This is a genomic window from Micromonospora andamanensis, assembly GCF_016863495.1.
In the GTDB taxonomy this organism is placed as follows: domain Bacteria; phylum Actinomycetota; class Actinomycetes; order Mycobacteriales; family Micromonosporaceae; genus Micromonospora; species Micromonospora andamanensis.
This window is the reverse complement of sequence record NZ_BOOZ01000012.1, coordinates 1-57671: the sequence shown is the minus strand read 5'-3', so window position 1 is coordinate 57671 and position 57671 is coordinate 1. Positions and strand designations below refer to the sequence as shown.

Here is a 57671-nt window from a genome sequence, read left to right as displayed (position 1 = left end):
GAGATGTTCGTCCGCGCGCTGGTGCGCGACCACGCCGACACCGCCGAGCTTGTCGCGTTCGCCGACGTCAACCAGGCTCGGATGGACGCCCACAACCGGTGGCTCGGCGAGCTGGGCCATCGGCCGGTGCCGACGTACCACGCGGACGACTTCCTCGCGATGCTGGCCAAGGAACACGTCGACGTGGTGCTGGTGACCTCCGTGGACGTCACCCACGACGAGTACGTGGTGGCCGCGCTGGAGGCCGGCTGCGACGTGGTCACCGAGAAGCCGATGACCACCGACGCACCGCGCTGCCAGCGGATCCTCGACGCGGTCCGGCGAACCGGACGGCGGGTGACGGTGGCCTTCAACTACCGCTACAACCCGTTGCACGAGCAGGTCCGCCGGCTGCTGGCCGACGGTGCGGTCGGCGAGATCGGCTCGGTGCACTTCGAGTGGCTGCTCGACGTGCGCCACGGCGCCGACTACTTCCGCCGCTGGCACCGTGACAAGGCCAGCTCCGGCGGCCTGATGGTGCACAAGGCCAGCCATCACTTCGACCTGGTCAACTGGTGGCTGGACGCCACCCCCGTGCAGGTGTACGCAGCCGGCCGGCTGTTCTTCTACGGCGACGCCGGCCGCCGCCACGGCTACGCCCGCGACTACGACCGGGCGCACGCCTCGCCGGACGCCGACGACGACCCGTTCGCGTTGCGCCTGGCCGAGCACCCCCGGCTGCGCGAGCTGTACCTGGACGCCGAGGCCGAGGACGGCTACCACCGCGACCGCAACGTCTTCGCCCCCGGGGTCAGCATCGAGGACGACATGGCGGTGCTGGCCACCTACTCCACCGGGGCCACCATGACCTACCACCTCACCGCGTACGCGCCCTGGGAGGGTTACCGGGTGATGGTCAACGGCAGCCGGGGCCGCCTCGAACTGGAGGTCACCGAGAGCGAGTTCGTCAGTCCGGCCGCCGCCGGCGCGCTCAAGGGCGCCGCGCTGCACGGCGACCAGGCAGCCGACGAGGGGGGCGCGGCCACGCTGACCCTGCGTCCCTTCTGGTCACCGCCGCGACGCATCGAGGTCGACGGGTACACCCGGCACGGGCACGGCGGGGCGGACACCCGGATGACCCAGGTGCTGTTCGGTGGCGTACCCGATCCGCTGCACCGCGCGGCCAGCGCCCGCGACGGGGCGCTGGCCCTGCTCACCGGCCTGGCCGCCAACCGGTCCTTCGACACCGGCGCCCCGGTGCGGGTGGCCGACCTGCTCACCCTCGACTGACACCGACCACAGGAGCCGCTTGCCGTGCCCACCTCGACCAGACCCGATCTGCTCCTCCCCGCCGAGCCGGGCCAACGCGCGCTGGCCCGGGAGCTGTACGCGCTCGTGGCGCAGTTGCCCATCATCTCCCCGCACGGGCACGTGGACCCCGCGCTGCTGGCCGAGGACCAGCCGTTCCCCGACCCGTCGCAGCTGCTCATCGTGCCCGACCACTACGTGACCCGGATGCTGCTCAGCCAGGGCGTGCGCCCCGGCGAGCTGGGCGTCCCCAGCCACGACGGCAGCCCGGTGGAGACCGACGGGCGACGGATCTGGCGTCGGTTCGCCGACCACTGGCACCTGTTCCGCGGCACCCCGTCACGGCTGTGGCTGGAGCAGACCTTCACCGAGGTGTTCGGCGTCCACACCCGGCTCACCCCGGGCACCGCCGACGAGGTGTACGACGCCCTCGCGGCCCGGCTCGCCGAGCCCGGCTTCCGACCCCGGGCGCTGTTCGAACGGTTCAACATCGAGGTGCTCGCCACCACCGAGTCACCCCTGGACGACCTGGGCCGGCACGCCAAGCTCGCCGCCGACGGCTGGGGCGGGCCGGGCGGCCGGGTGGTCACCACCTTCCGCCCGGACAACGTGGTCGACCTGGACTTCGAGGGCTGGTCGACGAACGTCGACCAGCTCGGTGAGATCACCGGCGAGGACACCGGGACGTACGCCGGCTATCTGGCCGCCCTGCGCGCCCGCCGGGCCGCCTTCATCGCCGCCGGTGCCACCTCCTCCGACCACGGCCACCCCACCGCCCGCACTCTCGACCTCGGTGCCGACGCGGCGACGCTGTTCGACCGGGCGCGACGGGGTGCGGCGGAGCCCGACGACGCGGAGGCGTTCCGGGCACACATGCTGCTGGAGTTCGCCCGGATGTCACTCGACGACGGTCTGGTCATGCAGCTGCACCCCGGCGCGGTACGCAACCACAACCGGTGGCTGCACGCCCGGCACGGCCGCGACGTCGGCGGCGACATCCCGCAGGTCACCGAGTACGTGCACGCCCTCGCCCCGCTGCTGGACGCGTACGGCAACGATCCCCGGCTGCGGGTGGTGCTGTACACCCTCGACGAGGACACCTTCACCCGGGAGCTGGCGCCGCTGGCCGGTGGGTACGCCGCCCTGCTGCTCGGTGCGCCCTGGTGGTTCCTGGACTCCCCCGAGGTGCTGCGCCGCTTCCGCGAGTCGGTCACCGAGACCGCCGGCTTCTACAACACCGCCGGGTTCGTCGACGACACCCGGGCGTTCTGCTCCATCCCGGTCCGCCACGATGTGGCACGCCGCATCGACGCCGGCTTCCTGGCCCGGCTGGTCGCCGAGCACCGGCTGCCCATGGACGAGGCCGCCGAGACCATGGTCGACCTCGCGTACCGGCTGCCGAAGCGGGTCTTCAAGTTCGGAGAAGAGTCATGACCAGCATCACCGAGGTCACCGTGCACGACGTACGGTTTCCCACAGCCGCCAGTGGCGACGGCTCCGACGCGATAAACAGGGGCGACTACTCGGCCACCTACGTGGAGCTGAGCACCGACGACGGACCGACAGGCGCGGGCTTCACCTTCACCAACGGCCGAGGCAACGAGATCACCTGCGCCGCCGTCCACGCGCTGTCCCACCACGTACGGGGACGCAGCGTGGCGGAGATCGCCGCCGAGCCGGTGGCGTTCTGGCGCTCGCTCGTCGCCGACGTGCAGCTGCGCTGGCTCGGCCCGGAGAAGGGCGTCATCCACATGGCCACCGGCGCGCTGGTCAACGCGGTGTGGGACCTACGGGCCAAGCTGGCCGGTAAGCCCATGTGGCGTTACCTGGCCGAACTGCCCACCGACGAGCTGGTGGCGAACGTCGACTTCAAGCACATCACCGACGCGCTCACCGCGGACGAGGCAGCCGCGATCCTGGACAAGGGACGCGACGGGCTCACCGACCGGCTCGGCCGGCTGGAACGGGACGGTTTCCCGTCGTACACCACCTCGGTGGGCTGGCTCGGCTACCCGGACGACAAGGTCCGGGCGCTCACCCGGGCCGCGTACGAGCAGGGATGGCGGGCGATGAAGATGAAGGTCGGCGGCCCGCCCGACGACGACCTGCGGCGGGCCCGGATCATCCGGGCGGAGATCGGCCCGGACGCCCTGCTGATGATGGACGCGAACCAGGTCTGGGACGTCGACGAGGCGATCACCAACATGACGGCGCTCGCCGAGGTGGACCCGTACTGGATCGAGGAGCCGACGCACGCCGACGACGTCCTCGGTCACGCCCGGATCGCCCGCGCGATGGGTGAGCTGACCGACGGGCGGTGCCGGGTCGCCACCGGCGAGGTGGCCGCCAACAAGGTCATCTTCAAGCAGTTGCTACAGGCCGAGGCGATAGGCGTGATGCAGATCGACGCGTGCCGGGTGGGCGGGGTCAACGAGGTGCTCGCCGAGATCCTGATGGCGGCGAAGTTCGGGGTGCCGATCTGCCCGCACGCCGGTGGGGTCGGTCTCTGCGAGTACGTGCAGCACCTGGCGATCTTCGACTACCTACGGGTGGGCACGAGCCTGGAGGGGCGGATGGTGGAGTACGTGGATCACCTGCACGAGCACTTCGTCGACCCGGTACGCACCCGCGACGGGCGCTACCTGTTGCCTACCGCACCGGGCTACAGCGCCACCATGCATCCCGAGTCGATCGCCACCTTCCGCTTCCCGGACGGTCCGGCGTGGCGGTGACAGTGGGCGCGTCCCGCCTCGGGTTGGGGGTGGTGCGCCGGTTGCCCGCCGAGGCGCGTCCGCTGGTCCGGCCGGGCACCGTGCCGGCCGGCGTGGTGCACCTCGGTCTCGGCGCCTTCCACCGGGCCCACCAGGCGGTCTACACCGAACAGGCGATCGGCCTGGCCGGCGGCGACTGGGGCATCGTCGGCGTGGCACCCCGCAACGCGGCGCTCGTGGCGACCCTCGCCGCCCAGGACAATCTCTTCAGCGTCAGCACGCTGTCCGCCGCCGACCGGCGCACCCGGGTGGTCGGCGCGCTGGCCGGGGTGCGGCTGGCCGCCGCCGACCCGCAGGCGGTGGTGGCCCTGCTGGCCGACCCGTCGATCCGGGTGGTCACCCTGACCGTGACCGAGAAGGCGTACCAGCTCGACCCGGCCGCCGGCACGCTGCGCCCCGACGCCGACCTGGTCGCCGACCTGACCACCGACCGGCCACCGGCCACCGTGCCGGGCCTGCTGGTGCGTGGCCTGCTGGCCCGCGCCGCCGCCGACGCCGGACCGATCGCCCTGGTCAGCTGCGACAACCTGCCCGCCAACGGCCGCCGGCTGCGCGGCCTGGTGACCCAGTCCCTGGCGTACGCGGGCACTCCGCCACCGGCGGTCGACTGGGTCGAGGCGCACGTCGGTTTTCCGGGCACCATGGTGGACCGCATCGTCCCGGCCAGCACCCCGGAGACCCTCGCCGCGGCCCAGCGGGCACTCGGCGTCGAGGATCTCGCGGCGGTGGCGGCCGAGCCGTACACCCAGTGGGTGATCGAGGACGACTTCCCCGGCGGTCGTCCCGCCTGGGACCGCGCCGGGGCGGTGCTCTGCGCGGACGCGGGACCGTGGGAACGGCTGAAGCTGCGCGCCCTCAACGGGGTGCACTCGGCTACCGCGTACCTCGGCGCGCTGGCCGGCTGCGAGACGATCGCGGACGCCCTCGCGCTGCCGCACCTGGACACGGTGCTGCGCCGGCTGATCGCCGAGGACGTGGCCGCCAGCTTCGCCCCACCCGACGGGGTGGACGTGGTCGGTTACGGCGATCAGGTACTCGACCGTTTCGCCAACCCGGCGATCCGGCACCGCACCCTGCAGGTGGCGATGGACGGTTCGCAGAAGCTGCCGCAGCGCATCCTGCACACGGTCGCCGACCTGCGGGCGGCCGGACGACCGGCCCGCTGGGCGGCACTCGTCGTCGCCGCCTGGATCCGGTTCGTGCAGGGCAGCGCCGACGACGGCCGGCCTCTGCCGCTTGACGACCCGCTGGCGGAACGGATCCGCGCGGCGCTGGCCGCCGCGCCGCAGACCCCGGCCGGGGCGGTGGACGCCGTGCTCGGCCTCGACGAGGTCGTCCCGCCCGAGGTGGCCGCCGACGATCAGGTCCGCGCCGACGTGCTGGCCTGGCTCACCGACCTGCACCAGCACGGGGTACGCGCCACTCTGGCCGGTGCGGCGTGACGAGTCCCCGGGTGGCGCTGGTGGGCGCGAACGGGCACGGGAGATGGCACCGTCGGGTGATCGGTCCGCTGCACGACGCCGGCCGGGTCCGGCTGGTCGCGCTTGTCGACACCCGGCCGATCGAGCCGGAACCGGCGGCCCCGGTCCCGGCCGGGGTGCCGGTGTTCACCGATCACCGGGCGATGCTCGCCGACGTCGCGCCGGACGTGGTGGTCATCTGCACCCCACCGCACACCCATCTGCGCATCGCCCGGGACGCGGTGGCCGCCGGTGCGGACGTGCTGGTGGAGAAGCCACCTGTGCTGTCCACCGCCGAGCACGAGGAACTGGCCGGCGCGCTGGCCACCACCGGTCGGGTCGTGCAGGTCGGGTTCCAGGCCCTCGGCTCGGCGGCGCTCACCGCGTTGACGGACGCAGTGGCGGCCGGCCGGGTGGGCGCGGTGAGCGGCATCGCCACGGTGGCCGCCTGGCAACGCCCGGACGCCTACTACGCCCGCTCACCCTGGGCTGGGCGGCGCACCCTCGACGGACGGCCGGTGCTCGACGGCGCGCTGGCCAATCCGCTCGCCCACGCGGTGATGCAATGCCTGGCGGTCGCCGAGGTGGTCGGCGGCGGGCCGGTGGAGCCGGTGAGCATCGAGGTGGAGCGCTACCGGGTACGGCCCATCGAGGTGGATGACACCGCAGCACTGCGGGTACGGCCCCGGCACGGGCCACCGATCGTGGCCGCGGTGACCCTCGCCGGTGAGGACTTCATCGCCGGTGAGGTGATCGTCACCGGCGACGCCGGCCGGGCGGTGCTGGAGTACCCGACCGACCGGCTGCTGCTGCCCGGCGAGGCCACCGCCGGTGCGGTGCCCGGCCGGTGCGGGCTGCTGGAGAACCTGCTGGCCCATCGGGCCGATCCCCGGGTGCCACTGATCGCGCCGCTGGCCCGGACCGCACCGTTCACCGCCGTCCTGACCGCCCTGCAGGCGGCACCGGAGCCGACGCTGCTCGACGGCGAACGTGTGGAGACCGACGGTGCCGGTCCACAGCGGGTGCTGCGGGTGCGGGGTGTCAACAAGGTGCTGCGTCGGGTGGTCGACGAGGGCCGACTGCCGTCGGAACTCGGCGTGCCCTGGGCGACAGCCCCTTGGCGAACCGATCCGCTCGGGCAAGAATAGGAGGCGTCGCCGCAACAAACTGCAAATCTCCGGTCCACACAGGATCGGAGAAAATGCGATGAACAGCGGTTACCCGACCAGAGCAGGTCGGGGTGATGCCACCCGACGCTATTTAATGCAACAAATCTGCACACCAATAATATTGACCCCAATAAAAACATAACCGTAACCTTCGTCATCAATACGAAACAGCGACGAAGGAAACGGAACGAGCCGATGCGCAGACTTGCCGCCGCCGCGGCATCGATCATTGTCGCCCTGACCGCCGCCCCCACCGCCGCCATGGCACGACCGTCGAGCGAGCCGGGTTCGCCCACCGGCAGGCACCTTGAGCGGGACACCAGGGCCCCACTCTCACCACTGGCCCGCCAGCTCGGCCGGCAGGCCCTTCCGGCCGGCGACGGCTGGGCCGCCGCCGGGCCCGGCACCACCGGAGGCGCCACCGCCTCGGCCGATCAGATCCGCGTGGTGCGCAGCCGGGCGGAACTTGTCGCCGCGCTCGGCGGCGACAACGCCACGAACGCGACGAACGCCACCCCGAAGATCGTGTACGTCAGCGGCAGCGTCGACGGTTTCGAAGCCGCCGACGGCCGGCTGCTCGACTGCACCGACCTGGCCGACCCCGAATACTCGCTGGCGGCGTACCTGGCCGCGTACGACCCGGCGGTGTGGGGCCGGGTGGCGCCGAGCGGGCCACTGGAGCAGGCGCGGGCACGGTCGGTGACCAACCAGACCCGGCAGACCCAGATCAACGTGGGCCCGAACACCACGATCATCGGGCTACGGGGGGGCCGACTGACAGGTCTCACTCTGATGATCGACAGGGCGTCGAACGTGATCGTCCGCAACATCACCTTCGACGACGCCCGGGACTGCTTTCCCGCCTGGTCCCCCACCGACGGCGAGGCCGGCAACTGGAACTCGCAGTACGACCAGGTCTCGGTGCGCCGCAGCGAAAACGTGTGGATCGACCACAACACGTTCACCGACGGTGACAACCCGGACAGCGCCCAACCGATCCACTTCGGACGGCCGTACCAGGTGCACGACGGCGCGCTGGACGTCACCCACACCGCCAGCCTGGTCACCGCCTCCTGGAACCGGTTCTCCGGACGCGACAAGCTGATGCTCATCGGCTCGTCCAACACGGTCGGCCCGGACGTCGGCCGGCTGAACGTCACGCTGCACCACAACCTGTTCGACACCGTGCTCCAGCGGCTGCCCCGGGTCCGCTTCGGTCAGGTCGATGTCTACAACAACGCCTACCGGCTCGGTGGCGACGGCTTCGAGTACGCCATCGGCGTCGGCGTCCAGTCCGCGGTCCACGCCGAGAACAACCACTTCACCCTCGGCACCGGCGTCAGCGCCGCCGACCTGCTCTACGACTGGGGCGGTACCGCGATCACCACCCGGGGCAACTGGGTAGACCCCGCCGACGGCCCGTCCCGGCCGGTGGACCTGGTGGCCGCGTACAACGCCGTACACGATCCCGACCTGGACCCCGACGCCGGCTGGACGCCGACGCTGCGGCACGGCCCGGTGCTGCCGGCACCGCTGGTGCCACTGGTGGTCGGCCCACTCGCCGGCGCCGACCGCCTACCGCTGTGACCCACACCTGTTGAGCGAGCCCCTCCCCACCGCACCTCCGGAAGGGGCCCTCCGCACTCCACCACCACCATCACAAAGGAAGGTGAGACGAGGATGAGACGACACGTCGCACTCCGACTCCTCGCGGGACTGGCCGCCACCGCAACGGGCGCCGTGGTCTGCGTGGCCCTGACGACGCCACAGGCGTCGGCCGCGGTCGGCAGCGCCACCGGCTTCGCGACAGGCAACGGTGGCACCACCGGCGGCTCGGGCGGGCAGACCGTACGCGCCACCAGCGGAACCCAGATCCACGCGGCCCTGTGCAACCGGGCCAGCAGCAGCACGCCGATCATCATCCAGGTCGAGGGGACCATCAACCACGGCAACACCACGAAGGTCTCCGGTTCAAGCTGCAACACCGCCGCCGACGTGATCGAACTCAAGCAGATCAGCAACGTCACGATCCTCGGCGTCGGCAACGGGGCCGTCTTCGACCAGATCGGCATCCACATCCGCGAGGCCAGCAACATCGTCATCCAGAACGTGACGGTGCGGAACGTCAAGAAGTCGGGCTCGCCCACCTCCAACGGCGGCGACGCCATCGGCATGGAGGCCAACGTCCGCAACGTGTGGGTCGACCACGTCACCCTGGAGGCGTCCGGCGGCGAGTCGGAAGGCTTCGACGGGCTGTTCGACATGAAGAACAACACCCAGTACGTGACGCTGTCCTACAGCATCCTGCGCAACTCCGGTCGGGGTGGCCTGATCGGGTCCAGCGAGAGCGACCTGTCCAACGGCTACGTCACGTTCCACCACAACCTGTACGAGAACATCGACTCCCGGGCGCCGCTGCTGCGTGGCGGCATCGCCCACATCTACAACAACCACTACGTACGGCTCAACGAGTCCGGCATCAACTCCCGGGCCGGCGCTCGCGCCAAGGTGGACAACAACTACTTCCAGAACGCCAAGGACGTGCTTGGCACCTTCTACACCGACCAGGCCGGCTACTGGCAGGTCAGCGGCAACATCTTCGACAACGTGACCTGGTCCAGCCGCAGCGGCGACACCAACCCGGCCGGCCCCAACCCGACCTCCAACACAAGCGTCAGCATCCCGTACTCGTTCCGCCTCGACGCGGCCAGCTGCGTGCCGAGCATCGTCAGCCAGACCGCCGGCGCGAACAAGGGCATCCGCACCTCCAACGGCAACTGCACGCCGCAGAGCCCGACCGCCGGGCCGACCAGCCCGACCCCGGGCCCGACAACCACCACCACCCCGCCGCCGACAAGCAACCCGACGCCGACGCCGAGCCAGCCCAGCGGCACCAACCTGAGCATCGGCGCCGGCTCCGACGGCTCCAGCAAGGCCAGCGGCACCAGCTACGGCGACGTGCGCGACGGCAACATGAACACCGCCTGGTCACCGAACGGAGCCACCGGCCAGATCTCGATCAAGTGGGATTCCGCCACCGCGGTGTCGCGGATCAACATCCGTGAGGCGTCCGGCTCCGTCGGCAACATCCGCAACTGGCGGGTGCTCAACCACGACACCGGCGCGGTACTGGCCTCCGGCACCGGCGCGGGCGTCGTCAGCTTCACCAGGACGTCGATGCGCAAGGTCACCTTCGACATCACCAGCTCGACAGGCACGCCACGGGTCGCCGAGTTCGAGACCTACGCCAGCTGACCTCACCGCACCGAATGGTGGGAGCCGTCGAATGTCGCCGGCTCCCACCATTGTTTCTCCCACGCCTCCTTTGCTTCTCCCCGCCCCCCTCTGCTCTGCTTCACCTGACGCAACGGATCCGTCCTGGAACCGATGCGTGGGTTGAAGCAGAGCAAAGGGGGCACAGCAGTACCTCCATCCCGGTCCACGGCCAGGGAGCGGGCCGCGCCGACGGGCAACGGGCGACGGCGCGGTACCCGGCGCACGACTGCGGCCACCGACGGGAGGGTGGCCGTGACCGCGTAGGGCAGAATCTGCGGGCGATGCACGCGGCGGCCATCCTCACCGCGCTCGCCGACCTGGCCCCGGCCGGTGCCGAGCGGATCCTCGACGTCTCCGGGCCTGGTCGGCCACTGGTCTGGCTGCCGGAACCGCACCGGGGGCCGCGCGGCGCACGACTGGACCGGCTCGCCGCGCTGGACGCCCTGCACCGCGACGAGCGGATCCTCCGCCTCGGGTTGGCGTTCCTCATCGGCACGGCCGACCTGGACGGCACGCGGCGACGGATCCGACTGCCGCTACTGGCGCAGCCGGTACGACTGCAACGCGGCCGACGCGGTTACCGGGTTGTGCCCGCCGGTGACCTGGAACTGACCCCCCTCGTCGAGGACCGGGAACTCGCCGCCCGGTTGGAGGAGGCACCTGGGCTGGCCGGCCCCGGCTGGTTGACCGCACCAGGCACCACCGCCTGGATCAGCGCGGCGGCCGAGGCCGCCGGCCTGAAGGTGACGACGGTCCAGTCGCGGCCACCGCGCGGCATCGATGACGACGTCACCGGGGTCGCCGCCGCAGCGGTCTTCGTGACCCGCGACGTGTTCGCCGGTCGTCTCCGCGACACCCTGTTGAGCTGGGCGGGCCGACCCGGACTGGCGGACACCGCCCTGAACCGGCTCTACCTCGGCACCGACGGCACGGCACGGGATCCGATCGTCGACGATCTCACCGACGCCGACGACGTGCTGTCACCGCTGCCGCTGAACGCCGCGCAGCGCGACGTGATCCGACGGACCAGGACGGCACCCGTGGTGGTGGTCTCCGGCGCACCGGGCAACGGCAAGAGTCACGCCCTGGTCGCCGCCGCGCTGGACACCGTGGCGCGTGGCGGATCGGTACTGGTGGCGACCCAGTCGACGCACGCCGCAGAGGTGCTGGGGGAACTGCTGCGCCGGCATCCGGGCCCACCGCCTGTGCTCTTCGGCGACGCCGAACGGCGCGGGGCCATCGCCACCGAACTCGCCGGTGGCGTCGCCGTCGGTGTCGACGACCCACAACTGCGCCGCGACACCACAGCCGTCTCCGCCGCCCGGGACCGGGTCGCCGGTGCCCGAGCCGGCATCACCGCGGCACTGGAGCAGGAACGGCTCGCCGCCACACTGCCCGACTGGCAGCCGCTGCTGCCCGCCCTGAGTCACGACGCCCCGGCGGTGTTCGAGCCGGACTCCGACCTCGCCGCGATCCGCGCCGCCCTGCACGAGGCGAGCCGGAACGGCGACGACTGGTGGTCCCGGTGGCGGCGGTCCCGCGCCACCCGCCGGCTCCACCGGCTCACCGGAGCCGCCACCGGTGTACCCGTGCCCCAGGTGCGGGCGGCGGTGGACGCGGCGGACGCCGTACGCGCAGCCGCCCGGCTCTCCTCGCACGGCGGCACGGACCTGGCCGCCGCCTGGCGGGCACTGACCGAGGCGGACGAGGCGCTCGCCGAGACGGTCGGCGCGGCGCTGCGCAATCAGACCGCCAGCGCGCGACGGTGGACCGGCGACGCCCGGCGCGCCGCCAACGGCCTGGGCACCGCCCTGCGGGCCGGCCGCAACCGCCGCCGCGAACTGCTCGCCACCCTGGACGCCGAGGCGCTGGTGCGGGCACTGCCCCTGTGGGTGGGCACCGTGGCCGACGTCGAGGATCTGCTGCCACCGGCAGCCGGCATGTTCGACCTGGTGGTGCTCGACGAGGCGGCGCACATCGACCAGCTGCGGGCCGCCCCGGTGCTGGCCCGGGCCCGCCGGGCGCTCGTCGCCGGCGATCCACGGCAACTGCGGTTCGTCTCCTTCGTCTCCGACGCGGACGTGACCGCGACGCTGCACCGGCACGGCCTGGAACGCTTCACCGACCGGCTCGACGTACGCCGGGCGAGCGCCTTCGACGTGGCGGCCGGCGCCGCACCCGTCACCTGGCTCGGTGAGCACCACCGCTGCGCACCGCACCTGATCGGATTCTCCGCCCGCCGGTTCTACGACGACCGGCTGGAACTCGTCACCCGGCACCCGGGCACCGAACGGGCCGACGCCATCGACGTGGTGCGGGTAGCCGGTGCCGCCGTCGTCGACGGCGTCAACCAGGCCGAGGTGGCGACGGTGCTCGACCTGGTCGCCGCCCTCGCGGCCCAGCCACCGCCGGGCGGCGTCGCCGTGATCAGCCCGTTCCGCGCCCAGGCCGACGCGGTCGAGACGGCGCTGCTGTCGGCGTACGACGTCGACGCGATCGAACGGATCGGCCTGCGCACCGGCACGGTGCACGCGTTCCAGGGCAGCGAGGCGGACGTGGTGATCGCCACCCTGGGGCTGGTCGACGACGACCCACCGGCCCGGCACCGGTTCGTCGCCGAGCCGAACCTGTTCAACGTCCTGGTCACCCGGGCCAGGAAACAGCTCACCGTGGTCACGTCGCTCCAGGCCCCGGAGGGCATCGTCGGTGACTATCTCCGGTACGCCGGACAACCGCTTGACGCCACCGGAACGTCACCCGCTGCGGTAGACCCGTGGGCGAGCGCGCTCGCTGTCGAGTTGACGCGGATCGGGCTGCCCGTGCGGGCCGGCTATCCCGTCGGCCGTTGGCGGGTCGACCTGTGCGTCAGCGACGAGGCCCCGATCGGCCTGGTGTGCGGGGTGCACCCGGACGGCGTGGCCGCGCACATCGAACGGCAACGCACCCTCACCCGGGCCGGCTGGCGACTGTACGACGCGTTCGCCAGCCGCTGGTCCGACGACCCGATCCGCGCCGCCCTCGACCTCGCCACCCGCATCCACGACGACGCCCAGAGAAAGCTCAAGCCGGCCAGCTCGTGAGTACTGCCGCAGCGGCGAACCACGCGGTGGGCATGGCGGTCGTCGTGTCGGACCGCGTGACCCGGTGGTCAGGCAGCTTTGAATACGGTGTCCAGGTGCCACTCGAGGTACTCGGCGTTGGGCCGGTCGGCCCGCCGCTCCGGAAGTGTGATGGACGTGCCGGCCTTCGCGTAGAACTGGTCGCCATTGCCGAATTCACTGCGCAATCGAGGGCTGACCATCAGGCGGAACTTGGGGTCCACACCCAGATATCCCCGGTCGAAGAGGATGTGCACGTCAGACTTGAGCAGCAGCCCGTTGTCGATCCGGTGCTCCCCGCCCTGTGGTAGCGGTCGGATGTGAGCCGCCTGCAACACCGGCTGGACCTTGTTGCCGGTGATGGCGCAACGCCGTCCGTAGGCGCCCAGCACTACGGCTTTGAATGACTGCTGGCCGAGGCGTTGCGGTACGAGTCGCGGGTCGCCGTACACAGGCCCGGGTCGATGCCAGGGCTCACTGAGGTCCACTTCGACGGTCAAGCCCAACAGGCGATGCAGCAGAAGGTCGAAGTACCTGGCCGTAGCGGGGTCGCCCAGGTCGTACGTCTTGCCCTGAACCACGTTGGACGCGAAACCCGGTGGCGGGCTGACCGTCGAATCATCGGAGAAGAAGGCGCTGTCACGTACGAAGATGCACCCGATGACGGGATCCTCGTCGAGTCCAATCGGCTGTTTACGATAGCGGCCGACGCTGCGACGCATCTCATCCAGGCTGGCGACGCCGTTGGCCTCGCCAAACAATTCCCAGGCCTCGGAGATCCTCAGCTGAGTGAAACCGCTGAAGAAGCCTCCGCCGACGATCCGGTTGAGCGGGTAGTGCGCCTTGAAGAAGAAGGGCTCACCAGGTGTGAGGGCCCGGAAGCTGCCGCCGGAGGGCCGCCAGAAGTTGACTTCGGTGAGGCCCGGACGCTCGGCCAGAAACCGGTACCACTTCTCGTCTGTCACGCCGACAAAGCCCTTCACGCCAATCAGCGTGCATCGGACTTGATCTACCCGCTACCCCCGAACGGTCGGTTTCGCGGATGTTGATGTCAGGGCTCCCGCATCCAGGTCTTCGGATCGGTCACGAAGACACCCTTCCCCTGCTGCCGCCGAATCACCCGCAACGCTTCGAGCCTTGCGTAGGCCATCTGCACGGTCCCGTGACTCACGTCGTAGGTCGCCCGCAACTCGGCAATCGAGGGCAGCCTGTCCCCCGGCTTCAACTTCTTGGACTCGACATCGGCGATCACATCGTCGGCGATGCGCCAGTAGTCCGGCACTTCTCGCATGGCACTCCTCGCGTGGCAATCCGATTCGATCACACCGCGACGCGCCTAACAAGCAGCGTTGACTCATCTAGCATGTCTAGATATGTTGGTTCCGGGCCGGTCCTCGCGTGGCAACGAGTTCGGCTCATCCCCCTGGTCGGGACGGGTGCGCGTGCCCGTCCCGACCCAGCAAGCTGCTCTGCCGTCGTACCGCCGAACTGGGCTGCGGCGGCCGAGCGGGCGGGCCGTGCGGACGCCGGCCACGCACGGCCCGCCCTTCCATGCACCACCGCACCGACCCTCCGTGTTCCCGACTGCCCGAGGAAAGGACCGTCGTGGCCCAGGTGTACCGAGGTGGTCGGCCCTTCGGGACCGGCTGTCCGACCCGGTTGACTCCGCACGAGGTGCGGACCCGCACTTTCGACAGGCGTCGTCGTGGGGTCGACCCCGATCAGGTACGCGAGTTCCAGGCCACGGTCGCCGACGAGCTGACCGATCTGTACCAGCAGATCCGCAGACTCGCCCAGGAGAACGACAGGCTCAAGCGGACGCTGCGCGACTGGCAGTCGATGCACGCCCGGCACTGCCGCCCGCCGAACCAGGGCCCCTGGTGACCGTCCGCCCCGAGCCCGGCGACCTGCTCCGGATCGACGGCCGGGCTTCGGTGCAGTTCGCCGGCGACCGGGCGCTGACCCTGCGTGTGGTGTCGATCAGCGACCACACCGGGTGTGTCAACGACAGGGGCGGGGCGTCGAGGGCCGGCGGGTCGCGAGGATGGCAAGGGTTTCCCGGCGTACGTCGTCGGGCTCGTGAATCAGGCGGCGGTGGGCGAAGCGGACCACCAGGATGCCGGCGGTCGCCAGCAGCGCGTCCCGGCGCAGGTCGATCTCGCGCTGTCGGGGGTCACCGTGAGTCGTTGCCCCGTCGAGTTCGATGTTGACCCGTTCCTGCTCGGCGAAGAGGTCGAGGTACAGGGTGCGGCGTCCGATCGTGATCCGCCCCTGTCGCTGGAACGCGGGCATGCCCGGGCCGATGAAGACGTGATCGTGCCCCCAGATTTCCAGCGGACTCCGGCAGCCATCGGCCAGCCGGATCAGCAACGTGTGCAGTGCCGCCCGGTCCGGCAGCTTCGACGCGTCGCGCAGGGCCGAGGCCACCCGCGCCGGTGTGGTGAGCCGGTCGTTGACGGCCTTTATGATCGGTGCCCGTTGCTCGGCGGGTGGCAGCAGCGGCCAGGCATCGACGAGGGTCTGCTCGATGCGGGTCACCGGGTGCCCCTGGCGCACCACCACCTGAGGCGGCTGGAGGGTGAGGTGGCGCCGCCTGTGGACCCGCGCACCGGGCTGACCGCGTAGGCCACTGTCGTTCGGTGCGCTCAGGTGCAGCAGGTCGGCGCTCGCCTGCTGGCGTAAGCCCCACAGATCCAAGGCGGTGAGGTGGCTGAACGCCGCCCGTCCTCGCGCCCAGGCGCACACCGCACGGCGGGCCACGGACGGGTCGAGTCGGTTGAGCGCGGGAGCGTCCCGGGGCCGGGCGACCAGCAGCTGCGCCGAGGCGAACACCCCGGGCAGCACGCGCACCAGGCCACCCGCCCGACACGCCTTCTGGAGAACCCACCGGGGCACCACCTGCTCGACGTCCGCCCTGGTCACCAGACCCCCGCTCCGCGCCAGCAACTCCCTCAGCACCGTGTTCACGCCACCGACCGTGCCGCCCCGCCCTCTTCCATCACCACCCCCTCCCCTGCGCCTGTGGATACGGAACCCGACTGTGGAAATCTCCCGTCAGCCAGAATCTGCTACAGCCAGCCGTTCTCCACGGGCACCCCCCGGATCCGGATCTGTGGCAGTGGAGGTGCTTCATGGTCGGCGTGTCGAGCACCGGGGCTGCCACGGATCGCAGGCGCGGGGCTGTGCGGGGTCGCAAGGTTGGACTGATCCCGTGGTTGGCGGGGGTCGCCGGTCCGGCGAAAGGTGGGGGTGATCCGATATAAGGGACGGATGGAGTTGCCGCCGTATCTGGCCACGATGCCGATGCACGCGATCACCGAGATGCACGGCGAGGCCGGGCTGCGGGAGCGGTTCCGGCTGGAGGTCGAGAGGTTCGGGGCCGCGGAGCGGCAACGGCTCGACGAGGCGTTGGAGCTGGCCACGCGGCTGCATCGCGATGATCGGCGGTCCCGGGAGCCGTACGTCAATCATCTGCTCCGGGTGGCGATCCGGATGATGCACCACTACCAGGTACGCGACGTCGATGTCATCGTCGCCGGCCTGCTGCACGACACGGTCGAGGACCATCCCGCCGAGCTGGTCGGCGACGGGAAGCTGAGCAGTGACGCGGGGCCGGGCAGAGGTGCGGGGCCGAGCAGCGGTGGGCAGCCGAGCCGCGGTGGGGAGCTGGCCGAGGACCTGACTGACGCGGCGTTGGGGGTGCTCGCCGCGCGGTTCGGGTCGCGGGTGGCGCGGCTGGTCGCGGCGGTCACCAACCCGCCCTGGGATCCTGGGCGGGACCGGTACGAGCAGTACCGGGAGCATGTCGCGGCAAGTCTGGAACGGGAACCCTGGGCTCGGGTCATCAAGGTCTCCGACTTCACCGACAACGGCGTCGGGGTGATCCATTCCGTCGGCCCGAAGGTCGAGTCGTCGGCCCGCAAGTACCGCCCGTTGGTGCCGGTGTACCGCGACCTCGTCACCCGTGCCGACACTCCCCTGTCGGAGCCGGTCAAGCGACACATCCTGGAGCAGCTCGACCTGGCCGAGCAACGCTTCAGCGCCATCCTCGACCAGCCCGCCCACCCTGCCTGAACCGGTCGATCACCGTTGGGCCGGGGCACCCGTATGTGGTGCGGTTGGCGGGTTGAGCCGGCTCACCAGGAGTTCGGCCTGGGCCACCGACCCGCCGCCGACCCCGAGTCCGCCACGGGCGGCACGGTAGAACCCGTCGCGTGCCTCGTTGGCCCGGTGCAGCAACGTGACCCGGTCGGCGTCGGCCTGACCGTCCCGGGCCAGCCGCTCGACCTCCCAGACACTGTCCCGCCAGGCCCGCGCCGCCGCCACCGTCGGCGCGTCGCCGAGCAGCAGCGTGTTCTCCCAGGCCAGGGTGTGCCGGAAGTCGGCCTCGGCGAGCGCGGCGAGCGCCTCGTCGCGGTCGACGTGACCGCCGATCAGCCGGCTGGCGATGGTGTGCGCCTCCTTCAGCGCACGAGCGAACTCGGCGTACGCGTCGAGCCGGCGCTCGTCCCAGCGCACCGTCTGGTTGCGTCGCCACCGGGACCTGTCCGCCAGTGACGTGGCGACGATCGTGCCGATGGTGCCGACCAGCACACCGAGCAGTGCCGGTAGCTGCGCAGCGAGACTGTCCATGGTCGCACAGCCTGGCAGCCGCCGGCAGCCATCGTCCACCCGCCGACAGTGGATCCGCGATGGGTACGATCGATGATCCAGGCCCTCCTCCGTTAGGAGCCCGGCATGGCCAGCCCGGATCCCGATCTCACCGCGAGCCTTGAGCCCATGGCCCGCAAGCCCTGATCGGCAGTGACGACCGTGAACCCGCTGACCCAGCTGTCCCTGTCCGAACTGCGGTGGCGGACCAGCGTCAAGTGGCGCCAGTACGCCGATGACGTGCTGCCCCTGTGGGTGGCCGAGATGGACGTGCCGTTGGCCGCGCCCGTCGCCGAGGCGCTGCACGACGCGGTCGGACGCGGCGACACCGGGTACGCCTACGGGACGGCGTACGCCGAGGCGCTCGGCGACTTCGCGGCCCGGCGGTGGGGCTGGTCCGAGCTGCCGGTCGACCGCGTCACAGTGGTGCCGGACGTGATGCTCGGCATCGTCGAGGTGCTGCGGCTGCTCACCGGGCCGGGCGACGCTGTCGTGTTCTGCTCACCCGTGTACCCACCGTTCTACGCCTTCGTCAGTCACGCCGACCGGCGGGTGGTCGAGGTGCCGCTCGGCGCGGACCGGCGGATGGACCTGTCGGCGCTGGACGAGGCGTTCCGGCGGGCCCGTGCGGGCGGCCGGCGGGCGGTCTTCCTGCTGTGCAACCCGCACAACCCGACAGGTGTCGTCCACCGCCGGGACGAACTCGACGCGCTCGCCGACCTCGCCGGCCGCCACGGGGTACGGGTGGTGTCCGACGAGATCCACGCGCCGCTGGTACTGCCCGGGGCGCGGTTCACGCCGTACCTCACGGTGCCCGGCGCGGAGGACGCGTTCGCCCTGCTGTCCGCGTCGAAGGCGTGGAACCTGGCCGGGCTGAAGGCGGCGCTCGTGGTGGCGGGCCGGCACGCGGTGACGGACCTGCGGCGGATGCCGGAGGAGGTCGGCCACGGGCCGAGTCATCTGGGCGTCATCGCGCACACTGCGGCTTTCCGCGACGGCGGTGACTGGTTGGACGGTCTGCTGGACGGCCTCGACGAGAACCGCGACCTGCTGGAGTCGCTGCTGGCGCGGCACGCACCGAAAATTCGCCACCACCGGCCCGAGGGCACCTACCTCGCCTGGCTGGACTGCACCGCACTCGGCATCGACAGCGGGCCGGTCGACGACGAGCCCGGCATGGTGACCGATGTCGCCGGGCCGGCGGCGCTGTTCCTCGACCGGGCGCGGGTCGCCCTCAGCTCCGGGCACGTCTTCGGCACCGGCGGTGCCGGCTTCGTACGGCTCAACTTCGCCACCTCACCGGAGATCCTGACCGAGGCGGTGACCCGGATGGGCCGCGCCGTCACCGAGCACCACAGGACGGCCCGCTAGCGCGGCGGACGGGTCAGGCGAAGAAACCGGCGCGCAGGTTGATGCCGTGTTCGATCCACGCCTTCAGGCAGCAGAGCATCTGGGTCCAGCCCTGGCAGTTGCCGTACGAGGCTTCCTGACCCTCGGCGGTGGGCCGCCACCCCTGCTCGGCGATGGTGACCAGGGTCCGATCCTCACCGAGGGCCTCGAACTCCATGGTGACTGTGGTGGAGTAGGACGCGCCGGCGACCGGCTCGTCGGTGGTGGACTGGGCACCGTCGGCCGCCTCCCAGCGCAGCACGATCCGCCGGTCCTGCTCCACCTCGACCACCTCGACCGGGAACGCTCCGGGGAAGTCGGCGAAATCCCAGCTAACGGTGGCACCGGTGACCAGTCGGCCCTTCGCGCCCCCGGTGGTGAAGTACTGGGAGAGCTGGTCGGGGTCGGCCACTGCTTCGAACACCTCGTGCACCGGACGGCTGATCCGCCCGGCGATCTTGAACCGCAGGTCCACGGCAGGCCCCTCTCGCATCGTCGACATGTTATAGCTTTATAACATGTCGAGTCGTCGTGGCGAGCCTTCCCGCCCGGATCCGGTCGATGAGGACCGCGTTTTCAAGGCGCTGGCGTCGTCCACCCGGCGGCAACTCCTCGACGCGCTCAAGGACCAGTCACGCACCACAGGTGATCTCTGCGAACGGTTCCCGCAGCTGGACCGCTGCACGGTGATGCAGCACCTGCGGGTGCTGGAGGCGGCCGGGCTGGTCATCGCCCAGCGCAAGGGCCGCGAGCGGTGGAACCACCTCGACCCGCTACCGATCAAGCACATCCACGACCGGTGGATCGGCGACTACGCCAGCGCCGCAGTGGGGTTGCTGGCCACGCTCAAGAGCGACCTGGAAAGCCGCGCGCCCGGCCACCGGGACGGGTGACCGGGCGCGCCGGGGCGATCACTTTCGGTCGGGCGCCGGCCCGTTGTCGTTGAACCGGAAGCTGCTCGTGGGTGGCGCGTCGCCCAGCTCCTCCAGGATCAGCCCGGAGTCCCGCGAGGTCCGCAGGTAGGCCGAGTTGTTGCTGATCAGGAAGCCCTCGTCCGCGTCGGCGGCGGAGATGGTGAACTGCTGCCGTGGCTCGCCCTCCCGGCAGGCGGCACCCTCCACCACCAGCGGCCGGCCGCCGCCCGGGTTGAGCGCCTGCCAGCAGACCGGCTCGCCGGTGCCGGGGCCACCACCGGCCGAACGGTACGACTTGATCAGAAAGTTCTGCCCGGTCAGCGGGGTCGGCACGAACAACTGCCGGCCGCTGTCGTCGTCCACCTCGGCGAGGCGGTCGTCATCGGTCAACGACAGTCCCGCCTCGAACCCGTCGACCCGGGTGATGGTGATCTGGCGGGTGCCGGACAGCACCGCCGGGGTGGCGGTCGGCGCCGGGCTGGCCGACTCCGAGGCCGTGGGCGTGGGTGCTCCGGTGGGGGTCACCTCGGTGATCGGCGTACCGGTGGCCGTCGGTGACGCGGAGACCTCGTCTGTCGCACTCGTTCCACCGCAGCCTGCGGCCCCGACGGCCAACGCCACCAGCCCCGCTCCGGCGAACCAGTTTCGTATCGACATTCCTCGCTCCTCATCCCGGCCGCGCCGGTCCCTCTGGTCGGCATACCGCGCCCCCACGGCCGTCCTCCTTGATCGACGTACCCGGGAGGCGGCGCAGGTATGCGGCGGCGTCCGGGTTGCTACTCAGGTCGTAAGTCGAATGCCGTCCTGCGCCAGATGTCGCGCCGACGGCGCTCGCGCAGGCTGGCACCAGGCCCCAGGGGACGTCGTACGGAACCTCTCCGGACACCCAAGCGGCCCGGAAGGTGGCAGCGGACCGTGACCCACGAGACCGTGACCCGACCCCGCTCACCCCGACACCTCTCGCGTCGCGTACGAATCGGCGCGGCCCTGGCCACGGCGGTCGCCGTCGCCGCGACGGTGGCGGGGTGCGGCACGTCGCAGACCGACCCGGCACCACCCGCCCCCGCGCCAGCCGCCCCGGCCGCGCTTACCGGCGCGAACGTCGACACCTGGCTCGACGGGCTGCTGCCGGCCGCGCTGGCCCGCACCGGCGTCGCGGGGGCGAGCGTCGCCGTGGTCCGGGACGGCGAGATCCTCACCGCCCGGGGATACGGACACGCCGACACCGGCGACGACGGTACGGACGCGGTACCTGTCGACCCCGACCGGCACCTGTTCCGGGTCGGATCGGTGTCCAAGCTGGTCACCGCCACGGCGGTGCTGCAACTCGTGCAGGACGGCACGCTCGACCTGGACACCGACGTCGCCGAGTATCTCGACTTCACCGTGCCGCGCCGCTATCCGCAGGCTGTCACGCTGCGGCACCTGCTGACCCACACCGCCGGATTCGAGGAGCGGATCGCCGGCCTGATCGGCACCGCCGGCACCGACGTCGACCTGCGGGCCGCCCTGGCCGACGACCCGCCGGAGCAGATCTACGAGCCGGGCACGGTGCCGGCCTACTCCAACTACGGCAACGCGCTGGCCGGGTACATCGTGCAGCGGGCCAGTGGCACCCGCTTCGAGGAGTACGTCTACGGCAACGTCCTGGCCCGCGCCGGCATGACCTCGTCCAGCTTCGAACAGCCGCTGCCGGCTCAGCTGAGCGACCGAATGTCCAACGGGTACGAACGAGTCGGCGCGCCCGCCGCGCCGTTCGAGATCGTGGGAACTCCCCCGGCCGGCGCGCTCAGCGCCCCGGCGACGGACATGGCCCGGTTCATGCTCGCCCAACTGGGTGAACAGGTGGGCGAGGCGCCGCTGCTCGACCCGGCCACGCGGGAGCTGATGCAGCGTCCGGCGCTCGACGCGAACTCGCTGGGCACGCTCGCCGACGGCCCCCGGATGACGCTCGGCTACTTCGAGGAGAACCGCAACGGGCACCGCATCCTCGGGCACGGCGGGGACACCCTGTACTTCCACTCCCACCTCCAGCTCTACCCCGACGACCGGACCGGCATCTACCTCTCGCTGAACAGCACCGGGGAGAGCGCGCTGGGCAGCCACGAACTGCGGCAGGCCGTGCTGAACGGCTTCGCCGACCGCTACTTCCCGGCCGAGCCCACCCAACCGGGCGAGGGCACGCAGCCCGTCGAAAGCACGCAACCGGCCGAAGGCACGCAGGCCGCCGAAGGCACGCAGCCGGCCGAGGGCACGCAGCCGGCCGGGCGTACGCGACCGGCCGCTGGTGTCGACGCGGCCACCTCGGCCGAGCACGCCCAGCTGGCCGCCGGCACGTACGAGAGTTCGCGGACGGTGCACAGCAACTTCCTGACCCTGATGGGTCTGGTCGGGCGTACCACTGTCAGCGTCACCGACGGCGACCGGCTGCTGTTCGAGCCCGCGCCGCTGTCCGACACTCCCGCGGTGTACGAGGAGGTCTCGCCGTGGGTGTGGCGCGAGGTCGGCGGGCAGCGAACCGTGGCGATGCGGGTGGCCGACGGCCAGGTGGCGGCGATCAGCTTCGACTCCGCGTTCGCGCTGCTGCCGGTGCCGGCCGAACGCGACTCGGCACTTGTCTTGACGGTGCTCGCCACGTCCACTGTCGTGCTGCTGCTCGTGGTTCTCTCCTGGCCGGTACGGGCCGTCGTCCGCCGCCGCCTCGGTCGCGCACCCCGGAACCGGGCCGGCCGGACCGCCCGGGTCCTCACCCGGGTCGCCGTGGCCGGTGCGCTGCTCGCCCTCGCCGGCTGGACGGTGAGCGTGGTCAGCATCATGGGCCTGCGGGAGGTTCCCGAGGCGAGCCTGCGCGTGGTGCAGCTGATGCAGCTGATCGGCCTGCTCGGCGTGCTCCCGGCCGCCGTCCGGCTGGTCGACGACCTCCGCCGCCGGGCCGGCTGGCAACGGATCGCCGGCAGCGTCGCGGTGCTGCTCGCGCTGGCTGGCACGGGTTGGTTCGCCGTCGAGTTCAGGTTGCTGGCCCCTAGCATCTCCTACTGACCGACACGAACCGGGATGCCCCGGAGCGAGGATGGCCAACGCATGTCCGACCACAGCGGCACCGTCACGGACGCCGTCGACGTCCCGGGCCCACCCCGGCTGACCAGGTGGTTCGACGAGCGACTGACCCGGGCCGGGGTGACCGGCCGATTCGCTCGGGACTGCCTGCTCGCGGCACTGCTCACCGTACTGACGTTTCTTGGTCTGACGTTGTTGTTCCGGTTCGTGGCGCCTGCGGAGGGGCTCACCTTCAGCCCGGCGCGGGTCTGGCTGGTCATCGCCCTGTGCACCGGGCAGGCGATGCTGCTGTGCCTGCGTCGGGTCCGGCCACTGCTCTGCCTCGCGCTCGTCGTCAGTGTCCAGGTGGCGGTCATCGTCCTCTCGGTGCCGGAGGCGGCGATCCGCGGCATCGCGCCGTTCGTCGCGGCGTACACAGTCGGCGTGGTGCTGCCGGTGCGCATCGCGCTGCTGGCTGCCGGGGCGGCCGTGGTGGTGGAGACGTCAGGTGTGGCGGTGGCGGTGCGGGCTGCCGATGCGGCCGACTTCGTCGTCGGCGGGCCCGGCCCGGGACCGCTCGCCACGACAGTCGGACACCTTGCCACAAGCGCGTTGGTCTACGTCGGTCTGGTCCTCCTCGGCAGCTACGTGGCCACCTACCGGCGCTACCTGCACCTGGTGCGGGTCCGGGCGGACGAGGCGGTGCGGGCGCAGCAGGCCACGGTGCGCGCCGCGATCGGCGCGGAACGTGCCCGGATGGCCCGGGAGTTGCACGACGTCGCCGCCCATCACCTGTCCGGCATGGTGGTGCAGGCGGCGGCGGCCGAGCGGCTGATCGATCCTGACCCGTCGGCGGCGAAGGCGGCGGTGAGCTGGATCCGCTCCCAGGGCAAGGAGACCCTCGACAATCTCCGACTCGTGGTGGGCGTGCTGCGCGGTCGGCCCGGCGACAGCGACGACAACGCTCCGGTGCCCGGGTTGGCCATGCTCGACGATCTCGTACGCGACGCCCGGCAGCTCGGCAGCCCCGTCGAGTTCGTCCGGGACGGGCAGCACCGCGACGTGCCGCCGATCGCCGACGTCGCGCTGTTCCGGATCGTCCAGGAGTCCCTCTCCAACGCCCGCCAGCACGCCCCGGGCGCGCCGGTCCGCGTGGAGCTGCGCTTCCTGCCCCGCAAGGTCTCCCTTGAGGTGCGTAACGACCGGCCGACGCGGCGGCCCGAGCCCAGATCCTCGGACACCTGTGGGGTCGGTCTGGTGGGTATGCGCGAGCGGGCGCACCTGATCGGCGCGCAGTTCGCCGCCGGCCCGACGGCGACCGGCGGGTGGTCGGTCACGGTGACGGTGCCGACGACAGACGATGCCCGCGCCACCGGGGCGACGGCGACCGTGAACGGAGACCACCAGAGATGATCACAGTGATGCTCGTCGACGACCAGTCGGTCGTGCGGGCCGGCTTCCGCGTCATCCTCGAACAGGCCGGCGACATCGAGGTGGTGGGTGAGGCGTCGAGCGGGTCGTCGGCCGTCGAGCTGGCCCGCCGGCTCCGCCCGGAGGTCATCTGCATGGACGTACGCATGCCCGGTGGCGACGGGCTCACCGCGACCCGCCGGATCGTCACCGAGGCGGTCGGGTCGCCGCCGGCCGTGCTGGTGGTCACCACTTTCGACCTCGACGAGTACGTCTTCGGCGCGCTGGAGTCCGGCGCCAGCGGTTTCATCCTCAAGGACTGCGAGCCGGAGGAGCTGATCGAGGCGGTCCGCCGCCTCGCCGACGGGCAGGGGCTGGTTGACCAGGCCGTCACCCGACGCGTGATAACCGAGTTCGCCCGCCGTACCCCGGCACCGGCGACCGATGCCGCAGCGGCGCACCAGCTCACCGCGCGGGAGGTCGAGATCATCGGCCTGCTCGCCCGAGGGCTGTCGAACGTCGAGATCGCCGACGAGCTGTTCATCGAGACCAGCACGGTCAAGTCGCACCTCGGCCGCGCGATGGCGAAGATCGGCGTACGGGACCGGCTCCAGACTGTCGTCTGGGCCTACCGCAACGGCGTCGCGCCACGTTGACCCCAGGCGCGCCGCCGGCTGCATACCCAGTATGCTCGCCTGCCATGCGACCGTAACCCGGCAACCGACACGTGGCGCTCGCCGCCGTCCTGGGTGGCGCGCTGCTCGGCTCTGTCGACTTTCTCTGGATCAAGTATCTGCCGTATGCCGTCGGCAACCTGGGCAACTCCAGTGCGGTGTGGGCGGTTGCCGCCTTCGTCTTCGGCTGCTGGGTCCGGTCGGGCCGGCTGCGCGCGGCGATCGGTGCCGCCGCCGGGCTCGTGATCGCGGTACCCAGCTACTACGTCACGGCGGCGCTGGTGCAGGGCGACGACTGGGCGGTGCTGTGGGCACCGACATCCCTTCTCTGGATGTGTTTCGGTGTCCTCGCCGGGATGCTCCTCGGCATCGCCGGGGTGTGGACGCGCGGGCCGGGTTGGCGACAGGTGGTCGGCCCCGCCCTGCCGGCAGCCGTGCTGTTCGCCGAGGCCGGCCTGGAGATCCGCCGGATCGGCGAGCCCGACTACGGCGACGATCCGGTCTGGGACGCCCTGATCAGGATCGCGCTCGGCCTGCTGGTCCTCGCCCTGGCCGGGCGTACGAACCGGCAACGCGCGCTGGCGCTCGTCGCGGCGTTACCGCTGGCGCTCGCGGGCCTGGCGGCATTCCTGCTGGCCGGCTTCCGCTGAACCCCACCCAGCGACCTCCCGGGCGCGGGCGCCCGGCGGCGGCACTCAGGCGAGGGACAGGAAGAGCTTTTCCATCTGTTCGAGGTTGGCCTTGCGGTCCTCCCCGGCGGAGCCGCTGACGCACTGCTCCAGCCCGCTCGCGATGATCTTGAATCCGGCCCGGTCCAACGCGCGCGATACCGCCGCCAGCTGGGTCACCACCTCGGCGCAGTCCCGGCCGTCCTCGAGCATGCCGATGACACCACGAATCTGCCCCTCGGCACGGCGCAGTCGCTTGACCACGTCACCTACCGCGTCCTCGTCGACCTGCATCCCCCACCCCTTCCGGCTCGTCGAACAACAGTACACCCGGGGGTATTTCCCGACCGGTGGTCGAGAGCACCACAGGCGGCCGTTTGCGATTCTCCGATCCCTGGTCAATACTCGGAACCAGATACCCCCCGGGGTATGTCGCCGAAACTCAGGATGGAGTGTTCCGTGACCACCAGCAGTTCGCCGACCATCGACGTGCCGACCACACGAGCACTGATCGCCAACAACCCCGACGTGCTGATCGTCGACGTGCGTACCCCTGGCGAGTTCGAGACCGCGCACGTCCCCGCCTCGATCAACCTGCCGCTCGACCAGGTCGACGCGCACCTGGGTCGGATCGTCAACGACGCGGGCGGCCGGATCCTGCTGATGTGTCAGTCCGGCGGCCGGGCCACCGCGGCCTGCGCCCGACTTGCCGGCGCCGGCCTGACCGACGCCACGGTCATCACCGGTGGCATGAACGCCTGGGTCGCCGCGGGCGGACCTGTCGAGCGCGGCCGCCAGCGGTGGAGCCTGGAACGCCAGGTCCGCCTCGTCGCCGGCGGTCTCGTCCTGCTCGCCGTGGTGGCCAGTGTCTGGGTGCCCGCTGCCCGGTTCGTGGCCGGCTTCATCGGCGCCGGCCTGACCTTCGCGGCGCTTACCGACACCTGCGCGATGGGCGCGATGCTGTCCCGGCTGCCCTACAACCGCGGCGCCGGTTGTGACGTGGACCAGTCCCTCGCCCGCCTGCGCAACGAGCGGCAGCAGGCATGAACGCTTCGGAGTACGTCCGGCAGGACCGCTCCGGCCCGGCCCGGGTGGTGCCCCTGCTCGGGTGGTTGCGCCACTACGACCGCCGTACGCTGCGCCACGACCTGATCGCCGGGGTGACAGTGGCGGTCATGCTGGTCCCGCAGAGCATGGCTTATGCCGCGCTGGCCGGCATGCCCCCGGTGACCGGGCTCTACGCCTCGGTGGTGCCGCTGCTTGTCTACGCATTGCTGGGCAGTTCCGGATCGCTTGCCGTCGGGCCGGTGGCGATCACCGCGTTGATGACCGGAACCGCACTGGCGCCCCTGGCCCACGGCGACCCCGCCCGGTACGCGGCCCTCGCCGGCCTGCTCGCCCTGTTGGTCGGCGCGATCCAGGTGCTGATGGGGGTGCTCCGGCTCGGTGCCTTGGTCAACTTCATGTCCCACTCGGTGCTGTCCGGCTTCACCTCCGCCGCCGCGATAGTCATCGCGGCCAGCCAGGTGAAAGACCTGCTCGGCCTCGACGCCGGGCGCGCGGAGACGTTTCCGGAGATCGCCGCGTCGATCTGGCGGTCGGTCACCACCGTCCATCCGCTGACGGTCCTGGTCTCCCTGACGAGCGTCGCCGGCCTGCTGCTGCTGCGCCGCTACCTGCCGAAACTGCCAGGCGCCCTGCTGGTGGTGGCGGGCATCACGGCGGTCAGCGCCGGGTTCTCCCTCGGTACACAGGGCGTACGGATCCTCACCGAGGTTCCCGGTGGGCTGCCCGCGCCGGCCGTCCCCGCGCTCGGCGGCTCGGACGTGGCGGCGTTGCTGCCGGCGGCCGTGGCGATCGCACTTGTCGCCTACATGGAGGGCATCGCCGTGGCCAAGTCCCTCGCGGCGCGCAGCCGCCAGCAGATCAGCCCCAACCAGGAACTCGCGGCTGTCGGTTCGGCAAACGTCGCGGCCGGCCTGTTCCAGGCGTTCCCGGTGGCCGGCGGCTTCTCCCGCAGTGCGGTGAACTTCTCCGCCGGGGCACGCACGCCCGTGGCCAGCGTGGTCACCGCCCTGGTGGTGGCCCTGACCGCGGTGTTCCTGACACCGGCCTTCCACCACCTGCCCAAGGCGGTGCTCGCCGCGATCGTGGTGGTGGCGGTGCTCGGGCTCGTCGACCGCCGGTCGGCGGTGACCGCGTGGCGGACCCGCCGCTCGGACGGTCTGACCCTCGCCCTCACCTTCGTGGTCACCCTGCTGTTCGGGGTCGAGCCAGGTCTCGCCGCCGGTGTGGCCTTCGGCCTGGCGGTGTTCCTGTGGCGCTCCGCCCGGCCGCACCTGGCCGAACTCGGCCGGGTGCCGGGCACGCAGACGTACCGCAACGTGGCGCGCTACGCCGGCCTGGTCACCGACCCTCGGGTCGCGATCGTCCGGGTGGACGGACCGCTGTACTTCGCCAACGCCCAGTTCCTGGAGGACCGGCTGCTCGGCCTGGCCGAGCAGCGGCCGGAACTGACGGCACTGGTGCTCGACGCGAGCGCGATGAGCGACACCGATGCCGACGGTGCCCATGCCGTCGCCGAGCTGCGCCAGCGTCTCGCGGCCCACGGCGTGGCGCTGCACCTGGCGACGGTCCGTGGGCCGGTGCGCGACCTGCTCGGCCGGGCCGGCGGGTGGCAGACGATGCACGGGGACGGCCAGGTGCACGCCGACCTCACCGCCGCGCTGGCAGCCACCGGCGCAAGGGTGGCACACCAGGTGGGCGACACGCCCGCGCGGCCACCCTCACCACAGGAGGTGTTCTAGCCGTGCCCGACCGGTTCGCCACGTTGCTGAGCTGTATCGACGGCCGCGTCCAGCGCCCCCTCGACGAGTGGGTGAGACGGCATCTCGACGTCGACTACCTCGACACCATCACCGAGCCCGGGCCGGAGGCGGTGCTGGCCACCACCGGCGAGGCCGGGCTGGACGCCCTGCTGGACAAGGTGCGGATCTCCCAGCGGGCCCACGGCAGCGCGACCCTTGTCGTCGCCGGGCACTCCGACTGCGCGGGCAACCCGGTGAGCGTGGCGGAGCATCATCGCCAACTGCGTACCGGTCTGTCCCGGTTGGCCGCCCGGCTGCCGGGCACCCGCATCCTCGCCGTACACGCCGGCACCTGCGGCCACCGGTGCTGGGCGCCCGAACTTGTCGCGGAGGTGACCCCGCCCACTACCGGATCGTGAAACTCTGCCCGTCAGATACCCCCAGGGGTATAGAGGAACCGAACCCAGCAAGGAGCTGACCGTGCTGTTCACCCAGTACTACCTGGACTGCCTGTCCCAGGCGTCGTACCTGATCGCCGACGACACCACAGGCCGGGCGATCCTGGTCGACCCGCGCCGCGACATCGACGAGTACCTCACCGACGCCCAGGCCCGTGGACTGACCATCGAGGGCGTCATCAACACCCACTTCCACGCCGACTTCCTCGCCGGCCACCTGGAGGTGGCCGCCGCGACCGGCGCCTGGATCGGCTACGGCCGACGCGCCGAGACCGAGTACCCGATCCGCAAGCTGACCGACGGCGACCGGATCAGCCTCGGCGGGGTGACCCTCCAGATCATGGAAACCCCCGGCCACACCCCGGAGTCGGTGAGCGTGCTGGTGTACGAGCACCCCGACGACACCGTCCCGTACGGGGTGTTGACAGGTGACGCGCTGTTCATCGGCGACGTGGGCCGGCCCGACCTGCTCGCCTCGTTCGGCGTGACCGCCGACGAGCTGGGCAGCATGCTCTACCACAGCGTGCACCGCAAGCTGATGGCCCTGCCGGATGCGGTACGGGTCTTCCCGGCCCACGGCGCGGGCTCGGCCTGCGGCAAGAACCTGTCGACCGAGCGGCAGTCCACCATCGGCGAGCAGCGCCGCACCAACTACGCCTGCGCGCCGATGAGCGAGGAACAGTTCGTCGCCCTGGTCACCGGCGGTCAGCCGGCGGCACCGGGATACTTCGCCTTCGACGCGGTGCTCAACCGTAAGGCCCGCGAGCTGTTCGACCACGCGCGCCCGGCCCGACCGCTCACGCCCGCCGAGTTCCTCGCCGCCCGGGCCGACGGCGCCGTCGTGGTCGACACCCGCGACCCGCACGAGTACGCCGCCGGACACCTTCGCGGTGCGATCAACATCCCCGCCGACGGCCGTTTCGCCGAGACCGCCGGCAGCGTCGTCGCGCCCGAGCGCACCATCCTCGTGGTCGCCCACCAGGGCCGCGAGGAGGAGGTCGTGACCCGCCTCGCCCGAATCGGCTTCGACCATGTCACCGGGTACCTGCCCGAGCCCGAGGACGCGTTCCGCGAGATGGTCGCCGAGCTGACCCCGGCCAGCCGGGTCACCGCCACCGAGCTGCGCGACGCCCTGGACCGGGCCGAGCCGCCGCGCGTGCTCGACGTGCGCAACGCCGGGGAACGCGAGAACGGCGCCATCGACGGCTCGCTGCACATTCCGCTCGCCGAACTGCCCCGGCGACTCGACGAGGTGCCCGACGACAAGCCCGTCGTCGTGCACTGCGCCGGCGGCTACCGCTCCTCCGTCGCCGCCAGCCTGTTGCGGGCCGCCGGCCGTACCGACGTCGCCGACCTGCTCGGCGGCTACGGCGCCTGGCAGGCGCTGCGGCACCCTACCGCAGCCTGAGCCCCCCGGTGCGGTGTGGCCGTTGCCACCGGCAGCGGCCGCACCCGCACCCCGGCCCGATCTCCGGCACCAGTCGTGGCGGTCGGCCCGGGAACGACGGCCAGGACCGGTTCAGCCGTGGAGCTTGAGGGCCCGGAGCAGGTCGTCGTTCTCCTCGGGGGTGCCGATCGACAGCCGGACGCCGCCGTCGATCACGTTGCTGCGGTCCCGCAATCTGATGCCCTGTGCGGCGAGGGCGGCGCACAGCCGCTGCGGATCATCGGTACGAAACAGCAGGAAGTTGGCGTCCGAGGGGAGCACCTCGATCACGGTGGGCAGCTGCGCCAGGGCGTGTCGCACCCGGTCCCGTTCGGCGACGATGCGGTCGATGTTGCGCCGCCCGTAGGCGAGGCCCGCGGGCGAGACCGCCGCGCCGATCGCACGGATCGCGGTGACGGTGAGGGGGTACGGCGGCATGATGCGACGCAGTACGCCTACCACCTCCGGGTGTGCCAGCGTGATTCCGCAGCGCTCACCGGCCAGGCTGTACTCCTTGGACAGCGAACGCACCACGACGAGATTGGGATGATCGGCGATGTCGCAGGCCAGCGACGGCCGACCCGAGTAGTCCAGGTAGAGCTCGTCCACCAGCACTATCGCCCGGCCGCGCAACCGCTCGGCGAGACGCAGCACGGCCGCCCGGTCCATCAGGTTGGCGGTCGGATTGTTCGGTGAACAGACGAAGACGAGTTTGATCCCCGGGTCGGCGTCGCAGGCGGCGAGCATCGCCTCGGTGTCGAGCTGGTAGGACCCGGCCAGCAGCGGCACCTCGGTCACCGAGGCGCCCTGGATGGCCGCGGCCGTCTCGTACATGACGAAGGTCGGCGGTGTGATCAGGATGCCGTCCCGGCCGGCCGCGCAGAACGCCCGGACCAGCAGGTCGATGGCCTCGTCCGCGCCGCGCGACAGGAAGAGCTGCGCCACCGGCAGCCCGTAGATCTCGGCGAACCGGCGCAGCAGCGACGGCGGTTGCGGTTCCGGATACCGGTTGAGGCCCTCCTGTTCGGGCCCGCCCGGGTACGGCGGATAGGGGTTCTCGTTCGCGTCGAGATGGATCCGGACGGCCTGCTCGGCCTCGACCCGCGCCGAACTGTACGGCCGCATCGCGTAGATCTCGGGCCTGACCAGCGAAACGATGTCGTCCACGAGCTGCGCGATCCTCTCCGGCCGGGCCGGGTCCGTCCCGGTAGGCGCAGGGTACCGCCCACCGGGACCGATCGCCGGTGCGTGGGCATCGACCTGGCCGGCGGCACGGTCGAACTGCCGACCAGACCATTGGCTCAGGTGGCGTTGGACCAGGCACGGCTCGACAACACGAGTCGGTAGCCGTCCGGATCCTGCACCGTCACACCCCACCGGTCCCAGTACGCGCTCTGCGTGATCTGCCGGCCGCCGGCCGCCTCCAGCCTGTTGATCATGGCCTCGTCGACAGGCGTGGCCAGGTACAGCACGAGCAGGTCCTCGGCGGTCGGCGACGGGAAGGCGTCAAGGTTCGATCCGCCGACCAGCTCGAGATGCCATGGGGCTTCCGGCCAGCCGAGCATGACCAGGTCATGCTCGTCCGGGGACGCGGCGGTCACCCGGTAGAGCACGTGCAACCCCAGCCCTTGTACGTAGAACCGTTCGGTGTCCGCCAGGTGCCTGCTGGGTCGGGCGAGGCGGATCGCCGCCGTCGGGTTGATCAACTGAGATCGCACCTTCCTTCCGGTCCCCCGACCACGATCCATGCTGAACCGCACTTCAGGTCAACCGGCACATCCGCTGCCGCTACGGACGGGACGCGCGGTGACATGCTTTCCCGCCTTCTGTCACGGTGAGGCGGACCTGCCGTGGGCAGCACGGTTTCTGCCCACGGCGGATCGCTTTGCGTCCGCCGACGACGGTCGGAGATGCTCGGGGTGTGCCCGAGCGAATGGACGTCCTGGTCGGAGATCTGCGCTTCGCACTGCGGGTCTGGCGGGCCGCCGACCAGCACAACACCCCGGTTGTGCTGCTACCCGCCACCGGCAGGACCGCAGGCGACTGGGATGTGATCGCCTCGGGCCTTCACGGTGAGCGCCCGGTGTACGCCGTCGACCTGCGGGGCCACGGTGACAGTGCCTGGCCCGGTCGCTACCGCATGGATCTGTTCTCGCAGGACGTCATCGGCATCCTGGACCGGCTGGACCTCGGGCCGGTGGATCTGGTCGGTCATTCCCTCGGTGGCCTGGTGGCCTGCCGGGTGGCCGCCGCAGGGCAGGGGCACGTCCGCAAACTCGTGCTCGAGGACATCGGGTTCCCGCACCCGCGACCGCCGGGACTTCCCGACCGTCCCGAGGGAGAGCTGCCGTTCGACTGGCACATGGTGGAGCAGATCAGGCCCCAGATCGACGATCCGGATCCAGGATGGGCCGACATCGTCGGCCGGATCACGGCAGCCACGCTGCTCATCGCCGGTGGAGCCGCGAGCCCGGTGCCCCAGCGGCACATCGTCGAACTCGCCGACCGTCTGGCCGACGTCCGGATGACGACGATCAACGCCGGGCACCTGGTTCACGAGACCATGCCAGCCGAGTACCTCAGAGCCCTCGTCGCGTTCCTCGGCGAATGAACGAGGCCCCGCCGGCACCACCGGCAGGGCCTCCTGCCCCCGCACCTCCCGCCACACCACGGCTGTGTAGCGGTGGGCGGGTCAGGGCACGATCACGACCCCGCCCCGCACGCCGCCTCGGGCCAGCCGCTCGTGGGCGGCTGCCGCGTCGGCGAACGGGTAGACCCCGGCGACCCGTAGCGGGATCTCCCCGCGTTCCACACGTTTCACCAACTCGCCCAGCCGGGTGCCGTCCGGCAGCACGTCCAGCGCGTACGTCCGGATTCCCCGTACCGGTTCCGGGCGCAGTGGCGGCGAGGCCGCCACGAAAGCGCCGCCATCGCGGACCAGGTCCAGCAGCGACGGGCCGATCACGGCCAGGTCGACAACCGCGTCGAAACTGCCGGTCGGCAGCCCGGGCGGACCGTCCGCGCGGGGCACGAACGTCGCGCCCTGCGACTCGACGAACTCGCGGTCGCCGTCGCCGGCCAGCCCGGTGACGCGCAGGCCGGCGACCCGGGCCAACGCCAGGGTGAACCCGCCGACCTGCCCGGCGGCGCCGGTGACGAGCACGGACGAGCCCGCGGGGAGCGAGAGCAGGTCGAGTGCCTGGGCGGCGGTGAGGCCGTTTGTCGGCAGGGTCGCGGCCTCAGGGGCGGGAACCCCGTCGGGTGCGGCGGTCAGCCACGCCGCATCGAGGACCACGTACTCCGCGTGCGCACCGACGGTGGTGCGCAGCCACGGTGAGAAACCGATGACCTGGTCGTCCACTGTGCAGCCGGTGACCGACGGACCGACCGCGTCGACGGTCCCCGCCACGTCCCACCCGGGGACGTACGGCAGCTCCACCGGCAGGGGCGCCGGAAACCTGCCGGCACGGATCATGAGATCGACGGGGTGCAGCACGGACGCGGCGACCCGTACCCGCACCTGCCCCGGTCCCGGCTGCGGCACCGGCAGATCCGTCACCACGTGCAGCACCTCCGGCCCCCCGAACTGTGCATAGCTGACTGCGCGCATCGCCGCGTCCTTCCACTCAGTGCCGTTGACGCCACCACGGTAGGTATCGTTAGGAACTGTCAGTAAGTAGGTACCTGTAAGTGCCTAGGGCACCGGCGAGGTGGTGGAAGATGGCGACGACGACCGCCGGACAGCGACGGGAACAGGCCAAACGCGACTACGACGCGTTCCTGGCCGTCTGCCCGACCCGGGAACTGCTGAGCACGCTCACCGACAAGTGGGCGGCGCTCGTCATCGCGGCACTGGCCGGCGGCCCGCAGCGGCACAGCGAACTCGCCCGCCGCATCGCCGGCGTCAGCCAGAAGATGCTCACCCAGACCCTGCGCACACTGGAACGCGACGGTCTGGTCACCCGCACCGTGACCGCCTCGGTGCCAGCCCGCGTCGACTACGCGCTCACCCCGATCGGTCATGACCTGCTCCCGCTGATGGTCGCGATCAAGACCTGGGCGGAGACGCACATGGATCGGGTCTTCCAGGCCCGTGCGCAGTTCGACGCACGCTCCTGACCTCGCGTCCGCCGGGGTCACCGCGGCCCGAGCAGCCCGCCGGGGTCACTGCGGCCCGAGCAGCCCGCCGGGGTCACCCGCTCGACGGCGGCCAGGAAGTGAGGTGTTCGGCTCCGATCACGGAGAGGAGCTGGAGTTTCTGGTGACTCTCGCTGCCGGGGACAGCGGTGTAGACCAGAAGCGAGTGCGACTGTTCGGGGTCGAGAAGCGTCTGACAGGTGAGTTCGAGAAGACCGAGCTCAGGGTGTATGAACCGTTTGACGTTCTGGTAGCCGACGCCGACCTCGTGTTCCTGCCAGGCGGCCCGGAACTCGTCGCTCTCGGCCGCCAGGAGCCGTTGGAGCTGGGCGGCCGACGAATCGGGACCACGCAGAGTCACCACTCTACGAAGCCCGGAGGCGAAGACACGCGAGTGCAACGCGTGGTCGTCGGGGTGGTACCGAGCCCGTTGGTCCGGGTCGGTAAACCACCGGTAGCCGATGCTGCGGGCCGGCCCGGTGTACCGCGTCAGGTCGCCGGTGAGCGCGACCCCGAGCGGTGTCTGCCGCAGGGTCTCGCCGAGTTCGGTGACGATCTCGGCGGGAGTGTCGGTGAGCCGGTCCAGGACGCGGAGCAGGCCGGGGCTGACGTGTTCGCTGCTCGCGCCTCTGGCGGGCGGGTTGTGCCCGGCGAGGCGGAACAGGTGGTCGCGTTCGTCGAGGGAGAGGTGCAGACCCTGCGCGAGCGAGGCGATCATCTGCGGGGACGGCTGAGGTCCGCGCTCCCGCTCCAGGCGGCTGTAGTAGTCGGTGGAGATGTGGCAGAGCGACGCGACTTCCTCGCGGCGCAGGCCGGAGGTCCGCCGCCGGTGCCCGCGCGGAAGACCGACGTCCTCGGGTTGGAGTGACTCCCGACGTCGACGCAGGAACTCGGCGAGGCCGGCCCGATCGATCATCGCTGCCTCCAGCCCTGGTCAACGGTCCTCCTCTCGTTCTATCACCGGCGGCCGGCCGCAGCCTCGGACCGTCGATCCCCCCTTACCCACTGGCCGGCCCGGCCAGCCTCGGATCGGCAGGCCGTGGATAACCGCGCGAAGCGGACGCAGCCTGGGGATGGCAGCCCGAGCGGGAGCGCCCGAGATACCAGGAGTCGACACATGGCACGCAGCACGCCGCACCTGACCGTTCCCGACCTCTCCGGAAAACTCGCAGTCGTCACCGGTGCCAGCGATGGCGTCGGACAGGTTCTGGCGGCCCGCCTCGCCGCCGCCGGCGCGGAGGTCGTCCTGCCGGTCCGCAACCGGCACAAGGGCGAAGCGACTCTCGCGCGGATCAGGCAGCAGCACCCCGGCGCCACCGTGTCCCTGCGGGACCTTGACCTGTCATCACTGACCTCGGTCGCCGCGCTCGGTGCCACGCTACGGGACGAGAACCGCCCGATACACATTCTGATCAACAACGCCGGGGTGATGACCCCGCCGAATCGACAGCTCACCGCTGACGGATTCGAGCTGCAGTTCGGCTGCAACCACCTCGGCCACTTCGCCCTGGTCTCCCAGCTGCTGCCGCTGTTGCGCGCTGGACACGCCAGGGTGACCTCGCAGATCAGCATCGCCGCCAACCAACACGCCATCAACTGGGACGACCTGAACTGCGAAAAGTCCTACGACCGCTTCCGCGCGTACAGCCAGTCCAAGATCGCATTCGGTCTGTTCGGGCTCGAACTGGACCGGCGCAGTCGGGCCGAGGGTTGGGGGATCACCAGCAACATCTCCCACCCCGGCATCGCCCCGACGGGCCTGCTCGCCGCACGTCCTGAGATAGGCCGTACGAAGGACACCGCCGGCGTACGCCTCATCCGCGCGCTTTCCCGACTCGGCGTCCTCGTCGGCACTGTCGAGACCGCGCTGCTGCCGGCCCTGTTCGCCGCCACCTCCCCGGACGCGCGTGGCGGCCGCTGCTACGGTCCGAGCGGTTTCCGGAACCTGTCCGGCGCACCCGCCGAACAGGCTCTCTACTCCCGGCTGCGCAGCGAGGACGAGGCCCGGCGCGTCTGGCAGGTCTCGGAGCAACTCACCGGCGCGTCCTTCCCGACTGAGCGTGTCGGACCACCGCACTAGTCTGCCGTCATGGCGAGCGCCGAGCTGGATGAGTTGATCGTGGCGGACGCCGACGCGCTGCGCGCCTGGTTGTCGGCCAACCACGCCTCGTCGCCAGGTGTCTGGCTGGCCCTGACCAGGAAGGGCGGCTCGGTCACCTCGCTGACCTGGCAGCAGGCGGTCGACGAGGCCCTGTGTTTCGGCTGGATCGACGGGCAGGCCCGCAAGCGGGACCACGAGACCTCCTGGATCCGGTTCACCCCTCGCCGACCCCGCAGCTCCTGGTCGCAACGGAACGTCGCCCACGTCGCCCGGCTGGAGGCGCAGGGGCGGATGCGGCCCGCTGGCCGCGCCGCTGTGGAAGCCGCGAAGGCGGACGGCCGGTGGGCTGCCGCCTACGCGCCGCCCTCGGAGGCCGAGGTGCCCGCCGACCTCCTCGCCGCCATCGCGGCCGACCCCGCCGCCCAGGCCATGTTCGACGTCCTCACCAGGACCAACCGGTTCGCGCTCATCCACCGCGTCAACGGCGTCAAACGGGCGCAGACCCGCGAGCGGAAGATCAGCGAGTTCGTCGCCATGCTGGCCCGTCACGAGACGATCTATCCGCAGAAGGCCCGGCCCCAGCCCTCGCCGTGATCGACACCCTGGTCGTCGTATTCGCCCGCTCTGACCAATAACCGCCATACCCGTAGCGCCGGGTCGAACGTGCTCAGAAAAATCTTGGCGTACCTGTCGATCGGGGTGGGTCCCTTTCGTAGCTCTGGTGAGAGCCCGGCACCGAGCCGGACGGCACGCCTCCTGGAGGGCACCATGAGCACCACGGCGACCACAAGCCACACCGCCACGCCGACGACCGGTGCGCTGATCGGCACCGGCCTGCTCGCCACGGCCGCCGCGAGCGCCGCCACGATGGCCGTCGCCACCGCCGGCAATATGGCGGGCGTCAGCCTCGACATCGCCGGTGCCCCGATCCCGGTCGCCGGGTTCGGTGTGTTGACCGCCGTCTTCTCGCTTGTCGGCGTGGCCATCGCCGCGCTGCTGTCCCGCTTCGCCAGGCGTCCACGGCGCACGTTCGTCCGCACCACCGTGGCGCTGACCGTGCTGTCGCTGCTGCCGGACGTGATCGTCGACGCCGGTCCGGCCACCAGGGCGCTGCTGATGCTCACCCACCTGGTCGCGGCCACGATCGTGATCCCCGCGGTCGCGCGCCGCCTGGCCGTCTGACCTGTCCCTCATCCACAGTCGAGACACCGGAGGACCCCAATGAAGCAGTACCTGCTGTCAGTGCATGTCGTCGAGGGCGCGCCTGAACCGTCCGACGACGAGATCCAGACCATGTTCAGGGAGACCGGTCGGATCAACGACGAGATGCAGGCCGCCGGCGCCTGGGTCTTCGGTGGCGGCCTCGTGTCGCCGGACAGCGCCACAGTCGTCCGGATCGAGAACGGCAGCACGACCATGAGCGACGGCCCGTTCGCCGAGACGAAGGAACACATCGCCGGCTTCTGGGTCATCAAGTGCGCCGACCTGGACGAGGCGCTGGCCTGGGCCGAGAAGTGCGCGGCCACCTGCGGGCCGGTCGAGGTACGCCCCTTCGACGACCTGTCCCAGGCCTGAACCGGCCGGTCACCGACATGGACCTGGCGAGCATCTACCGCGCGGAGTACGGCCGCTGCGTCGCCACCCTGACCCGCCTCCTCGGCGACATCAACCTGGCCGAGGAGGCGGTCCAGGACGCCTTCACCACAGCGTTGCAGAAATGGCAGACCGCACCGCCGAACCCGGGCGCCTGGATCGTGACCACCGCGCGCAACCGGGCCGTCGACCGGCTCCGTCGGGAGACGACCCGCGAGGCCCGGCACGCCGAGGCCCTGCTGCTGCACCAACCGGACGAACCCCAGGAGGTGGGACCGGTGAAAGACGACCAGCTACGCCTCATCTTCACCTGCTGCCACCCGGCGCTCGCCCCCGACGCGCGCACCGCTCTCACCCTCCGCCTCCTCGGTGGCCTCGACGTACCGGAGATCGCCCGGGCCTACCTGACCCAGGAGGCGACAGTCGCCCAGCGGATCGTGCGCGCCAAGAAGAAGATCCGCGACGCCGGCATCCCGTACCGGGTACCCGCCGAACACGAGCTGCCGGATCGACTGCCGCCCGTGCTCACCGTGCTCTACCTGATGTTCAACGAGGGCTACTCCGCCACCACCGGGCCGCTGATCAGGACGGACCTGTGCGCCGAGGCGATCCGGCTCGCCCGCGAACTCGCCGCGTTGATGCCCGACGAACCCGAGGTCCTCGGCCTGCTCGCCCTGCTGCTGCTGACCGAGGCACGCCGCCCCGCCCGGCTCGGCCCGACCGGCGACCTGGTCCCGCTGGCCGACCAGGACCGGTCACTGTGGGACCGCGCCCTCATCGCCGAGGGTCACGACCTGGTCCGTCGTTGCCTGCGGCGCAACCGGCCCGGGCCGTACCAGATCCAGGCCGCGATCAGCGCGGTGCACACCGACGGCGCCGCCACCGACTGGCGACAGGTCCTGGCACTGTACGACCAGTTGCTTGCGCTGGCGCCCACCCCGGTCGTCGCGCTCAACCGCGCGGTCGCGGTGGCCGAGGTGCACGGACCGGCGGTGGCCCTCGCCGCGCTTGAGGACATCGACCTACCCGGCTACCACCGGCTGCCCGCCACCCGCGCCGAACTGCTGGCCCGGCTCGGCCACCACGCGGCGGCCCGGGCCGCCTACGACGAGGCCGCGGCGCTGGCCACCAACGAGACCGAACGCGCCCACCTACAGCGGCGTCGCACCGAACTCACCGATCCGAGGAGAACATCATGACCGTCACCTACACCTTCGACGTCTTCGCCAGCCTCGACGGCTTCGGCACCACAAGTGGCGACTGGGGCGGCTACTGGGGCAAGCAGGGGCCCGAACTGCTCGCGCACCGTCTCGCCGCGTACCGCGCGGAGCAGCGCATGGTCTTCGGCGCCGACACGTACCGGGTGTTCGCGCGGCTGCTGGCCGAGAGCACCGAGGAGTCCGAGGTACGGGACGCCTGGGTCACCCGGATGCGGAACCTCCCGGCGACAGTGGTGTCGAACACCCTCGACACTCCCCTCGACTGGCCGGACGCGACTGTCGCCCGCGGCGACGCCGTCGACGTCGTCGCCCGGCTGAAGGAGGAGTCCGACGTGCCCCTGCGGTCACACGGCAGCCTGTCGATGAACCGGGCGCTGATGGCCGCAGGTCTGGTCGACCGCGTCCAGGTGACGATCTTTCCGGTGATCACCGGTCAGACCGGCACGGAACCGATCTTCCAGGGGGCCGCCGACTTCGACCTGGAGCTGATCGAGAGCCGGACCCTCGACGGCCGCACCCAGGAACTCACCTACCGACCCACCCGGCACGTCTGACTCGACCCGACGCGCCCGGAGCGGACCGCGCGGCAATCTGTCAAGGCTCTGTCAGGTATCGGTGCGGCACGAGAACTTCCTGCTCGAATCTAGGGATCGCTGGATCCGCCGGGGGAAGGGTTCACGTGCACCGCAGGGCAGATGTGGATGTCATCTCCGAGGAGAACAACGAGCAGATCAGAAGGCTCGATCCGCTGAGGTTGGACGACGATCTTCGCGCGTTGCCGGCGTTGAACATGGCCGCCGATGTCGCCGCGCTGGTGCGGGCGCTCGGCGGTGCCCTGCCCTCCGAGGCGAGCATCGCGGCTTTCACCACCACCGAGTGTCTTGCCGCCATGCGGGACCTGGGCATGTATCTCGGCAGTCTGCAGCGGCACGGAGTGTCCGCATTCGAGGCCGTGCCCGGCGCGGCCAGGTCTTTCCAGCTGCTGGGGCGGCGTACCCGGATGATCCCGCGCGACACGGTCTACCACTACACGTCCTGGAATCCGATCGGTGAGCGTGAACGGCTCTACACGGGCCATCCGATGGAACGCAACCTGATCAACGCGGTACGCACCTGCGTGCCGCACCTCGCCCGCGCCGTCGACATCGGGCGTTCGCTCCTCGACGAGGATCCGGCCGCGCCGACCCACGCGGACCGGCTGGCGTCGCTCACCTCGCACATCGCGGTCGCGGACACGGTGATGAGCGGTGTCCGGGTGACAGTGGCGCCGGAGTTCTTCGCGCGTGTGCTCAGGCCGTTCTACGAGGACGTACGTGTCGGGGGCCGGGCGTACATGGGCCCGGCGGCGGCGCACATTCCGATTTTCCTGATCGACCTGCTCCTGTGGGCCTCCGATCGCGGCAGCCCGGATTACCTCCAGTTCTGCGCCGAGGTGGCGTCGCAGACCCTCCCACAGTGGCAGCAGCGGTACGCGGAGTGGGCGGGGACGCCGTCCGTCACGTCCCGGGTCGTGGCGGCCCTCGAAGGTCCCGGCACGTCCTCGGCCGACGAGCACGTGGAGTCCAGTGCGAGAAGCCTGCGGCACGCCCTCCAGACGCTCACCGCGTTTCGCGGCAAGCATCTGGTCATGGCACGGCGCGCCTACCAGGAGGAACTCCGGCTTTACGAACTGGGCAGCGGTGGAGGAAGCGTGGGGCTCCTTGAGGAGATCCTCGCCCTCACCAGAAAGAACAGCGCCATGCTCAATGCCACCGCTGGGCAGCGGGTGCAGCTGCCGTGACGTACGAGGGTGAGTTGTCGACAGTGGACATCATGATTGTCGGAGCCGGGGTCGCCGGACTGGCCACCGCGGTGAGTCTGCACGCGGCCGGATTCAACCGGGTCACGGTCTTCGAGGCCGAACCACAGCTGCGCCCGCACGGCCTCGGCCTGAACATCCTGCCCAACGCCGTCCGGGAACTCGCTGAACTCGGACTGCTCGACGAGCTGCAGCAGCACGCTGTCCGTACCCGGGAACTGGCGATGTACAACCCTCGCGGTGATCTCGTCTGGCGCGAGGACCGTGGCACTCTGGCGGGCTACCGATGGCCGCAACTCTCCATCTCCCGCGCACGACTCGTGACGGTCCTCGCTGACGAGGTCCGGCGACGCCTGGGTGACAGCGCCGTCGTCACCGACGCTCGGCTCGTCGGACTGCACTCCGAGCCGGGTCGGGCGTACGCGACCGTCATGGACCGGGACGGCTCGACCCGGGTCGTCGAGACGGAGCTGCTCATCGGCGCGGACGGGGTCCATTCGGCCGTCCGGGCGGCGTTCTACCCGGCGGAGGGGCCACCGCCGTCGAACGGTGTGACGATGTTCCGAGGGACCGCCTGGGGGCCGGAGTTCCTGACCGGAAGCACAATGGCGGTGCTCGGCGACGACCGGCGGCGACTCGTCCTGTACCCGATCGACAGGGACGACACCCCGGGCAGGTGCTTGATCAACTGGGTCGCCGCCTGGCCGGACAGCGAGGCCGATGCGCTCCAGCGCGATGCGGCGGGCGTCGCCGAGCGGCGCGCGGCCGTCTTGCGCCAGTTCGGAAGCTGGGCGCCACCCGGCGTGGACCTGCCGCGCCTGCTCGGTGACACCGCGGACGTACAACAGTATTCGATGATCGACCGTGACCCCGTGCCACAGTGGAGTTTCAACAACGTGACACTCGTCGGCGACGCCGCCCATGCGATGTATCCGGCCGGGTCCAACGGGGCCACCCAGGCCATCGTCGATGCCCGCGTGTTGTCCTGGCACCTGGCCACCCACACGGAGGTGGGCAGCGGATTGCGGGCCTACGAAGACGAGCGCCGCCCGCAGATGACGGAACTGCAGCACGCGAACCGCTCCATGGGACCCGAGAAGGTGATCACCCTGGCTCACCAACGGGCGCCCCACGGATTCGACGACGTCAGCGAGGTCTTCAGCGAGGACGAACTCACCGAGATCTCGCGCGGCTACGCCCGGACCGGGCAGTTCGATCAGGACTGGGTCAACTCACGACCGTCACTCACCGTCGATCGACGTCAGCGCGACCCACGGGACGACAGCTCCGGGGCGGGCGGGGCGACGGACACCGAGGCCGTGAAGGAGACCAGCTTCATCACCGCCGTCATCAGAGCCATGGAGCACGATCGTGCCGACGCCTACCTGGTGGACCGGTACGCGGCGTTGTTGAGCACGCCCAGGTCCCGGAGGATGGCGGACGCGGCGCTTGCCGTCGGCGGCACCATCGGATCGGTGATCGTTCGCGCCCGCTTCGGTGACATCGCACTGTTTGAGGCTGCTGCGGATGGCATCGCCCAGGTGGTCTGCCTGGGCGCAGGTAGCGACACGCGCGCCTGGCGCCTGGCGCTTCCCGCCCGTACCCGGTTCTTCGAGATCGACCTGCCGGGCCAGTTGGAGGCCAAGGAGCGACTGCTGGAACCGGTCCGGGACCAGCTGGCCTGCCGACGCGTCTCACTCGGCGAGGACCTACGCCGCGAGACGTGGCCTCAGCGGTTGCTGGCAGCCGGCTACGAACCGGACAGCCCCACGGTCTGGATCATCGAAGGGTTGCTGCCATACCTGCAGATCGAGGACTTCACCCGGCTGATCGGGACGGTCAGGAAGATGTCGACACGTGGTTCTGTCCTGCTCGTCGACGCACCGCACACCGACTTCTACACGGATCCGGTCAACGAGACGTTCCTGACTTTCATGAAGTCACGGGGGTCCGCGTTCCAACTGGGCTTCGACGACCTGGGCGACTTCCTGCGCCACCAGGGCTGGACGGCAGAGGCTTACACGTTGCGGCAGTTGCACGCCGGCGAGTGCCCGTGGCTGCCCTCGCCACCCGAACGACTCTGCCCGCCCCACGACCATCACTGGGTGGCGCGGGCACACGTGAGTTGAGCGTGCACCGGCCACTCCGCAACGGCCCGCCAGCGCAGCCACGGCCACCGTGCTCAGTGCTGGATGAGGCCGCCGGCCGGCACCGGAGGGACGTGGCCGGTGGCCGGACGCGTCCGCGCCAGCGCCAGACCGACATCGACGAGGGCGGACCGGCGCAGCTGCGCCACCGCCGGTATCGGAGTCCAGACCGACTCGACAACGTCTCCGTCCGGCTCCGGCCGGAGCGCACCTCCGGTGATGCGGACCTGGTAGAAGATGCCGATGTTCTGGTGCTCCCGGCCCGACCACGCCTCAGCGGCGGGAATCACCCGGGAGTCCACGCCCAGCAGACGCTCGACCACCGCGTCGTAGCCGGTCTCCTCCGCGACCTCCCTGATCACCGCGTCGAACGGATCCTCCGCGTGCTCCACCCCGCCGCCCGGAAGGCTCCACGTCGTCCCGCCGCGCGGCGATTCGTGGCGGGCGAGCAGCACCCGGCCATCCGTGACGCACAGGGCGTACGCGGCCAGCCGGAAGCTCACCCGGCACCTACCGACCGCCCCGGGAATCGGCTCACCGAGCCGCCCATTCGTGTGCACACATTGGCACGAATTCTCAACCGCCTGACGTGCGATGGCAACCGCCTGCAACACCCGGCCGCCCATCATGGAGCGCATTCGGGCAACGGACCGGTTGACGCCACCAGCCCTGCCGCCAGGCTCCAGCCCCGAACTCCTGCCGATAGGTCGTCGTGAGGGATGCCTCAAAACCGGCAACTGTCCGCTAGGGAGATCATCGACGATGGTGGGGCGCAGGTGATCTCACCGGCCCGCCGGGAGTGGATCTTACCATTCACCGGGTTGCAGCCCGCCCAGTTCTGCCGGCTGGTCCAGCTGGTCGAGCAACGTGGCGGAGACGCGGTCGCTGACGGTCGACCCGGCCGGCAGTGGTCGCTGCACCTCGCCGACCGGGTGCTGCTGGTCGCCGCGTACTGGCGCACGAACCTCACCATCAGACAGATCGGCCCGCTGTTCGGGGTGTCACACTCCGCCGCGCACCGGATCATCGACGCCCTCGGCCCGTGCCTGGCGCTGGCCCCGCTACCGCGGCGTCGGGTCGACACCTTCACGATCGTCGACGGCACCCTCGTCCCCACCGGCAACCGCCGCCGCACGGCACCGGATGAACACCGCCACTGCTCGACGAACCTGCAGGTCGCCATCGACGCCCACACCCGCCTCGTGGTGGCCCTGGCCGACCCGCGGACCGGCGACCGCGACAACGCCCCCAGCAGCACCGTCATCCTCCCCGGTTGACCACACCACCGTTGACGGGCAAAGCCTCCGCCGAGTTACGAGACACCCTTCGATAGGCTCACCGCAGCAGCCACCTTCGTCGCGGGCTGAAACCGAACCACGTGCCGGCGACCCTGGCACGTCGCATCGAGCAGCTCCGCTCACTGGACGGGAGGGAGGTGAGTTCCGATTCTCCACGTCGAGACAGTCGATCTGGCGCTCTTTCCCGAGCCTGACCGGTTCGACGTGTGGCAGGAGGTCATCTCCGAGGGCAGCGTGCAGGCGGCGTTCTCCAGCCCGCACTCCGCCAACTTCACCGGCTTCGCCAGCGTTGTCGACCTGGGTGTCCCCACGGTGTCGTCGTTCCGCTATCCGGCGCTCACCTGGAGCCGGTCGCCCGGGATGATCCGGCAAGATGATCCGGAGATGTACGGGCTGGCTCTCCCCCTCACCGGGGACGCCGCCATCGTCCAGAACCGCAGCCATTCCGTGGTCAGGCCGACCGAGTTCACGCTCTTCTCCACAAGCAGTCCCTTCGAGTGCCGACACCGCCCGCATGACGAGCCCGCGTCGAGGGCGGGCCGGCAGCACTCACCACTCCCGACGGCCAAGGCCATCTCGGTGCTGGTCCCGGTGTCGGCGGTACCGCTGCCACGGGCCAAGGTCAGCCGGTTGCTCGCCGGTCGCTTCCCTCCGGAGGGCATGGCGTCCCTCCTGACCCAGTTCCTCCTTCAGGTCACTACACACCCGGAGCAGTTCAGAGCAGCCGATGCGGGACAACTGGGATACATGGCTCTGGACCTGATCTCGGCGACCCTGGCCCAACACCTCGACTGCGAGCAAGCACTACCGGCGGAGGTCCAGCGGCAGGCGCTGCGGGCTCGCATTGACGCCTTCATCACCGAGCACCTGGGCGACGCAGATCTGAGTGCCCGTACCGTAGCTGCCGCTCACCACATCTCCTTGCGCACCCTGTATCGGCTGTGGGAGGGCGAGGAAGCCAGCGTGGCCGAGCTGATTCGTCTGCGGCGGTTGGACCGGTGCCGTCGCGATCTGACCAGTCCCCTGCACGCCAGCAAGCCCATCTACGCGATCGCCGCCAGGTGGGGCTTCCTCGACAAGACAAGTTTCACGCGCCTGTTCCGGGCGACCTACGGCACCTCGCCGCAGGACTACCGCCAGCAACCGCAGCCAGACTGACAGCGGACCCGCCGTCCACCCTCCTGCCGCTCTTCCCGGCCACGATCCGCTCACGCCGAGGACGGCCGGGTCGTGCAGAGGTCGCGAAGTTCATGGAGGACGATCTGGCTCGCTGCGGTGAGCGTCGAGCGGCTGCGCACGGCCGCGTAGACGTGGCGGGTCAACGGTCGGCGTAGCGGGCGGGTGGCGACGCGGAAGCGACGGTCCATGGCCAGCTCGGGCAGGAGCGACACGGACAGGCCAGCTTCGATATGCGCCAGGAGCAGCTCGTAGCTGGCGAAGCGGCCGGCCACTACCGGCTCGAAGCCAGCGCGTCGGCAGGTGCTCGTCACCAGATTGGACAGGTATGTGCCGGGCATGTCGATGGACCAGGCCGCGTCGGCGAAGTCAGCCAGGTCCGCCGGTGCGTCGGGCGCCGCCCGCGTCCTCGGCAGTACGAGCACGATGGCGTCGGTGAGCAAAGGAATGGTGTGCACGTCAGGATGCAGCGGCGTGGATCCGTCGATGAAATCCGCAGCCACGATGATGTCGTAGTCGCCTCGGCGCAGGGCCGGATGGCTGGCCTGCGGGTCCAGTTCGGCGACCTCAAGTGCGATCCTGGGATGCGCCTCCCGCAGCCGCGCGGCGAGCGGAATGACGACGGTCCGGATGGCGCTGGAGAAGGCTGCGAGGCGGACCGGCCCGGTGGGTTGTCCGGAGCGGCTCCGCAGGTCCGCCTCAGCCGCCTTGACCTGGTCAAGGATGATGCGGGCGTGCCGGGCGAGCGTCCGCCCGGCAGGCGTGAGCTGTACGCGTCGGCCGCTGCGGCGCAGAAGCTCGGTGTGAGTCTCCGCCTCCAGCACCGCCAGTTGCGCCGACACCGCCGACGGACTCATGTGCAGGGCCGCGGCGACGGCCCGCATGGTGCCGAGGCCCTCCAGCAGGCTGAGCATCTCCAGGCGTGCCGTGTTGAGCCGCATCGGAGCTCCTTGTGCGTGGATTCCGCACAGCGTAGCCAAGAACACGAGCTTTTCGTGCATAACGAACGCTCCTATCGTGAGGCCCATGACGCTGGCCACCGAGCGCAGTACTCCCGATCAGTTCTGGTCTGACGCTGCCTGCCATCTGGTGCGTTACGGCGGATCGTTCACGCCCGAGATCATCGATCGCGCGGCCGGTAGCTTCGTGTACACAGCTGACGGCCGGCGGATCCTGGACTTCACCTCCGGCCAGATGAGCGCCATTCTCGGGCACTGCCATCCCGCGATCGTCGAAACGGTGCAGCGGGAGATCGCCAGACTGGACCACCTGTTCAGCGGCATGCTGTCCCGTTCGGTCGTCGACCTCGCGCGCCGGCTCGCCGAGTCCCTCCCCGCGCCGTTGGAGAAGGCGCTGCTGCTGACGACCGGCGCCGAGTCGAACGAGGCGGCCATCCGGATGGCCAAGCTCGTCACCGGCAAACACGAGATCGTCGCCTTCGCCAAGTCGTGGCACGGCATGACGCACGCCGCGGCAGCCGCGACCTACAGCGCCGGTCACCGGGGCTACGGGCCCACGCCGGGAAACTTCGCGATCCCCACGCCCAACCCGTACCGCCCCGACTTCACCACTGCGGACGGCGAGTTGGACTGGCAGCGTCAACTCGACTACGGCTTTGCCCTCGTCGATGCCCAGTCATCGGGAAGTCTCGCGGCGTGCATCGTCGAGCCGATCCTCAGCTCCGGTGGCATCATCGAACCGCCGCCGGGCTACTTCGTCGCCCTGGCACGAAAATGCCGTGAGCGCGGCATGCTGCTGATCGTCGACGAGGCGCAGACCGGTCTGTGCCGCACCGGCATGTGGTATGCCTTCGAACGCGACGGCATAGTGCCCGACATCCTCACGCTGTCCAAGACACTGGGTGCCGGCCTACCGCTGGCCGCGATGATCACGACCGAGGACATCGAGCAACGGGCACATGCGTTGGGTTACCTCTTCTACACCACACACGTGTCCGATCCCCTGGTCGCCGCCGTCGGCAACACCGTGCTCGACGTCCTCCAACAGGAGCAGATGGACGTCAGGGCCCGAGAACTCGGCGAGTTCCTCCGGGCCGGCCTGCTTGACATCCGAGACCGACACGCCGTGGTGGGAGATGTACGGGGGCGCGGGCTGATGCAGGGGATCGAACTCGTCCGCGACCGGGAGACGCGGGAGGGCTCGGACGTCCTCGGTGCCCACGTCACCCGCCGCTGCCTCGAGCTCGGCCTCCATATGAATGTCGTGCAACTGCCCGGCATGGGAAGCACCTTCCGGATCGCACCACCCCTGACCACGACGCGAGACGAACTGGCACTCGGTCTGGAAATCCTGGACCAGGCGATCAGCGAAGCGCCACCGTCCTGAGGTTCGTCATGACGCGAGACGGACCGGCCACACAGTGAAATGCGCATCGCGCGGGTTGGTGACGCCGGGCCACCAACCCGCAGTCCCATGTGGCTGCAGTGCTAGGCGGATTCCCGCCGGTCCAGCCATTCGAGGATCGCCTGGTTCGTCTCTTCCGGCTTTTCCTGCTGGATCCAGTGACCGCAATCCAGACTGACCACTTCCGCCTTCGGCACGAAATCTGTAAGTCTTTCAGACCTCGCGACCGTATCGCGGTCACCGTAGATCATGAGGGTGGGCTGTCGAATGATCGGGTCCACGTCGGCCAGGAGGTGCCAGTTGCGGTCCAGGTTCCGGTACCAGTTGATTCCGCCGGTGAAACCTGCCGATTCGAAGGCGGAGACGAAGACGGCCAGTTCGCTGTCGCTCATGATGGGCTGACCGAGTGGGGTTTCCATTCTGGCGAGGTTGATCCACACATTGCCCGGCTGCGGCTCCGTGACTGGCACATCCTTCCGGTACAGGTTCCGCAGGAACTGGAGCGTGTTCTCCTCGAACACGGGGTCCGCGACGCCCGGCTGACGGTTGAAGTGGACGAAGTAGAAGTCGCTACCGAGCACGTCCTCCATGAACTCGATCCAGGGTCTGTCCCCGCGCTCGAGGTACGGCAGGCTCAGGTTGATCACCTTGTTGACGCGGTCCGGGTGCAACAGGGTCAGGCCCCAGACGACGGCTGCACCCCAGTCATGACCGACGACTGTGGCATCGTCGTATCCGTAGTGATCGAGCAGTGCGACGAGGTCACCCGACAGGTGTGCGATGTCGTAGTCGGTGACGTCGGTCGGGCGGGACGAGTTGCCGTACCCCCGTTGGTTCGGGACGATGACGTGGTAGCCGGCTGCCGCGAGGGCCGGCATCTGATGGCGCCAGGAGAAGGCGTGCTCCGGCCAGCCGTGACAGAGCACGATCGGGTTTCCCGCGTTCTGCCGGCCGGCTTCGAAGACTTCGAGTTCCACACCGTTCACCGGAATGCGGGTGGGCTCGGGAAAGTCGGTTGTCATGCCGGCATCCTGCCGACCAGTACCGGTCACCCCCTGACCGGTTTTCGTGGCAAGGTTGCCGGAGTGCGAGCCGACCGGTTGATGGCCATCCTCCTGCTGCTGCAACATCGTGAGCAGGTGACGGCCGTGGAGGTCGCCCGGGAGTTGGAGATCTCCGAGCGCACCGCCCGCCGCGACCTCGACGCCCTGGGCATGGCCGGGGTCCCGGTGTACTCCGTGCAGGGTCGAGGCGGCGGCTGGCGCCTCGTGGGCGGCGCCCGCACCGACCTGTCCGGCTTGACCGCGAGTGAGGCCCGCGCCCTGTTCCTGGTCGCCGGCCCGGCCTCAGCTGCGACGCCGGCTGTGAGAGCCGCGCTGCGCAAGCTCGTCCACGCCCTGCCGGAACCCTTCCGGGTGCAGGCCGAGGCGGCAGCATCGTCGCTCGTCATGGACCCGCGGCGGTGGGGGGCGAGCCGGGTCGAACCGCGACCGCCCCGCTTCCTCGACGCTCTCCAGGACGCGGTGATCCGCGGCGTCCAGGTCCGGCTCGGCTACGTCGATCGCGAAGGCACCGAAACCGAGCGAACCGTCCACCCGCTGGGCATCGTCGCCAAGGGCTCATCGTGGTACCTCGTCGCCAACACCGACGCCGGTCGGCGGACCTTCCGGATCGACCGCGTCTCCTCAGCCGACCCGACCTGCGACCCCGTGCACCGGCCCGAGGACTTCGACCTTGCCGAGAGCTGGCGCACGATCGCCGACGAAGTCGACCGCAAACGAACCCCCCTCGAAGCCCGGGCGGTGTGCACGCCCGAGGGGATAGGCGTACTCCGAATAGGATTCGGCAGTCGGCTCGAGGTGGGGGGCGCCACGACCGACGGCCGCATCGAGGTCGTGATCCGCGGCAACGACGAATACACACTCGCCGGCGAACTTGCCGGACTTGTCGAATGGATCGAGGTGACCGGCCCTCCGGGCGTGCGAGACCACCTGGCCTCGATCGGCGACACACTCGCCGAGCGATACGGCAGAGACCGGCAGCACCGCCGTACGCCGTAACGCTTCGGTACCCGGATGGCCAGAAGGTTCCTGAGCTCCTGCTCCACGTCACAGGCACGTCGAAGCAGCTCACCGCACTTCGGCTCGGGCGTCGGCTCGTGGCAGAGGTGCCGGCAGCGCCGGGACGCCGTGCTTTCGTCGATATCACTCCGGTCCTCGACCAGCGTGACGACCTCGCCGAGCGCGAAAAATGGCTACGCCCGGACACGCAACGATCCTTTCGGCTCGCCCACTGGGGACTTCAACGAGCGGCAGCTCGAAGGCTGGGACTACGGCGTCGACGCCCGGCAGATCCGTGTCGACACCGCTACCGACGAGTCCAGCCTGCTCCGGCTCGTCGCCGCGTGGGGACTGGCGCCAGCGCAGTTCAGCTACCCCTGGGACACCGATGACCCTCGGTAGGCTCCCGTTCCAACAGCCGGTGTCGCCTACTACATCGCCAATCCCTAGAACGGATCAGAGGCCGTTGACCAGGGGTTGTCACCCCGGTTGACGGCCTCTTTCGTAATGTCGGGACGGCCGGATTCGAACCGACGACCCTTGTACGGAACGTAGCCGAATCCAATGTCGGCTTCCGCCGCCCACCCGCCTGTTGGATGATGCCGACGGCGATCGTCCGGCAGTCCGGGGAAGGGAGCAGGTAGACATAGTTGGTCGGTCCGGTGGTCGGCTCCCCCATGGGACGTGCTGACCCGTCCCCTGCTACCCGCCGCAGTCGGACCGGACCTGAACATACAAAGCTGGTCGAGGTGTGATCTCTACGGCCTTCGGGCTGGTGAACAGGTGCGGGATGCGTCGGAGGCCGTGCGGTGCGTACAGTTCCGGGTCGGACTTGGGTGGGCCGGATAGATCCGGCGCAGGGAACGGGACGAGACAGCGACAGCATGACGGCGGACAAAGTTACGGAAACCGGCCAATACCGCATTGAGCCGACCCGGATGGAGACCTGTCTCAGCGTCTTCGAGGCGTTGGAGGACCTACCTCCCGATCACCCCGACGTGGTGCGGGTGCAGCGGGCCACCGCGAAGCTCTACAAAATGATCAAGCAGCGGCGACGTGAGGAACGGCGGGATGCCATCGCGGCGGCCGACCGCGCAGTGACGGCTGCCACCGCCACCGCCGCCCCGTGCCGGATCGACGACGAGACCCAGGGCAACCCGCTCGCCTCCCCCACCGTAGGTGCCACGGCCGGCGTCCTGCACAAACCGCGCGGCTGCTACATCTGCAAGCAGCGCTACCGCGAGGTGGACGCCTTCTACCATCAGCTCTGCCCGCCCTGCGCCGCACTGAACCGGGAGCGCCGCGACGCCCGCACCGACCTGACCGGCCGACGCGCGCTGCTCACCGGCGGCCGAGCGAAGATCGGCATGTACATCGCACTGCGGCTGCTGCGCGACGGCGCGCACACCACGGTGACCACGCGGTTTCCCCACGACGCGGTCCGCCGATTCGCCGCGATGCCCGACAGCGGGGAATGGCTCCACCGCCTGCGGATCGTCGGGATCGACCTGCGCGATCCCGCCCAGGTAATCGCCCTCGCTGACTCGGTCAGCGGCCAGGGACCACTCGACATCCTGATCAACAACGCGGCGCAGACCGTACGCCGCACGCCTGCGGCGTACGCGCAACTCGTCGCCGCGGAGGCGGCGGCCCTGCCGGACGGCCCGCTGCCGGAGATGATCACGTTCGCCAAACCGGCCGGCCGGGGCGATCCGGCGGGCAGCCAGATCGCCCCACTGAACTCGCCCACCATCACCCCGCACGCGCTCACCGCGCTGGCGCTGACCAGCGGCTCCGCCTCACCGGAACGGATCGCAACAGCCAGCGCCATCGACGCCGGCGGTCTGGTGCCGGACCTCGACCCGGTCAACAGCTGGGTGCAGCGGGTACACGAAGTGAACCCGGTCGAACTGCTCGAAGTGCAACTGTGCAACGTGACCGCGCCGTTCGTACTGATCAGCCGACTGCGACCGGCGATGGCCGCAGCGACCGCCCGCCGCAAGTACGTGGTGAACGTGTCGGCGATGGAGGGCCAGTTCGCCCGCGGCTACAAAGGACCAGGGCACCCGCACACCAACATGGCCAAGGCCGCGCTGAACATGCTGACCCGCACCAGCGCACAGGAGATGCTGTCCGACGGCATCCTCATGACCAGCGTCGACACCGGCTGGATCACCGACGAGCGGCCACACCCGACGAAGATGCGGCTGGCGGACGCCGGCTTCCACGCCCCGCTGGACCTGGTCGACGGCGCGGCCCGGGTCTACGACCCGATCATCCGCGGCGAACAGGGCGAAGACCTGCACGGCTGCTTCCTCAAGGACTACACGCCCTGCGCCTGGTGATCGGTGCCGCCCTGCCGAAACCTCATCCACGCAGGGACCGGGAGCATTGCGGGGACCTGCCCGCCCGCGGCGACGCCCGCTCGGAGCGCCCGAGGTGGTTCCGACATCAGGCGGCGCCGGACCTCTGGCCATTACGAACTACTGCCGCATGGCAGTAAGTGTGATAATTGGTGCGGCTCGAACCCGGTGGACCATACTTGGCAGAATCCGAACCACATCCCCCAGCTCAGGAACTGATCGTAACGGTTTACGGCGGTACGTAGACGCACGGTCTGGCATGGCCCGCCATCGTGACAATGCAGCGTCTCCGGACTCGCCGGAGACCCTGCATGATCCTGGATCATTTATTGGTAGGAATCGAAGCCAGTTCAGGCGACCAAGATCCTCAACATAGGCGAGACCCTTGCCACCAGGCGATGGAGCGGGGATGGCAGCCAGCTCCATTGCGGGTTCGACGGGCAGCTGCTTGAGCTGGGGTTGTCGGGCAATTGACCTCTATTGAGGACGCATAGGGCGGGTTGCCCAGTCACGTCTTCCCTCATCGATGCGCTTGCCGGCACCGGGCCCGCCGGGCGGGGTCACGACAACGACGAATGATCGACGACCTCGAATCGGCAATAGATCGACGGGCGTCTGTCTTTTTGTCGACAGCGGCAGTCCAACGGTGTCCAACATAGTCCACGATGGCCGCATGACCAGCCGTAGAGAACCGAAACGAGATATCGACCGGGGCAGTCCCCGGTATCTCACCCGAGCCGGGAAGAGGGATGTTCGATGAGAGCAAGAACAATCGGTGGTCGGCGCCTAACGTACCCCATTCTGGCCTTGGCCCTGGCCCTGCCGCTGCTGACCGTCGGCCAGCCGGTGCAGGCGGCTCCGCACGCCGACGGCGACAGCATCCGTCAGGTGGGCACGGCCGTCAGCGCCGAGGCATGGGCGGCCGGCAGGCAGCGGTACGGCGCGCAGGTGACTGCCGACAAGGCGATCGAGGCGTACTGGACACCCGAGCGGATGCGCAATGCCAGGCCCGTCGAGGAGTCTCCCTCGTACAAGGCCGCGGCACGGCGCTTCGCCCAGAGCGGAGGGACCTCGTCTGCCGCACCGACCAGCCGGTCCAGGCCGGTGGATGTGCCTCCGGTGGCGGGCCTGATGGGTACCCCGGGCATGTCCACCCAGGCCATCAACCCGAACCTCGGCTCCAACCACCCGACCGCCCGGTCCAACGGCAAGGTCTTCTTCAACATGGACGGCGGATCGTGGGTCTGCTCCGGCGCGGTCATCAACTCGGTCGGCTTCAACACCGTGTGGACGGCTGGCCACTGCATCCACGGCGGCCCCGGCAGCAGTCTCGCCACCAACTGGTCGTTCGTCCCGGCGTACGACGATGACCTGGCCAACCCTCGGCCGCACGGCACCTGGACGGCCCGCGAGCTGTGGACCTGGAGCAGTTGGATCGACAGCTCCAACTGGGAGGCCGACATGGCCGTGGCCATCATGAACACCCGCAACGGCGTTCGCATCGTGAACCAGTTCGGGGGCCACGGCTTCCGTACGCACCAGGGCTTCACGGTCGGCATCAACAACTTCGGCTACCCGAGCGGCGCGCCGTTCGACGGCGGCAACCTGTTGAGGTGCAGCGGCAACTCGACCCAGTCCGGGGCGCGGATCCGCATCAACTGCGACCTGACCGCAGGCGCCAGCGGCGGCCCGTGGTTGATCAACTGGGATGGGAACTGGGGCTACCTCAACGGGGTCAACAGCACACTCAACTCGTACGCGGCACCGACGTTGTGGTGGTCACCCTATTTCGACGACACCGCGTCGGAGTTGTACAACTTCACCGCCCCTCGCTGACCGATGTCCGGTGGCAGATATCTCGTCCCGGTAGTGCGCCCTTGACCTGAGCGGGCCTTCTCCAATGGCGAATGATCGAGCGACTGGTCGCCATTGGAGGCGGCCCGCGGCGTGTCGGACGAGCTACTCGCAGAGCGAGGTACGGTCGTTCGCTGTGGCGGGGCATCGATGTGATGCAGGGCTTCGCGACCGGGTACGCGCCAAAGACGGGCTGGTAAGCGGGGTGCGCCCCAACGAGGTTGAACACCTCACCGACCCGCAGGCTGCAGGCGGGATGGTACTCCTGCATGGGCTGTAGTTCCGGACCAAGGGCCCCGCACCCGCCCACCACCCGGATCGCGTTCGCGCGGCTGACCTGCGAACCCGCACCCCTGGTCCTCAACGCCCGCCCGATACCAGGCCTGCCGTACACCACCCTGCCGCTGCACCAACTGCGCACGCTGCTCAAGGGCGAGCGCTACGACGCCGACACCACCGACGAGTTCTGGCGACAGCTCGCCCACCACGCCCGCGAGTGCGGACCGCCCTGGGTCGTCGGCACGATCGGCGTCACCCTCCCGGCGCTCTGGTCGCTGAAGCCGCCGCTGGTGTACGTCCCGTTCGTGATGACGTTCGCGACGGTGCTCACGGGGGTGGTCACCCTGTGGGTGGGGTTGATCGTCCTGCACTCCCGTCGGCTCATGCCACCTGCGGGCACCGTCCGGCGTGCGGCGGTGATGCGAGCCCTGCGACGGGACGTGGTCGCACCGGTCATACGGCCCGCGCGCGGCGGCTAAGCCTGGGGCCAGACACGGACCCGGAACCGTTCGACGCCAGTGGGCATCTCGTCGGCGAACCACGCGGGTTTCCCGGCCGGCGGGCGCCTCGGTGCTCGCGATAATGTCCGGGTGTCGCTCTTCATGACGCCCTGGTCTTTGAGTCTGGATCGTGTGCCGTTGCTTGATCATCTGTTCGACGCTGGTGCGCCGCCGTCACCTTCCTAGAGGGTTTAGGATGCGGCGTGGCTGGGCTGCTGGACGGGGTTCATGAGATCGACTGGTCGGCGCTACAGCATGCGTACGGCTCGGCGGATGAGGTGCCGGGCTGGCTGGCGGCGATGACCGACCCGGAGATCTGCGTTGACGCTCTTGGCGATCTCGACGTAGCGGTCTATCACCAGGGCGGTGCGGTGTACCCCGCAGGCGCCGCGGTGCTGCCGTTCCTCATTCGCTTCGCCCTGGACCCGACGGTTCCTCATCGAGCGGACATCCTCGATCTGGTATGCCGCTTCGCCGCGCTGGACCGAGAGATGCGGGAGCCATGGCGGTCCCAGCCGTCGGCCCAGACGTGCCGCGAGGGTCTGCTCGGGGCTTTCGACAGCCTGCTGCAACTGCTCGACGATCCGGATCCCGCCGTCCGGCGCGGCGGTGTGGAAATCCTGGTCGAGCTGGTCGAGCGTGCGGACGACCTTGCCGATGAGCTGATGCGTCGTCTTCCCAGCGAGGCGGATCCCGATGTCGCCGCCGACTACGTTCTCGCCCTGGTTACCGCGTCAGCGCAGGGCGCCGTGGCGCCTGGGAAACGAGCAGCTATCGCTGTGTGGCTGTCCGACCGTACCCCGCCAACCGGCGATCCACGGCGTCTCACCTTTCTGGTCGCCGCCCGCCGTCTCGGACACGAAGCCGGGACGGCCGATCACCTTCTCGCGGCGTACCCGGGCGCCGTACCGAAGCGGACCGCTGGCTGGCTGGGCCGTGAGCTCGGCGACGACCGCGAAGCCCGGATCGCCCTGGCCCGGATCGCGATCGGCGAAGCAGCCCGGACACAGGACGACCGGCCGCTCGCCGAGGTGGGCACGGTCATGCGGAAGTGGCGTTCGGCCACCGTCGCGCTCATCCCGGACATCGGCGCCGCGCTCGAGGGACCAACCCCCATCCGGGCAGCCGCTGTCCACCTACTCGCCGCCTCGGGAGATGCCGGTCGTGCCTGGTCGGACCGCGTCGCGGAGCTGATCAGCCAACCAGGCCGCACGGGAGCGCTGGCCGCATGGGCCCTGGCACGGTGGGGAGACCGGCGAGCGATTCCGGCCGTCGAACGGTCACTGCGCCGTGATCCAGAAGTCTTCCGCATGGGATCGACGTATTACGGCGACGACTTCTACTGGCTCGACCAAGACCCGGGCATCGCCGACGTCTGCCTGCCGCTGACCGCGTACGCCGACGACCTCGTGCCCGCGATCCGATGGCGACTGCGCAACGATCCCGGCACACCTACGGCCCACCAGCTCACCCAAGTGCTGACGGCCTACGGACCAACAGCCGCGGCAGCAGTACCCGAACTGACCACCATGCTCGACACGCAACACCCCATACCGGCCTGCACCGCCCTTGCCGCGCTCGGCCCCGCGGCCGCAGCGGCGCGCGCCACACTGACGCAGATGTCCATCGGCGATGGACCGGAAGCCCCCGCCGCCGCCTGGGCCATGTTCCGGATAGTCGGCGACCCCGAGCCGTTCCTGGCCCGCGACGACGTGCTCAAGGGACAACGCATCAATGCCTCAGCTGCCCGAATGCTAGCCGACCTCGGTCCGCTGGCCACGCGCTACTTGCCACACATCGAACGGCAGCTCGTGGAGAAGCCGAGCTACTGGCCAACCTGGGACGGCGTCGAACTGGGCTTCGCGCACTACCGCATCACCAGCGACCCGGCCCTCTGCCTGACCGTATTCGACGCGGCACTCGACCCCCTGCGGCACAGTCGGCAACTGCCGGTCAGCCGCCAGGCACTGCGCTACCTCGCCGCCCTCGGGCCGGCCGCCACCACGTTCACGCACCTGCTGCACCGCGCCGCCGAGCAAGACCAACGACTGCTCTACGGCGGAGGATGGCGCGGCATCAGCGAGGACGACGAGGCGCGAGCCTTGGCGAGGCAAGCACTGGCCGCAGCCACACCCTGACGTCGCCGGGCCCGCCATTCCAGTTCCACTCACCGACATGCCCAGATGCAGACACCCAGGATCTGACTACCCTCCGTGACGGGCGCCTTGCGGCAGATCAGTGCGGGGCGTCGAACGTTGTAGGGAACGAGCTGCATTGGCATGGGCTGC

52 protein-coding genes and 1 pseudogene (1 of these 53 running past the window's edge) are annotated in these 57671 nt (G+C 70.2%); 39 read left to right on the top strand and 14 right to left on the bottom strand.

Features of this window, described 5'->3' with window-relative positions; genetic code table 11:
* The 8 genes from Van01_RS12825 to Van01_RS12790 form a co-directional block, all read left to right on the top strand.
* A protein-coding gene (locus Van01_RS12825; protein ID WP_204006314.1) for a Gfo/Idh/MocA family protein crosses the window boundary here: on the top strand, positions 1–1269 show its 3' portion. Its footprint begins 60 nt before the window's first position; the window shows 1269 of its 1329 coding nt (coding positions 61–1329); its start codon lies off the left edge, out of view; its stop codon occupies positions 1267–1269.
* A 24-nt stretch (positions 1270–1293) separates the two neighbouring features.
* The gene (gene uxaC, locus Van01_RS12820; RefSeq protein ID WP_204006312.1) at positions 1294–2721 is read left to right on the top strand and encodes a glucuronate isomerase; all 1428 of its coding nucleotides are present in this window, start codon (positions 1294–1296) and stop codon (positions 2719–2721) included.
* The gene (locus tag Van01_RS12815; RefSeq protein WP_204006305.1) at positions 2718–4019 is read left to right on the top strand and encodes an enolase C-terminal domain-like protein; all 1302 of its coding nucleotides are present in this window, start codon (positions 2718–2720) and stop codon (positions 4017–4019) included. The genes uxaC and Van01_RS12815 overlap by 4 nt, the downstream gene beginning before the upstream one ends.
* Positions 4010–5500 (top strand): mannitol dehydrogenase family protein, encoded by a 1491-nt coding sequence (locus Van01_RS12810; protein ID WP_204006303.1) that lies wholly within the window; start codon positions 4010–4012, stop codon positions 5498–5500. Before Van01_RS12815 ends, Van01_RS12810 begins: the two co-directional genes overlap by 10 nt.
* Complete coding sequence (locus Van01_RS12805) at positions 5497–6666, top strand: Gfo/Idh/MocA family protein (RefSeq protein WP_204006301.1); 1170 nt, start codon at positions 5497–5499, stop codon at positions 6664–6666. Before Van01_RS12810 ends, Van01_RS12805 begins: the two co-directional genes overlap by 4 nt.
* A 216-nt stretch (positions 6667–6882) precedes the next feature.
* Positions 6883–8274, top strand: a complete 1392-nt coding sequence (locus tag Van01_RS12800) for a pectate lyase family protein (RefSeq protein WP_204006299.1) — start codon at positions 6883–6885, stop codon at positions 8272–8274.
* 93 nt (positions 8275–8367) lie between these two features.
* Positions 8368–9942 (top strand): pectate lyase family protein, encoded by a 1575-nt coding sequence (locus Van01_RS12795; RefSeq protein ID WP_204006297.1) that lies wholly within the window; start codon positions 8368–8370, stop codon positions 9940–9942.
* Positions 9943–10244: 302 nt separating this feature from the next.
* Positions 10245–13043: an AAA domain-containing protein gene (locus Van01_RS12790; protein ID WP_204006295.1), complete on the top strand. Its 2799-nt coding sequence runs from the start codon at positions 10245–10247 to the stop codon at positions 13041–13043.
* 68 nt (positions 13044–13111) lie between these two features.
* Here Van01_RS12790 and Van01_RS12785 read toward each other — a convergent pair whose 3' ends face one another.
* Both Van01_RS12785 and Van01_RS12780 read right to left on the bottom strand, forming a co-directional pair.
* On the bottom strand, positions 13112–14044 hold the full coding sequence (locus Van01_RS12785; protein ID WP_239099042.1) for an HNH endonuclease: 933 nt from the start codon (positions 14042–14044) through the stop codon (positions 13112–13114).
* 68 nt (positions 14045–14112) lie between these two features.
* Positions 14113–14352, bottom strand: a complete 240-nt coding sequence (locus tag Van01_RS12780; RefSeq protein WP_204006293.1) for a winged helix-turn-helix domain-containing protein — start codon at positions 14350–14352, stop codon at positions 14113–14115.
* 260 nt (positions 14353–14612) lie between these two features.
* On the opposite strand from Van01_RS12780, the gene Van01_RS33005 reads away from it, so the two are divergent.
* Entirely contained in the window at positions 14613–14945 is a 333-nt protein-coding gene (locus Van01_RS33005) for a DivIVA domain-containing protein (protein ID WP_204006292.1), read from the top strand.
* Between the two features lie 117 nt (positions 14946–15062).
* On the opposite strand, the gene Van01_RS12770 is transcribed toward Van01_RS33005, so the two are convergent.
* Complete coding sequence (locus tag Van01_RS12770; RefSeq protein WP_204006291.1) at positions 15063–16028, bottom strand: DUF559 domain-containing protein; 966 nt, start codon at positions 16026–16028, stop codon at positions 15063–15065.
* 303 nt (positions 16029–16331) lie between these two features.
* Here Van01_RS12770 and Van01_RS12765 point away from each other — a divergent pair, with 303 nt between their 5' ends.
* Complete coding sequence (locus Van01_RS12765; RefSeq protein ID WP_204006290.1) at positions 16332–17135, top strand: HD domain-containing protein; 804 nt, start codon at positions 16332–16334, stop codon at positions 17133–17135.
* A 9-nt stretch (positions 17136–17144) separates the two neighbouring features.
* Here the strand turns inward: Van01_RS12765 and Van01_RS12760 are convergent, their stop codons facing one another.
* Positions 17145–17693: a hypothetical protein gene (locus Van01_RS12760; protein WP_204006289.1), complete on the bottom strand. Its 549-nt coding sequence runs from the start codon at positions 17691–17693 to the stop codon at positions 17145–17147.
* Between the two features lie 171 nt (positions 17694–17864).
* Between Van01_RS12760 and Van01_RS12755 the strand changes: the two genes are divergently transcribed.
* The gene (locus Van01_RS12755) at positions 17865–19082 is read left to right on the top strand and encodes a MalY/PatB family protein (protein ID WP_204006288.1); all 1218 of its coding nucleotides are present in this window, start codon (positions 17865–17867) and stop codon (positions 19080–19082) included.
* Between the two features lie 13 nt (positions 19083–19095).
* On the opposite strand, the gene Van01_RS12750 is transcribed toward Van01_RS12755, so the two are convergent.
* Entirely contained in the window at positions 19096–19593 is a 498-nt protein-coding gene (locus Van01_RS12750; protein WP_239099040.1) for an SRPBCC family protein, read from the bottom strand.
* A 25-nt stretch (positions 19594–19618) separates the two neighbouring features.
* Between Van01_RS12750 and Van01_RS12745 the strand changes: the two genes are divergently transcribed.
* The gene (locus tag Van01_RS12745; protein ID WP_204006287.1) at positions 19619–19993 is read left to right on the top strand and encodes an ArsR/SmtB family transcription factor; all 375 of its coding nucleotides are present in this window, start codon (positions 19619–19621) and stop codon (positions 19991–19993) included.
* A gap of 18 nt (positions 19994–20011) precedes the next feature.
* Here the strand turns inward: Van01_RS12745 and Van01_RS12740 are convergent, their stop codons facing one another.
* Positions 20012–20671: a hypothetical protein gene (locus tag Van01_RS12740; RefSeq protein WP_204006286.1), complete on the bottom strand. Its 660-nt coding sequence runs from the start codon at positions 20669–20671 to the stop codon at positions 20012–20014.
* A 258-nt stretch (positions 20672–20929) separates the two neighbouring features.
* On the opposite strand from Van01_RS12740, the gene Van01_RS12735 reads away from it, so the two are divergent.
* The 4 genes from Van01_RS12735 to Van01_RS12720 all read left to right on the top strand — a co-directional run bounded on the left by Van01_RS12735 (position 20930) and on the right by Van01_RS12720 (position 25784).
* Positions 20930–23053: a serine hydrolase gene (locus tag Van01_RS12735; RefSeq protein WP_204006284.1), complete on the top strand. Its 2124-nt coding sequence runs from the start codon at positions 20930–20932 to the stop codon at positions 23051–23053.
* A 42-nt stretch (positions 23054–23095) separates the two neighbouring features.
* Positions 23096–24463 (top strand): sensor histidine kinase, encoded by a 1368-nt coding sequence (locus Van01_RS12730; RefSeq protein ID WP_204006282.1) that lies wholly within the window; start codon positions 23096–23098, stop codon positions 24461–24463.
* Positions 24460–25116 carry a response regulator gene (locus Van01_RS12725; RefSeq protein WP_204006280.1) on the top strand — a complete coding sequence of 219 codons (657 nt, stop codon included), beginning with the start codon at positions 24460–24462 and terminating at the stop codon, positions 25114–25116. Before Van01_RS12730 ends, Van01_RS12725 begins: the two co-directional genes overlap by 4 nt.
* A 71-nt stretch (positions 25117–25187) precedes the next feature.
* Complete coding sequence (locus Van01_RS12720; protein WP_204006278.1) at positions 25188–25784, top strand: DUF6518 family protein; 597 nt, start codon at positions 25188–25190, stop codon at positions 25782–25784.
* Between the two features lie 45 nt (positions 25785–25829).
* Here Van01_RS12720 and Van01_RS12715 read toward each other — a convergent pair whose 3' ends face one another.
* Positions 25830–26096: a metal-sensitive transcriptional regulator gene (locus tag Van01_RS12715; protein ID WP_099846331.1), complete on the bottom strand. Its 267-nt coding sequence runs from the start codon at positions 26094–26096 to the stop codon at positions 25830–25832.
* Positions 26097–26261: 165 nt separating this feature from the next.
* Here Van01_RS12715 and Van01_RS12710 point away from each other — a divergent pair, with 165 nt between their 5' ends.
* The 4 genes from Van01_RS12710 (at position 26262) to Van01_RS12695 (ending at position 30475) form a co-directional block, all read left to right on the top strand.
* A complete protein-coding gene (locus Van01_RS12710; protein ID WP_239099039.1) occupies positions 26262–26849 on the top strand; it encodes a rhodanese-like domain-containing protein in 588 nt (195 codons plus the stop codon).
* On the top strand, positions 26846–28609 hold the full coding sequence (locus tag Van01_RS12705; protein WP_204006276.1) for a SulP family inorganic anion transporter: 1764 nt from the start codon (positions 26846–26848) through the stop codon (positions 28607–28609). The genes Van01_RS12710 and Van01_RS12705 overlap by 4 nt, the downstream gene beginning before the upstream one ends.
* A 2-nt stretch (positions 28610–28611) precedes the next feature.
* Positions 28612–29028: a carbonic anhydrase gene (locus Van01_RS12700; RefSeq protein ID WP_204006274.1), complete on the top strand. Its 417-nt coding sequence runs from the start codon at positions 28612–28614 to the stop codon at positions 29026–29028.
* A gap of 61 nt (positions 29029–29089) precedes the next feature.
* The gene (locus tag Van01_RS12695) at positions 29090–30475 is read left to right on the top strand and encodes a rhodanese-like domain-containing protein (protein WP_204006272.1); all 1386 of its coding nucleotides are present in this window, start codon (positions 29090–29092) and stop codon (positions 30473–30475) included.
* 111 nt (positions 30476–30586) lie between these two features.
* Here Van01_RS12695 and hisC read toward each other — a convergent pair whose 3' ends face one another.
* Positions 30587–31660: a histidinol-phosphate transaminase gene (gene hisC / locus Van01_RS12690; RefSeq protein WP_204006270.1), complete on the bottom strand. Its 1074-nt coding sequence runs from the start codon at positions 31658–31660 to the stop codon at positions 30587–30589.
* Positions 31661–31794: 134 nt separating this feature from the next.
* Positions 31795–32199, bottom strand: coding sequence for a VOC family protein (locus Van01_RS12685; RefSeq protein ID WP_204006268.1), 405 nt, complete (start codon positions 32197–32199; stop codon positions 31795–31797).
* A gap of 215 nt (positions 32200–32414) precedes the next feature.
* On the opposite strand from Van01_RS12685, the gene Van01_RS12680 reads away from it, so the two are divergent.
* Positions 32415–33104, top strand: a complete 690-nt coding sequence (locus Van01_RS12680; RefSeq protein ID WP_204006266.1) for an alpha/beta fold hydrolase — start codon at positions 32415–32417, stop codon at positions 33102–33104.
* A gap of 81 nt (positions 33105–33185) precedes the next feature.
* Here Van01_RS12680 and Van01_RS12675 read toward each other — a convergent pair whose 3' ends face one another.
* Positions 33186–34103, bottom strand: coding sequence for an NADP-dependent oxidoreductase (locus Van01_RS12675; protein WP_204006264.1), 918 nt, complete (start codon positions 34101–34103; stop codon positions 33186–33188).
* A gap of 110 nt (positions 34104–34213) precedes the next feature.
* Here Van01_RS12675 and Van01_RS12670 point away from each other — a divergent pair, with 110 nt between their 5' ends.
* The gene (locus Van01_RS12670) at positions 34214–34612 is read left to right on the top strand and encodes a winged helix-turn-helix transcriptional regulator (RefSeq protein WP_204006256.1); all 399 of its coding nucleotides are present in this window, start codon (positions 34214–34216) and stop codon (positions 34610–34612) included.
* A gap of 73 nt (positions 34613–34685) precedes the next feature.
* On the opposite strand, the gene Van01_RS12665 is transcribed toward Van01_RS12670, so the two are convergent.
* Positions 34686–35546: a helix-turn-helix transcriptional regulator gene (locus Van01_RS12665; RefSeq protein ID WP_204006254.1), complete on the bottom strand. Its 861-nt coding sequence runs from the start codon at positions 35544–35546 to the stop codon at positions 34686–34688.
* A 201-nt stretch (positions 35547–35747) separates the two neighbouring features.
* Between Van01_RS12665 and Van01_RS12660 the strand changes: the two genes are divergently transcribed.
* The 8 genes from Van01_RS12660 (at position 35748) to Van01_RS12625 (ending at position 43471) form a co-directional block, all read left to right on the top strand.
* The gene (locus tag Van01_RS12660; RefSeq protein WP_204006251.1) at positions 35748–36710 is read left to right on the top strand and encodes an SDR family oxidoreductase; all 963 of its coding nucleotides are present in this window, start codon (positions 35748–35750) and stop codon (positions 36708–36710) included.
* Between the two features lie 9 nt (positions 36711–36719).
* Complete coding sequence (locus Van01_RS12655; protein ID WP_204006249.1) at positions 36720–37325, top strand: YdeI/OmpD-associated family protein; 606 nt, start codon at positions 36720–36722, stop codon at positions 37323–37325.
* A gap of 174 nt (positions 37326–37499) precedes the next feature.
* Positions 37500–37913, top strand: a complete 414-nt coding sequence (locus Van01_RS12650; RefSeq protein ID WP_204006247.1) for a DUF6069 family protein — start codon at positions 37500–37502, stop codon at positions 37911–37913.
* A 39-nt stretch (positions 37914–37952) separates the two neighbouring features.
* Positions 37953–38306, top strand: coding sequence for a YciI family protein (locus Van01_RS12645; RefSeq protein WP_204006245.1), 354 nt, complete (start codon positions 37953–37955; stop codon positions 38304–38306).
* Between the two features lie 17 nt (positions 38307–38323).
* The gene (locus Van01_RS12640) at positions 38324–39523 is read left to right on the top strand and encodes an RNA polymerase sigma factor (protein ID WP_204006243.1); all 1200 of its coding nucleotides are present in this window, start codon (positions 38324–38326) and stop codon (positions 39521–39523) included.
* Positions 39520–40098, top strand: coding sequence for a dihydrofolate reductase family protein (locus Van01_RS12635; RefSeq protein ID WP_204006241.1), 579 nt, complete (start codon positions 39520–39522; stop codon positions 40096–40098). The genes Van01_RS12640 and Van01_RS12635 overlap by 4 nt, the downstream gene beginning before the upstream one ends.
* A gap of 125 nt (positions 40099–40223) precedes the next feature.
* Positions 40224–41324 carry a monodechloroaminopyrrolnitrin synthase PrnB family protein gene (locus Van01_RS12630; RefSeq protein WP_204006239.1) on the top strand — a complete coding sequence of 367 codons (1101 nt, stop codon included), beginning with the start codon at positions 40224–40226 and terminating at the stop codon, positions 41322–41324.
* Positions 41321–43471 (top strand): SAM-dependent methyltransferase, encoded by a 2151-nt coding sequence (locus Van01_RS12625; RefSeq protein WP_204006237.1) that lies wholly within the window; start codon positions 41321–41323, stop codon positions 43469–43471. Before Van01_RS12630 ends, Van01_RS12625 begins: the two co-directional genes overlap by 4 nt.
* Positions 43472–43524: 53 nt before the next feature.
* On the opposite strand, the gene Van01_RS12620 is transcribed toward Van01_RS12625, so the two are convergent.
* Positions 43525–43992, bottom strand: a complete 468-nt coding sequence (locus Van01_RS12620; RefSeq protein ID WP_204006235.1) for an NUDIX hydrolase — start codon at positions 43990–43992, stop codon at positions 43525–43527.
* A 216-nt stretch (positions 43993–44208) separates the two neighbouring features.
* Between Van01_RS12620 and Van01_RS12615 the strand changes: the two are divergent.
* Positions 44209–44733, top strand: a pseudogene (locus tag Van01_RS12615) (transposase family protein); the annotation flags it as partial.
* Between the two features lie 258 nt (positions 44734–44991).
* The gene (locus Van01_RS12610) at positions 44992–45945 is read left to right on the top strand and encodes a helix-turn-helix domain-containing protein (RefSeq protein ID WP_204006233.1); all 954 of its coding nucleotides are present in this window, start codon (positions 44992–44994) and stop codon (positions 45943–45945) included.
* Between the two features lie 50 nt (positions 45946–45995).
* Here the strand turns inward: Van01_RS12610 and Van01_RS12605 are convergent, their stop codons facing one another.
* Positions 45996–46904 (bottom strand): LysR family transcriptional regulator, encoded by a 909-nt coding sequence (locus Van01_RS12605; RefSeq protein WP_204006231.1) that lies wholly within the window; start codon positions 46902–46904, stop codon positions 45996–45998.
* Here Van01_RS12605 and Van01_RS12600 point away from each other — a divergent pair.
* Entirely contained in the window at positions 46894–48309 is a 1416-nt protein-coding gene (locus Van01_RS12600; RefSeq protein WP_239099038.1) for an aspartate aminotransferase family protein, read from the top strand. The two genes, Van01_RS12605 and Van01_RS12600, sit on opposite strands and share 11 nt — an antisense overlap.
* Before the next feature lie 101 nt (positions 48310–48410).
* Here Van01_RS12600 and Van01_RS12595 read toward each other — a convergent pair whose 3' ends face one another.
* Positions 48411–49457: an alpha/beta fold hydrolase gene (locus Van01_RS12595; protein WP_239099037.1), complete on the bottom strand. Its 1047-nt coding sequence runs from the start codon at positions 49455–49457 to the stop codon at positions 48411–48413.
* A 9-nt stretch (positions 49458–49466) separates the two neighbouring features.
* Here Van01_RS12595 and Van01_RS12590 point away from each other — a divergent pair, with 9 nt between their 5' ends.
* From Van01_RS12590 to Van01_RS12565, 6 genes are all read left to right on the top strand, one after another.
* On the top strand, positions 49467–50387 hold the full coding sequence (locus Van01_RS12590; protein ID WP_239099036.1) for a helix-turn-helix transcriptional regulator: 921 nt from the start codon (positions 49467–49469) through the stop codon (positions 50385–50387).
* A 165-nt stretch (positions 50388–50552) separates the two neighbouring features.
* Entirely contained in the window at positions 50553–50789 is a 237-nt protein-coding gene (locus Van01_RS12585; protein ID WP_204006227.1) for a hypothetical protein, read from the top strand.
* Positions 50790–51325: 536 nt separating this feature from the next.
* Positions 51326–52732: an SDR family NAD(P)-dependent oxidoreductase gene (locus Van01_RS12580; protein WP_239099035.1), complete on the top strand. Its 1407-nt coding sequence runs from the start codon at positions 51326–51328 to the stop codon at positions 52730–52732.
* Positions 52733–53506: 774 nt separating this feature from the next.
* Entirely contained in the window at positions 53507–54586 is a 1080-nt protein-coding gene (locus Van01_RS12575) for a trypsin-like serine peptidase (protein WP_204006217.1), read from the top strand.
* A gap of 287 nt (positions 54587–54873) precedes the next feature.
* Positions 54874–55362 (top strand): hypothetical protein, encoded by a 489-nt coding sequence (locus Van01_RS33000; protein ID WP_239099034.1) that lies wholly within the window; start codon positions 54874–54876, stop codon positions 55360–55362.
* A 224-nt stretch (positions 55363–55586) separates the two neighbouring features.
* Positions 55587–57521 carry a hypothetical protein gene (locus Van01_RS12565; protein WP_204006210.1) on the top strand — a complete coding sequence of 645 codons (1935 nt, stop codon included), beginning with the start codon at positions 55587–55589 and terminating at the stop codon, positions 57519–57521.
* Positions 57522–57671: the final 150 nt, after the last annotated feature.

Bases quoted from the DNA above. Each gene is read 5' to 3' on its own strand.
- Van01_RS12815 (WP_204006305.1), top strand. From the start codon at position 2,718: ATGACCAGCATCACCGAGGTCACCGTGCACGACGTACGGTTTCCCACA.
- Van01_RS12800 (WP_204006299.1), top strand. From the start codon at position 6,883: ATGCGCAGACTTGCCGCCGCCGCGGCATCGATCATTGTCGCCCTGACC.
- Van01_RS12795 (WP_204006297.1), top strand. From the start codon at position 8,368: ATGAGACGACACGTCGCACTCCGACTCCTCGCGGGACTGGCCGCCACC.
- Van01_RS12790 (WP_204006295.1), top strand. From the start codon at position 10,245: ATGCACGCGGCGGCCATCCTCACCGCGCTCGCCGACCTGGCCCCGGCC.
- Van01_RS12780 (WP_204006293.1), bottom strand. From the start codon at position 14,352: ATGCGAGAAGTGCCGGACTACTGGCGCATCGCCGACGATGTGATCGCC.
- Van01_RS33005 (WP_204006292.1), top strand. From the start codon at position 14,613: ATGCACCACCGCACCGACCCTCCGTGTTCCCGACTGCCCGAGGAAAGG.
- Van01_RS12765 (WP_204006290.1), top strand. From the start codon at position 16,332: ATGGAGTTGCCGCCGTATCTGGCCACGATGCCGATGCACGCGATCACC.
- Van01_RS12760 (WP_204006289.1), bottom strand. From the start codon at position 17,693: ATGGACAGTCTCGCTGCGCAGCTACCGGCACTGCTCGGTGTGCTGGTC.
- Van01_RS12750 (WP_239099040.1), bottom strand. From the start codon at position 19,593: ATGCGAGAGGGGCCTGCCGTGGACCTGCGGTTCAAGATCGCCGGGCGG.
- Van01_RS12745 (WP_204006287.1), top strand. From the start codon at position 19,619: ATGTCGAGTCGTCGTGGCGAGCCTTCCCGCCCGGATCCGGTCGATGAG.
- Van01_RS12740 (WP_204006286.1), bottom strand. From the start codon at position 20,671: ATGTCGATACGAAACTGGTTCGCCGGAGCGGGGCTGGTGGCGTTGGCC.
- Van01_RS12730 (WP_204006282.1), top strand. From the start codon at position 23,096: ATGTCCGACCACAGCGGCACCGTCACGGACGCCGTCGACGTCCCGGGC.
- Van01_RS12725 (WP_204006280.1), top strand. From the start codon at position 24,460: ATGATCACAGTGATGCTCGTCGACGACCAGTCGGTCGTGCGGGCCGGC.
- Van01_RS12715 (WP_099846331.1), bottom strand. From the start codon at position 26,096: ATGCAGGTCGACGAGGACGCGGTAGGTGACGTGGTCAAGCGACTGCGC.
- Van01_RS12705 (WP_204006276.1), top strand. From the start codon at position 26,846: ATGAACGCTTCGGAGTACGTCCGGCAGGACCGCTCCGGCCCGGCCCGG.
- Van01_RS12675 (WP_204006264.1), bottom strand. From the start codon at position 34,103: ATGCGCGCAGTCAGCTATGCACAGTTCGGGGGGCCGGAGGTGCTGCAC.
- Van01_RS12670 (WP_204006256.1), top strand. From the start codon at position 34,214: ATGGCGACGACGACCGCCGGACAGCGACGGGAACAGGCCAAACGCGAC.
- Van01_RS12665 (WP_204006254.1), bottom strand. From the start codon at position 35,546: ATGATCGATCGGGCCGGCCTCGCCGAGTTCCTGCGTCGACGTCGGGAG.
- Van01_RS12660 (WP_204006251.1), top strand. From the start codon at position 35,748: ATGGCACGCAGCACGCCGCACCTGACCGTTCCCGACCTCTCCGGAAAA.
- Van01_RS12655 (WP_204006249.1), top strand. From the start codon at position 36,720: ATGGCGAGCGCCGAGCTGGATGAGTTGATCGTGGCGGACGCCGACGCG.
- Van01_RS12650 (WP_204006247.1), top strand. From the start codon at position 37,500: ATGAGCACCACGGCGACCACAAGCCACACCGCCACGCCGACGACCGGT.
- Van01_RS12645 (WP_204006245.1), top strand. From the start codon at position 37,953: ATGAAGCAGTACCTGCTGTCAGTGCATGTCGTCGAGGGCGCGCCTGAA.
- Van01_RS12640 (WP_204006243.1), top strand. From the start codon at position 38,324: ATGGACCTGGCGAGCATCTACCGCGCGGAGTACGGCCGCTGCGTCGCC.
- Van01_RS12635 (WP_204006241.1), top strand. From the start codon at position 39,520: ATGACCGTCACCTACACCTTCGACGTCTTCGCCAGCCTCGACGGCTTC.
- Van01_RS12605 (WP_204006231.1), bottom strand. From the start codon at position 46,904: ATGCGGCTCAACACGGCACGCCTGGAGATGCTCAGCCTGCTGGAGGGC.
- Van01_RS12595 (WP_239099037.1), bottom strand. From the start codon at position 49,457: ATGTTGCAGCAGCAGGAGGATGGCCATCAACCGGTCGGCTCGCACTCC.
- Van01_RS12580 (WP_239099035.1), top strand. From the start codon at position 51,326: ATGGAGACCTGTCTCAGCGTCTTCGAGGCGTTGGAGGACCTACCTCCC.
- Van01_RS12575 (WP_204006217.1), top strand. From the start codon at position 53,507: ATGAGAGCAAGAACAATCGGTGGTCGGCGCCTAACGTACCCCATTCTG.
- Van01_RS33000 (WP_239099034.1), top strand. From the start codon at position 54,874: ATGGGCTGTAGTTCCGGACCAAGGGCCCCGCACCCGCCCACCACCCGG.